Origin of the sequence: Subtercola lobariae, from assembly GCF_014640255.1 — a bacterium.
GTDB lineage: Bacteria > Actinomycetota > Actinomycetes > Actinomycetales > Microbacteriaceae > Subtercola > Subtercola lobariae.
The window spans coordinates 55962-112524 of the sequence record NZ_BMGP01000001.1 but is presented as its reverse complement, the minus strand read 5'-3'; the positions used below and the strand labels follow the sequence as shown (position 1 = coordinate 112524).

56 protein-coding genes (1 of these 56 running past the window's edge) are annotated in these 56563 nt (G+C 65.5%); 32 read left to right on the top strand and 24 right to left on the bottom strand.

Annotation, left to right across the window (positions count from 1 at the left end):
* The first annotated feature begins 54 nt into the window (after nucleotides 1–54).
* On the top strand, nucleotides 55–1383 hold the full coding sequence (gene aspS, locus IEX24_RS00570; RefSeq protein WP_188672082.1) for an aspartate--tRNA(Asn) ligase: 1329 nt from the start codon (nucleotides 55–57) through the stop codon (nucleotides 1381–1383).
* 115 nt (nucleotides 1384–1498) lie between these two features.
* Here aspS and IEX24_RS00565 read toward each other — a convergent pair whose 3' ends face one another.
* The 5 genes from IEX24_RS00565 to IEX24_RS00545 all read right to left on the bottom strand — a co-directional run bounded on the left by IEX24_RS00565 (nucleotide 1499) and on the right by IEX24_RS00545 (nucleotide 4076).
* Nucleotides 1499–2374 carry a UPF0758 domain-containing protein gene (locus IEX24_RS00565; RefSeq protein WP_188672080.1) on the bottom strand — a complete coding sequence of 292 codons (876 nt, stop codon included), beginning with the start codon at nucleotides 2372–2374 and terminating at the stop codon, nucleotides 1499–1501.
* A 97-nt stretch (nucleotides 2375–2471) separates the two neighbouring features.
* Nucleotides 2472–2741, bottom strand: coding sequence for a glutaredoxin family protein (locus IEX24_RS00560; RefSeq protein ID WP_188672076.1), 270 nt, complete (start codon nucleotides 2739–2741; stop codon nucleotides 2472–2474).
* A 224-nt stretch (nucleotides 2742–2965) separates the two neighbouring features.
* Nucleotides 2966–3064 (bottom strand): 30S ribosomal protein bS22, encoded by a 99-nt coding sequence (locus IEX24_RS00555; protein WP_003792170.1) that lies wholly within the window; start codon nucleotides 3062–3064, stop codon nucleotides 2966–2968.
* A gap of 93 nt (nucleotides 3065–3157) precedes the next feature.
* Nucleotides 3158–3388, bottom strand: a complete 231-nt coding sequence (locus IEX24_RS00550) for a helix-turn-helix domain-containing protein (RefSeq protein ID WP_188672073.1) — start codon at nucleotides 3386–3388, stop codon at nucleotides 3158–3160.
* Between the two features lie 79 nt (nucleotides 3389–3467).
* Complete coding sequence (locus IEX24_RS00545; RefSeq protein WP_188672070.1) at nucleotides 3468–4076, bottom strand: ArsR/SmtB family transcription factor; 609 nt, start codon at nucleotides 4074–4076, stop codon at nucleotides 3468–3470.
* A gap of 106 nt (nucleotides 4077–4182) precedes the next feature.
* Between IEX24_RS00545 and IEX24_RS00540 the strand changes: the two genes are divergently transcribed.
* Both IEX24_RS00540 and IEX24_RS00535 read left to right on the top strand, forming a co-directional pair.
* The gene (locus tag IEX24_RS00540; RefSeq protein ID WP_188672067.1) at nucleotides 4183–5637 is read left to right on the top strand and encodes a TrkH family potassium uptake protein; all 1455 of its coding nucleotides are present in this window, start codon (nucleotides 4183–4185) and stop codon (nucleotides 5635–5637) included.
* Complete coding sequence (locus IEX24_RS00535; RefSeq protein WP_188672065.1) at nucleotides 5630–6322, top strand: potassium channel family protein; 693 nt, start codon at nucleotides 5630–5632, stop codon at nucleotides 6320–6322. The genes IEX24_RS00540 and IEX24_RS00535 overlap by 8 nt, the downstream gene beginning before the upstream one ends.
* Nucleotides 6323–6343: 21 nt before the next feature.
* On the opposite strand, the gene proC is transcribed toward IEX24_RS00535, so the two are convergent.
* On the bottom strand, nucleotides 6344–7192 hold the full coding sequence (gene proC, locus IEX24_RS00530) for a pyrroline-5-carboxylate reductase (protein ID WP_188672063.1): 849 nt from the start codon (nucleotides 7190–7192) through the stop codon (nucleotides 6344–6346).
* 54 nt (nucleotides 7193–7246) lie between these two features.
* Between proC and IEX24_RS00525 the strand changes: the two genes are divergently transcribed.
* Nucleotides 7247–8209, top strand: coding sequence for a cation diffusion facilitator family transporter (locus IEX24_RS00525; RefSeq protein WP_188672059.1), 963 nt, complete (start codon nucleotides 7247–7249; stop codon nucleotides 8207–8209).
* On the opposite strand, the gene tadA is transcribed toward IEX24_RS00525, so the two are convergent.
* On the bottom strand, nucleotides 8201–8683 hold the full coding sequence (gene tadA / locus IEX24_RS00520) for a tRNA adenosine(34) deaminase TadA (RefSeq protein ID WP_268236202.1): 483 nt from the start codon (nucleotides 8681–8683) through the stop codon (nucleotides 8201–8203). The genes IEX24_RS00525 and tadA overlap by 9 nt on opposite strands.
* Before the next feature lie 70 nt (nucleotides 8684–8753).
* Here tadA and upp point away from each other — a divergent pair, with 70 nt between their 5' ends.
* The 6 genes from upp to IEX24_RS00490 all read left to right on the top strand — a co-directional run bounded on the left by upp (nucleotide 8754) and on the right by IEX24_RS00490 (nucleotide 14716).
* A complete protein-coding gene (gene upp / locus IEX24_RS00515; RefSeq protein WP_188672056.1) occupies nucleotides 8754–9386 on the top strand; it encodes a uracil phosphoribosyltransferase in 633 nt (210 codons plus the stop codon).
* Nucleotides 9387–9794: 408 nt separating this feature from the next.
* On the top strand, nucleotides 9795–10553 hold the full coding sequence (locus IEX24_RS00510) for a winged helix-turn-helix domain-containing protein (RefSeq protein WP_229715026.1): 759 nt from the start codon (nucleotides 9795–9797) through the stop codon (nucleotides 10551–10553).
* A 778-nt stretch (nucleotides 10554–11331) separates the two neighbouring features.
* Nucleotides 11332–11853: a MarR family winged helix-turn-helix transcriptional regulator gene (locus IEX24_RS00505; protein ID WP_188672053.1), complete on the top strand. Its 522-nt coding sequence runs from the start codon at nucleotides 11332–11334 to the stop codon at nucleotides 11851–11853.
* A gap of 3 nt (nucleotides 11854–11856) precedes the next feature.
* A complete protein-coding gene (locus tag IEX24_RS00500) occupies nucleotides 11857–13281 on the top strand; it encodes a cryptochrome/photolyase family protein (protein ID WP_188672048.1) in 1425 nt (474 codons plus the stop codon).
* A gap of 104 nt (nucleotides 13282–13385) precedes the next feature.
* A complete protein-coding gene (locus IEX24_RS00495) occupies nucleotides 13386–13982 on the top strand; it encodes a molybdopterin-dependent oxidoreductase (protein WP_188672045.1) in 597 nt (198 codons plus the stop codon).
* On the top strand, nucleotides 13982–14716 hold the full coding sequence (locus IEX24_RS00490) for a ferredoxin reductase (RefSeq protein WP_229715025.1): 735 nt from the start codon (nucleotides 13982–13984) through the stop codon (nucleotides 14714–14716). The genes IEX24_RS00495 and IEX24_RS00490 overlap by 1 nt, the downstream gene beginning before the upstream one ends.
* A 127-nt stretch (nucleotides 14717–14843) precedes the next feature.
* Here IEX24_RS00490 and IEX24_RS00485 read toward each other — a convergent pair whose 3' ends face one another.
* Complete coding sequence (locus IEX24_RS00485; RefSeq protein ID WP_188672042.1) at nucleotides 14844–15602, bottom strand: dienelactone hydrolase family protein; 759 nt, start codon at nucleotides 15600–15602, stop codon at nucleotides 14844–14846.
* Nucleotides 15603–15754: 152 nt separating this feature from the next.
* Nucleotides 15755–16897, bottom strand: coding sequence for a TIGR03557 family F420-dependent LLM class oxidoreductase (locus IEX24_RS00480; protein ID WP_188672039.1), 1143 nt, complete (start codon nucleotides 16895–16897; stop codon nucleotides 15755–15757).
* A gap of 567 nt (nucleotides 16898–17464) precedes the next feature.
* On the opposite strand from IEX24_RS00480, the gene IEX24_RS00475 reads away from it, so the two are divergent.
* The gene (locus tag IEX24_RS00475; protein WP_307821406.1) at nucleotides 17465–18193 is read left to right on the top strand and encodes an endonuclease/exonuclease/phosphatase family protein; all 729 of its coding nucleotides are present in this window, start codon (nucleotides 17465–17467) and stop codon (nucleotides 18191–18193) included.
* An 82-nt stretch (nucleotides 18194–18275) separates the two neighbouring features.
* Here IEX24_RS00475 and IEX24_RS00470 read toward each other — a convergent pair whose 3' ends face one another.
* The 3 genes from IEX24_RS00470 to IEX24_RS00460 form a co-directional block, all read right to left on the bottom strand.
* Nucleotides 18276–19949: an FAD-binding oxidoreductase gene (locus IEX24_RS00470; protein WP_188672036.1), complete on the bottom strand. Its 1674-nt coding sequence runs from the start codon at nucleotides 19947–19949 to the stop codon at nucleotides 18276–18278.
* Nucleotides 19946–20719 (bottom strand): lysophospholipid acyltransferase family protein, encoded by a 774-nt coding sequence (locus IEX24_RS00465; protein WP_229715024.1) that lies wholly within the window; start codon nucleotides 20717–20719, stop codon nucleotides 19946–19948. Before IEX24_RS00465 ends, IEX24_RS00470 begins: the two co-directional genes overlap by 4 nt.
* A gap of 80 nt (nucleotides 20720–20799) precedes the next feature.
* Complete coding sequence (locus IEX24_RS00460; RefSeq protein WP_188672032.1) at nucleotides 20800–21570, bottom strand: SDR family NAD(P)-dependent oxidoreductase; 771 nt, start codon at nucleotides 21568–21570, stop codon at nucleotides 20800–20802.
* 102 nt (nucleotides 21571–21672) lie between these two features.
* Between IEX24_RS00460 and IEX24_RS00455 the strand changes: the two genes are divergently transcribed.
* From IEX24_RS00455 to IEX24_RS00430, 6 genes are all read left to right on the top strand, one after another.
* Nucleotides 21673–22575: a ferritin-like domain-containing protein gene (locus IEX24_RS00455; RefSeq protein ID WP_188672021.1), complete on the top strand. Its 903-nt coding sequence runs from the start codon at nucleotides 21673–21675 to the stop codon at nucleotides 22573–22575.
* Nucleotides 22572–24923, top strand: a complete 2352-nt coding sequence (locus tag IEX24_RS00450) for an HAD-IB family phosphatase (RefSeq protein ID WP_307821407.1) — start codon at nucleotides 22572–22574, stop codon at nucleotides 24921–24923. The genes IEX24_RS00455 and IEX24_RS00450 overlap by 4 nt, the downstream gene beginning before the upstream one ends.
* A complete protein-coding gene (locus IEX24_RS00445; RefSeq protein ID WP_188672018.1) occupies nucleotides 24916–26451 on the top strand; it encodes a lactate racemase domain-containing protein in 1536 nt (511 codons plus the stop codon). Before IEX24_RS00450 ends, IEX24_RS00445 begins: the two co-directional genes overlap by 8 nt.
* Nucleotides 26451–27179: a lysophospholipid acyltransferase family protein gene (locus IEX24_RS00440; protein WP_188672015.1), complete on the top strand. Its 729-nt coding sequence runs from the start codon at nucleotides 26451–26453 to the stop codon at nucleotides 27177–27179. The genes IEX24_RS00445 and IEX24_RS00440 overlap by 1 nt, the downstream gene beginning before the upstream one ends.
* A 141-nt stretch (nucleotides 27180–27320) precedes the next feature.
* Nucleotides 27321–28115, top strand: coding sequence for a ferritin family protein (locus IEX24_RS00435; protein ID WP_188672012.1), 795 nt, complete (start codon nucleotides 27321–27323; stop codon nucleotides 28113–28115).
* 57 nt (nucleotides 28116–28172) lie between these two features.
* Complete coding sequence (locus IEX24_RS00430; RefSeq protein ID WP_188672009.1) at nucleotides 28173–29261, top strand: diacylglycerol/lipid kinase family protein; 1089 nt, start codon at nucleotides 28173–28175, stop codon at nucleotides 29259–29261.
* A 255-nt stretch (nucleotides 29262–29516) separates the two neighbouring features.
* Here IEX24_RS00430 and IEX24_RS00425 read toward each other — a convergent pair whose 3' ends face one another.
* Nucleotides 29517–30038 (bottom strand): hypothetical protein, encoded by a 522-nt coding sequence (locus IEX24_RS00425; RefSeq protein ID WP_188672007.1) that lies wholly within the window; start codon nucleotides 30036–30038, stop codon nucleotides 29517–29519.
* A 99-nt stretch (nucleotides 30039–30137) separates the two neighbouring features.
* On the opposite strand from IEX24_RS00425, the gene IEX24_RS00420 reads away from it, so the two are divergent.
* Together IEX24_RS00420 and IEX24_RS00415 are read left to right on the top strand one after the other, a co-directional pair.
* Nucleotides 30138–31925 carry a RecQ family ATP-dependent DNA helicase gene (locus tag IEX24_RS00420; protein ID WP_229715023.1) on the top strand — a complete coding sequence of 596 codons (1788 nt, stop codon included), beginning with the start codon at nucleotides 30138–30140 and terminating at the stop codon, nucleotides 31923–31925.
* 10 nt (nucleotides 31926–31935) lie between these two features.
* A complete protein-coding gene (locus IEX24_RS00415) occupies nucleotides 31936–32604 on the top strand; it encodes a histidine phosphatase family protein (RefSeq protein WP_188672003.1) in 669 nt (222 codons plus the stop codon).
* 196 nt (nucleotides 32605–32800) lie between these two features.
* On the opposite strand, the gene IEX24_RS00410 is transcribed toward IEX24_RS00415, so the two are convergent.
* From IEX24_RS00410 to mobA, 3 genes are all read right to left on the bottom strand, one after another.
* Entirely contained in the window at nucleotides 32801–34381 is a 1581-nt protein-coding gene (locus IEX24_RS00410) for a molybdopterin-binding protein (RefSeq protein WP_188672000.1), read from the bottom strand.
* A 122-nt stretch (nucleotides 34382–34503) separates the two neighbouring features.
* Nucleotides 34504–34908: a DUF6457 domain-containing protein gene (locus tag IEX24_RS00405; protein ID WP_229715022.1), complete on the bottom strand. Its 405-nt coding sequence runs from the start codon at nucleotides 34906–34908 to the stop codon at nucleotides 34504–34506.
* Nucleotides 34905–35705: a molybdenum cofactor guanylyltransferase gene (gene mobA / locus IEX24_RS00400; RefSeq protein WP_188671996.1), complete on the bottom strand. Its 801-nt coding sequence runs from the start codon at nucleotides 35703–35705 to the stop codon at nucleotides 34905–34907. The genes IEX24_RS00405 and mobA overlap by 4 nt, the downstream gene beginning before the upstream one ends.
* Before the next feature lie 65 nt (nucleotides 35706–35770).
* Between mobA and fdhD the strand changes: the two genes are divergently transcribed.
* The gene (fdhD, locus tag IEX24_RS00395) at nucleotides 35771–36727 is read left to right on the top strand and encodes a formate dehydrogenase accessory sulfurtransferase FdhD (RefSeq protein WP_188671993.1); all 957 of its coding nucleotides are present in this window, start codon (nucleotides 35771–35773) and stop codon (nucleotides 36725–36727) included.
* Entirely contained in the window at nucleotides 36724–39027 is a 2304-nt protein-coding gene (locus IEX24_RS00390) for an FdhF/YdeP family oxidoreductase (protein WP_229715021.1), read from the top strand. Before fdhD ends, IEX24_RS00390 begins: the two co-directional genes overlap by 4 nt.
* A gap of 129 nt (nucleotides 39028–39156) precedes the next feature.
* Here the strand turns inward: IEX24_RS00390 and IEX24_RS00385 are convergent, their stop codons facing one another.
* Entirely contained in the window at nucleotides 39157–39858 is a 702-nt protein-coding gene (locus IEX24_RS00385; RefSeq protein ID WP_188671989.1) for a TetR family transcriptional regulator, read from the bottom strand.
* A gap of 330 nt (nucleotides 39859–40188) precedes the next feature.
* Here IEX24_RS00385 and IEX24_RS00380 point away from each other — a divergent pair, with 330 nt between their 5' ends.
* The 4 genes from IEX24_RS00380 to IEX24_RS00365 all read left to right on the top strand — a co-directional run bounded on the left by IEX24_RS00380 (nucleotide 40189) and on the right by IEX24_RS00365 (nucleotide 42402).
* A complete protein-coding gene (locus tag IEX24_RS00380; RefSeq protein ID WP_229715073.1) occupies nucleotides 40189–40695 on the top strand; it encodes a biotin transporter BioY in 507 nt (168 codons plus the stop codon).
* 43 nt (nucleotides 40696–40738) lie between these two features.
* A complete protein-coding gene (locus IEX24_RS00375) occupies nucleotides 40739–41428 on the top strand; it encodes an energy-coupling factor ABC transporter ATP-binding protein (protein WP_188671983.1) in 690 nt (229 codons plus the stop codon).
* Nucleotides 41429–41489: 61 nt separating this feature from the next.
* Nucleotides 41490–42086, top strand: coding sequence for an energy-coupling factor transporter transmembrane component T family protein (locus IEX24_RS00370; protein WP_188671980.1), 597 nt, complete (start codon nucleotides 41490–41492; stop codon nucleotides 42084–42086).
* A gap of 1 nt (nucleotide 42087) precedes the next feature.
* Nucleotides 42088–42402, top strand: coding sequence for a CHY zinc finger protein (locus tag IEX24_RS00365; RefSeq protein ID WP_188671977.1), 315 nt, complete (start codon nucleotides 42088–42090; stop codon nucleotides 42400–42402).
* A 114-nt stretch (nucleotides 42403–42516) separates the two neighbouring features.
* Here IEX24_RS00365 and IEX24_RS00360 read toward each other — a convergent pair whose 3' ends face one another.
* Complete coding sequence (locus IEX24_RS00360) at nucleotides 42517–42669, bottom strand: hypothetical protein (protein ID WP_188671974.1); 153 nt, start codon at nucleotides 42667–42669, stop codon at nucleotides 42517–42519.
* 87 nt (nucleotides 42670–42756) lie between these two features.
* Here IEX24_RS00360 and IEX24_RS00355 point away from each other — a divergent pair, with 87 nt between their 5' ends.
* The 3 genes from IEX24_RS00355 (at nucleotide 42757) to IEX24_RS00345 (ending at nucleotide 48203) form a co-directional block, all read left to right on the top strand.
* Nucleotides 42757–44019, top strand: a complete 1263-nt coding sequence (locus tag IEX24_RS00355) for a Fic family protein (protein WP_188671971.1) — start codon at nucleotides 42757–42759, stop codon at nucleotides 44017–44019.
* Between the two features lie 94 nt (nucleotides 44020–44113).
* On the top strand, nucleotides 44114–46720 hold the full coding sequence (cofG, locus tag IEX24_RS00350; protein WP_188671968.1) for a 7,8-didemethyl-8-hydroxy-5-deazariboflavin synthase CofG: 2607 nt from the start codon (nucleotides 44114–44116) through the stop codon (nucleotides 46718–46720).
* Entirely contained in the window at nucleotides 46713–48203 is a 1491-nt protein-coding gene (locus tag IEX24_RS00345) for a flavin-containing monooxygenase (protein ID WP_229715020.1), read from the top strand. Before cofG ends, IEX24_RS00345 begins: the two co-directional genes overlap by 8 nt.
* Here the strand turns inward: IEX24_RS00345 and IEX24_RS00340 are convergent.
* Both IEX24_RS00340 and fgd read right to left on the bottom strand, forming a co-directional pair.
* Complete coding sequence (locus IEX24_RS00340; protein WP_188671963.1) at nucleotides 48193–49638, bottom strand: LLM class flavin-dependent oxidoreductase; 1446 nt, start codon at nucleotides 49636–49638, stop codon at nucleotides 48193–48195. The two genes, IEX24_RS00345 and IEX24_RS00340, sit on opposite strands and share 11 nt — an antisense overlap.
* Before the next feature lie 7 nt (nucleotides 49639–49645).
* Entirely contained in the window at nucleotides 49646–50662 is a 1017-nt protein-coding gene (fgd, locus tag IEX24_RS00335) for a glucose-6-phosphate dehydrogenase (coenzyme-F420) (protein WP_188671960.1), read from the bottom strand.
* Nucleotides 50663–50840: 178 nt separating this feature from the next.
* On the opposite strand from fgd, the gene IEX24_RS00330 reads away from it, so the two are divergent.
* Both IEX24_RS00330 and IEX24_RS00325 read left to right on the top strand, forming a co-directional pair.
* Nucleotides 50841–51680: an SGNH/GDSL hydrolase family protein gene (locus IEX24_RS00330; protein WP_188671957.1), complete on the top strand. Its 840-nt coding sequence runs from the start codon at nucleotides 50841–50843 to the stop codon at nucleotides 51678–51680.
* A gap of 5 nt (nucleotides 51681–51685) precedes the next feature.
* On the top strand, nucleotides 51686–52846 hold the full coding sequence (locus IEX24_RS00325) for an epoxide hydrolase family protein (RefSeq protein WP_188671954.1): 1161 nt from the start codon (nucleotides 51686–51688) through the stop codon (nucleotides 52844–52846).
* 8 nt (nucleotides 52847–52854) lie between these two features.
* Here the strand turns inward: IEX24_RS00325 and IEX24_RS00320 are convergent, their stop codons facing one another.
* Nucleotides 52855–53493 carry a winged helix-turn-helix transcriptional regulator gene (locus tag IEX24_RS00320; protein ID WP_229715019.1) on the bottom strand — a complete coding sequence of 213 codons (639 nt, stop codon included), beginning with the start codon at nucleotides 53491–53493 and terminating at the stop codon, nucleotides 52855–52857.
* Between the two features lie 72 nt (nucleotides 53494–53565).
* Between IEX24_RS00320 and IEX24_RS00315 the strand changes: the two genes are divergently transcribed.
* Both IEX24_RS00315 and IEX24_RS00310 read left to right on the top strand, forming a co-directional pair.
* A complete protein-coding gene (locus IEX24_RS00315) occupies nucleotides 53566–53952 on the top strand; it encodes a hypothetical protein (RefSeq protein WP_188671948.1) in 387 nt (128 codons plus the stop codon).
* 88 nt (nucleotides 53953–54040) lie between these two features.
* Complete coding sequence (locus IEX24_RS00310) at nucleotides 54041–54772, top strand: SDR family NAD(P)-dependent oxidoreductase (RefSeq protein WP_188671945.1); 732 nt, start codon at nucleotides 54041–54043, stop codon at nucleotides 54770–54772.
* 145 nt (nucleotides 54773–54917) lie between these two features.
* Here the strand turns inward: IEX24_RS00310 and IEX24_RS00305 are convergent, their stop codons facing one another.
* The 3 genes from IEX24_RS00305 to IEX24_RS00295 all read right to left on the bottom strand — a co-directional run.
* Entirely contained in the window at nucleotides 54918–55472 is a 555-nt protein-coding gene (locus tag IEX24_RS00305; RefSeq protein WP_188671942.1) for a dihydrofolate reductase family protein, read from the bottom strand.
* A 92-nt stretch (nucleotides 55473–55564) separates the two neighbouring features.
* Nucleotides 55565–56503: an RNA polymerase subunit sigma-70 gene (locus tag IEX24_RS00300; protein WP_188671939.1), complete on the bottom strand. Its 939-nt coding sequence runs from the start codon at nucleotides 56501–56503 to the stop codon at nucleotides 55565–55567.
* A gap of 35 nt (nucleotides 56504–56538) precedes the next feature.
* Nucleotides 56539–56563, bottom strand: partial view of an ATP-binding protein gene (locus tag IEX24_RS00295; protein ID WP_203585965.1) — the end only. 1130 nt of this gene lie beyond the right edge of the window; 25 of the gene's 1155 nt are visible here — the last part of the coding sequence; its start codon lies off the right edge, out of view; it ends in the stop codon at nucleotides 56539–56541.

The following is a 56563-nucleotide window of genomic DNA, read 5'->3' as shown; positions in this document are numbered from 1 at the left end:
GCTGCTCAGCACCTGAACGCCCCCCAAGACAACGCCGCAGTAAGCTGTATTCCCGTGACTGAACGCACCCTCATCAAAGACCTTTCTGCTCTGCCCGACGGCCCCGTGACTGTTTCGGGGTGGGTCGAGACGGTGCGAGATCAGAAGAAGGTGCAATTCGTCGTGCTGCGCGACGAGAGTGGTGCACTGCAACTGGTGAACCCCCGCTCGGTCGACGACCAGGGTGTTGTTTTGGCCGACGAGCCCGCAACCACCATCTCTGCCCTCACGCAGGGCTCTTTCGTCACGGCCACGGGTGAGCTCAAACACGACGAGCGCGTGAAACTGGGCGGCATCGAAGTGAAGCTCGACTCTCTCACCGTCGCCACGCTGGCGAACCCCGAAACACCGATCGCCGCCGACAGCGGCATCGATAAGCGCATGGACTGGCGCTTTCTCGACCTTCGCGTACCGCGCAACGCACTGATTTTTCGCATTCAGACGACTCTCGAGCACGCTTTTCGCACGTACTGGATCGAACGCGACTATGTAGAGATTCACACCCCGAAGCTCATGGCGAGCCCCTCGGAGTCGAACGCCGAGCTGTTCAAGCTCGACTACTTCGACACCACTGCGTACCTCGCGCAGAGCCCGCAGTTCTTCAAGCAGATGGCGCAGTCTGCCGGGTTCGGCAAGATCTTCGACATCGGGCCGGTGTTTCGCGCAGACCCGTCGTTCACGTCGCGGCACGCCACTGAGTACACGGGTGTCGACGCCGAGATCAGCTGGATCGACAGCCACGAAGACGTCATGCGCATGCAAGAAGAATTGATTGTGGCCGGGTTCTCTGCGGTCGCGGCGAAGCACGGTGCTGAGATCAGAGAGCTGTTCGACGTCGAGATCGTTGTGCCGAGCATCCCGTTTCCCCGAATTCCGCTGCTCGAAGCGAAAGACATCGTGGCGGCCAGAGGGCATGTGGTCGACCGCAATGACGACGACCTCGACCCCGAGGGTGAGCGTCAGATCGCCGCCTACGTTGCCGAGACATTCGGGCACGAGTTCGTGTTTCTCACCGACTACCCCGCGAGCATTCGGCCGTTCTACCACATGCGAAACGACGAAGACACGTCGCTCACCAAGAGCTACGACCTGGTCTACCGGGGCACCGAGATCACCACGGGCGCTCAGCGCGAGCACCGAGTCGACATTCTCGAGGCTCAGGCCGTTGAAAAGGGGCTCGACCCGCACGAGCTCGACTACTACCTCGACTTCTTTCGCTTCGGAGTGCCGCCGCACGGCGGATTCGGCATGGGCCTCGCCCGCGTGCTGATGCTGATGCTGCACCAGGGCAACCTGCGCGAGGTGACGTACCTCTTTCGCGGCCCGACCCGCCTGCAGCCGTAACTCTCGTCGTAGCCGCACGGGCCGGCGCCGATGCGGATGCACGGGTCGGCGCCCCCGCCGCCACGGTTCACACCCCGCCAGGCACTGGGTGCGCGGCCGACTCCTCAATCGCCGGCTAGTCAAGAGCTGACCACGAAGTGGGCGACACGATGACCGTTGACAAGTAGCGCAAACCCACGGTCGCAGCGGCGAGTTTGAGCACGTCGCGGGTGGCTCCGAGGTCGTGATCGTCTGCTCGAGCGAGGGTTTCGGCCACGCAGATGGCGAGCGCGAATGCGCCGCCGCCTCGATAGAGCACTTCGTGCAGCACCCGTGGCACCAGCGACGGGATGCCCTCACCTTCGCCCCTGGCCAACGGCACCACCACGAGCACGCGCATCTCCTCGTCTGCAACCACCACGCAGATGCCTTCAGGCGGAGGCACCTCGAGCGAAGCGGCGGGTACGCCCGGAACGACGGGTTCGCCCGGAACGGCGGGTTCGCCCGAAACGGCGGGTTCGCCCGAAACGGCGGGTTCGCCCGAAACGCACATCGTTGCGGCCTCCCTCTGCTCGCGAGACTGACCCGGCTCGCTGCGCGCGTCAGAACCGTCTGCCAGCGAGCGCGGCCCGCGCGGGGCTGAGCGCGTCGCCACGAAGGCGCGCACGATGGCAACCACGTCGGCGGGGCCCTCGATTACAACACCCGGCAACGGGTTGTGTGCTCTGCGCCATAGTTCGGCGACCGCAACCACTCGCCCGGCCGTTGCCACCCCCACGCCCATCAGCGACATCAGTTCACGCACGGTCATCACCATGAGTTCTTGCACGCCCCCGGCCTGCTCGAGCAGTGATGCGGCATTGTCGAGCACATTCACACCGGGTAGGCCAGAGCCGAGTACCAGCGCGACCAATTCGGAGTCGGTCAGACCGCCAGGCCCCAGCCGCGCCAGCTTTTCGCGGGGCCGGTCACTCGGGGCGACCGCCCACAACGATTCGCGAGTCGATTTCATGACCAAACGCTAGTAGGCGCCTGGGGAGGCGAACCGGCCCATCACCATATCTGTGGATAACTCGGCCGCGCACTGCCTGTGGAATCGCCCCGCAGCGCTAGCGAACGGCAAGCACCGCAGTGCGCAGACGATCAGGGTCGACCCGCCAGAACGTGTGCACCTTGCCGTTGATGAGAATCACCGGAATGTCTTCGACGTGCTCGTCGTAGAGCGTCTGATCGTCGAAGATCGACAGCTCGCCAACCACGATCTCTGGGGCCCCTTCGGTGTGCCCGAGATCGGAGACGACTTTCGTCACCACCTGACGGGCGTCGTCGCAGAGATGACAACCGGGCTTGCCGATGAGAGTGATTTCTGCGCGGGCCATGTCACTAGCCTACGTGCGCTGCATTCCGGTTTCGATACGCGGCTTTATCGCTACCCAAGCAGCGGCGAAGCCGCGGGCGCCGCGACTTTCGCGGGGAGTTCTGCCGGGCATCCACGCCCCGCGCGAGCACGAAGCTCTGGGCAAGCAAAAAGCGCCAGGCCGAAAGCCTGACGCCCGAGCAACCATCAGCCGAACACCACGCGGTGTCGGCAGAGAGCGCTTGCCTACTTCTTGTTGCGACGCTGGTGACGAGTCTTACGAAGCAGCTTGCGGTGCTTCTTCTTCGCCATACGCTTACGACGCTTCTTAATTACGGAACCCACTGATACCTCACAAGATTTGGGTTGACCAGCGCAGTGCGCGCGGCCGAGAAGGAAAAATTGCCTCGAAGCAGTCTAGCGCACCAGGGCGTGTCTTCACGCGCCGGGGGCCGCCGAACGACTATGCGGCTCCACGTGCGACTGGCTCGCGGGCGTCTCGATGGCCGCCTGCACGGCTGTCTCGGGCACGCGAAACGAACGGCCGAAGCGGATGGCCGGCAGATCTCCGGAGTGCACCATGCGGTACACCGTCATTTTCGACACGCGCATCATGTCGGCGACTTCGGCGACGGTGAGAAAGCGCACGTCTGACAGCTCGTTGGCCACGCGCACCCTTTCTCGTCGTGCTTGGTGTTACCTGTGTGGTAACTGGTAACTCTAGGGGCTGGTGATAGCCGCTGTAAAGTCAGTCGCTGCTGCGCGAGATGGTCGGAAACCGACGCGACGCTTCGCCAAAGAGCGAACGGGCGCGCTCGGCAGCAGTGGCCACCGTCTGGCCAACACGCTCGCCGGCCAGAGCGGCCTGCGACTTGACCTTCGAAGCCGCCTCGGTTACATCAGACGAGATCGAATCGGCCGACGCCGCAGCTGACGACACCGCCGAGCCGGCAGCCGCCGCCACCTCGTCGAGCTCGGCCTCGAAATCGATTCCGTCTTCTTCTGCCGCCTCGTCGAAGTCGGCGCTCAGAAACGGAATGAGCCAGTCTTCGACCTCTTCGAGGGGAGCGGATTCGAGGGTGTAGTAGCGGTGCTGGCCCACCTCGCGAACACTCACGAGCCCGGCATCCCGAAGCACTTTGAGATGCTTCGACACGGTCGGCTGACTCAGTTCGAGCAACTCGACGATTTCAGACACGCTGACCTCGCCCATCGGTGTGTTAGCGGGCGCGTCAGCCGCATCGCCGGCAGCCTTACCGCTGTCGTCGTCGGAATCAGACCCGACGTAACGCTCGAGCAACAGCGAGAGCACGTGGCGCCGCGTGGGGTCAGCTATCACAGAGAAAATGTCGGCCATGGCTACAGGGTAGTTGGTTGGCGTGTGTTGTGGCAGTCATGCGGCTGGTGCCATGCTGAGACGGCGTTCGCGTCGAGGTTCGACGGCAACGGCAACAGGGGTGCGAATGGCTGGTGGTCAGACGCGGGGCACTCGGGCCATCAGGGCACCGCGTTACGGTTCGCGCTCGCTCCCCGTGCGCATCCGTGATGCCGTCGACGACTTCTCCGGGCGTTCGCCCGCGCGCTTCGCAATACTCATTTTCTTGGTGCTGATCGGCATTTTCACCTTCTTGTTCACGTTGCCGGTGGCGAGCGCCACAGACCAGCCGACAAGCTTCGCCGACGCACTGTTCACCGCCGTTTCGGTGATCTGTGTGACCGGGCTCTCGACCGTCGACATGGCCACGCACTGGTCGGTTTTCGGTGAGGCGCTCATCTATATCGGAGTTCAGATCGGCGCGCTGGGGGTACTGACCGTCGCGTCTCTTCTCGGCTTGGTCATCTCGCGGCGGCTCGGCTTGCGCTCGCGCTTGCTCGCGGCGGGCGAGGCCGACCCCTCACGAAACGTTCGGGGGAGCAGCTCGGCACTGCGGCTCGGCGATGTCGGCGGCCTGCTCGCCACCGTCGCCGTGAGCGCCTTAGTCATCGAAGTGGTTCTCGCTGCGCTCATTTTTCCCCGGATGCTCATCGAAGGCGTGCAGCCGGCGCAGGCTGCACTGCAGAGCTTCTACTACTCGGCGATGGCGTTCACCAACACGGGGTTCAGCCCTAACGCTGCCGGCCTCGCGCCGTTCGCGTCGGACTACTACTTTCTGAGCATCCTGATGATCGGGGTGTTTCTCGGCAGCATCGGGTTTCCCGTGATCTATGCGTGGTCGCGGGCGATTCGCATCCGCGGGCGGCAGCGCTGGTCGCTGCACGTCAAGCTCACCGTGGTGACGTCGGTCATCTTGCTCGCCGGCGGAACCGTGGCGTACTTCAGCCTCGAATTCTCGAACCCTGCCACGTTCGGCAGCATGGGCTTCGGCGACAAGCTTTTTCAGTCGTTGTTCTTGTCGACGATGACCCGCTCAGGCGGGTTCGCGACCATCAACGTCGACCAGCTGAACGGCTCGAGCATGCTCATCACCGACATGCTCATGTTCATCGGCGGCGGTTCGGCCTCGACGGCCGGCGGTATCAAGGTCACAACCATCGCCGTACTCTTTCTCGCAGCGTTCGCGGAGGCGCGAGGCAACGACCCCATCGAAGCGTTTCGGCGGCGCATTCCCGTCGACATTCTGCGACTCGCGGTGAGCATCGTGCTCTGGGGGGCGACGACGGTCGCGGTCGCAACCATCGTCATTCTGCAGCTCACCCGCGCCTCGCTCGACGACGTGCTCTTCGACGTCATTTCTGCCTTCGGCACGTCAGGCCTGTCGACCGGGCTCACCGCGAGCCTGCCCGACCCCGGAATCTACGTCATGGCGGGCGTCATGTTCATGGGCCGCATTGGTACAGTGACGTTCGCGGCCGCGCTGGCCTCACGGCAGCGCCGCCAGCTCTACCTGAACCCTGAAGAGAGGCCGATCGTTGGCTAGGCAGGCAACACCGCACCCGCGCAAAGTTTCGGCCGACGCACCGGTTCTGGTCATCGGCCTGGGGCGCTTCGGCGCGGCCGCGGCGGCGAAACTCGAACAACTCGGGCGCGAAGTGCTCGTCATCGACTCCGACCCGGTGCTGGTGCAGAAATGGTCTGACAAGGTGACGCACGCTGTGCAAGCGGATGCCCGAGACCTCGACGCACTCAAGCAGGTGGGGGGCTCTAACTTCTCGGTGGCCATCGTCGCCGTGGGGGCGTCGCTCGAGGGCAGCGTGGTGATCACGGCGAACCTCGTCGACCTGGGAATACCGCAGATCTGGGCGAAGGCCATGTCGCCCTCGCACGGCACCATTCTCGAGCGCATCGGCGCCAACCACGTGATCTACGCCGAGGCGGAGGCCGGCGACAGGCTAGCGCACCTCGTGTCAGGGCAGGTGCTCGACTTCATCGAGTTCGACGACGAGCTCTCGGTGGCGAAGTTGCGGCCGCCGCATGTGGCGCAGGGGGCCGCGATCTCTGAGCTCGGGCTGCGCCGCAAATACGGCATCACGATTGTGGGTGTTCGGGCGCCCGATCAGGTGTTCGTCTACGCGAGCTCAGACACGGTGGTGGGGCCAGACGACTTCATCGTGGTCGCGGGAACGGCGTCAGACATCGACGCGTTCGCCCGCTTGCAGCGTTGATTGTGCGCCGCGGAGGTGGCGTCAGCCGGCCGCGAGTTCGCGGGCTCGGGCTAAGGCCGCGTCAGTGGCCGCAGTGAAGAGGGTGTCGAGCCGGGCATCCTGCAGCACGGCGATGGCGCGCTCGGTGGTTCCCTTGGGGCTGGTGACTTGGATGCGCAGTTCTTCTGGCGTTTTGCCTGATTGGCGCAGCAACTCGGTCGCGCCGATGAACGTGCCGTTCACGAGCAGGGCTGCTTCGTCGGCGCTGAACCCCTTCTCCACAGCCGCAGTGGTCAGTGCTTCTATCAACAGATAGACGTAAGCGGGGCCTGAGCCAGAGATCGTGCTGAGAGCATCGAGCTGTGACTCAGAAACCTCCAGAACTTCACCGACCGTCTCGAACAGGCGCCGCACCGTCTCGAGCTGCTCGGGCGTCGAACGGGTGCCCGCACTCACTCCGGTTACGGCGCGGCCCACCGTAGCCGGGGTGTTCGGCATCGAACGGATGACCGACACCCCCTCTGGCAGATGCTTCTCGAACGTGGCGATGCTCACGCCTGCCGCGACGCTCACCACGACGGTGCCCGGCGCAAGAGCATCGGCGATCTCGTCGAGCAGATCGGGCACCATGGCCGGCTTCACGGCGACGAGCACGATCGCTGCGCCCTTGACGGCTGCACTGTTCGCGTTCTCGTCAGACTCGGTCAGGAGCGAGACGAGACGATCGTCGTCGGGAAGCTTCGCCGCGCTCGCGGCCGATCGGTTCGTGACGCGAATCGGGCCGTCGACCTCGACCCCCGGGGCCAGCAGCCCGCTCAGAATGGCTCGACCCATCGAGCCCACGCCGAGAATCGAAATGGCGGGCAGTGAAACGGGCGAATGCTCAGTCATTCGTCCATCCTAGGATTGACGACAACCACGAAACGAAAGAACGAGGCCTCACCCGTGAGCACTTCAGGCGGCAGCAGAGCGATTCTGGCGGCACTGGGGGCGAACGTGGGAATCGCCATCATCAAGTTCATCGCCTTCATCATTTCGGGCTCGTCGTCGATGCTCGCCGAGAGTGTGCACTCGCTCGCCGACTCGGGCAACCAGGTGCTTCTGCTGCTCGGCGGGCGAAAGTCACGCAAACAGGCTGACGTCGAGCATCCGTTCGGGTACGGGCGCGAGCGGTATGTGTACGCCTTCGTGGTGTCGATCATCCTGTTCTCGGTGGGTGGTGTGTTCTCGCTCTACGAGGGAGTCGAGAAGATCAGCCACCCGCACCCCATCGACTCGCCATGGGTGCCCATCGTGGTGCTGCTGGCCGCGATGGTGCTCGAGGGTTTCTCGCTTCGAACGGCGATGAAAGAGAGCAATCACACCCGGGGCAAGCTGAGCTGGGTGCAGTTCGTGCGGCGCGCGAAGGCGCCCGAGCTGCCCGTGGTGCTGCTCGAAGACGTTGCCGCGCTGACCGGGCTCACGTTCGCGTTCGTGGGCATCGTCATCGCAGTCGCGACGGGCAATGGGGTGTGGGATGGCATCGGAACGATCGCCATCGGTACCCTTCTCGTGGCCGTCGCTGTGGTACTCGGCATCGAGACGAAGAGCTTGCTCGTGGGCGAGGGCGCGTCGGCGGTCGACGTGACCGCCATTCAGGATGCCATCGATGCTGGGCACGATGTCGAGCGGGTCATTCACATGAAGACGCTCTACCTCGGGCCAGACGAGCTGATGGTGGCGGCGAAGATCGCGCTGCCTGCATCGGCGCGGCTCGATGACGTGGCGAACACCATCAACGCCGTCGAGGCTCGTATTCGCGCGGCCGTTCCGATTGCGCGAGTGATCTACATCGAGCCCGATGTCTATGTGGCAGAGGCGAGCCCGGCCACCCCCACCGAAGCGATCGTGATTAAGGCCTCAGACTGAGGGCCGGGCGCGAAAGAAGTCGGTCAGCAGGGCCGCGCACTCCGCGGCTCTGACCCCCGCGAACACCTCGACGCGGTGGTTCAGGCGGCGGTCGCGCAGCACGTCGTAGACCGAACCGGCGGCGCCGGCTTTATCGTCCCATGCGCCAAAGACCACGCACTCGACTCGAGCTGCGAGAATCGCGCCGGCACACATTACGCACGGCTCGAGCGTGACCACAAGCGTGGTTCCCGGCAGCTGCCAGTCGCCTCGATGGCGCGCGGCCGCGCGAAGCGCCACGATCTCCGCGTGAGCGGTGGGGTCGTTGTGCAGCTCGCGCTCGTTATGGCCGAGAGCGAGAAGCTCACCCGAATTCGAGATGAGCACTGCTCCGACCGGCACATCACCCGAGGTGAGGGCGCCGCGCGCCTCGGTGAGGGCGGCGAGCATCCATTGGTCGTGTTGTTCTGATGCGGGGAACACGGTTTCTGTCACCGTCACAACCCCTCTCGTCGCCTGCCGCAGATGCTGGGTCGAAAGACCACCCTGACGGTAGGTTTACTTTATGCGAGTACACGTTGCCGACCACCCGCTCATCACCCACAAATTGACCGTGCTGCGTGATAAGACGACTTCGTCGGCGACCTTTCGGGCGCTCACCGAAGAACTCGTGACGCTGCTCGCCTATGAGGCGACGCGCGGGGTTCGGGTCAACGAAGTCACCATCACGACGCCCGTCGCCGAAACCACCGGGGTTGCGCTCAGCGAACCGCGGCCACTCGTCGTGCCGATTCTTCGTGCTGGGCTCGGGATGCTCGAGGGAATGGTGAAACTCGTTCCGACGGCCGAGGTGGGCTTTCTCGGCATGGTTCGCAACGAAGAGACCCTCGAACCGTCGACGTATGCCGAACGGCTGCCCGACGACCTTTCAGATCGGCAGTGTTTCGTGCTCGATCCGATGCTCGCGACGGGCGGATCGCTCGGCGCCGCCATCGAGTTCTTGTTCAATCGAGGTGCGATCGACGTCACGGCCATCTGCTTGCTGGCGGCACCTGAGGGAGTTGCTGCTCTCGAGGCCCGCACGGCCGGCCGTGACGTGACGCTCGTTCTCGGCGCGCTGGATGAACGGCTGAACGATCAGGGCTACATCGTGCCGGGCCTGGGTGATGCCGGCGACCGCCTTTATGGGCTCGCCTAACCCTCTCTTCGCAGCCAATCGCCGATGGATCGCGGTCAATCGCGCAAAAGAATTGACTTTGACGCCGATTCTTTGCTTTACTTCTAGACATGTATGACAACACGCCTTCCACTGCTGCCGCTTCGGCCTTTGGGAACGCCGGCATGATGATGCCCGGCGCCGTTGCCATGCCCTGTCGAATGTGTCGCTGACGAGAGCGTCTTCACCCAAAGACACCCCTCGCCGAGTCTCTGGCCGTAGAGCCGCGCCGTTCGACTGCGCGCTGGTCTGAGCTCCCGAAAGACCCGCACCCCGGTCTCTCGCACACGGCCTCAGCTTTTTGCAGCTGACCGGCCCTCGACAAACCTGCACAGACATCTCGCCCTTTCGTCGGCGGCTGTGCGCATCATCACCCAAAGGACTCCTCCCGTGTCAATCGCTCACCTTTCAACGCCGCTCGCCACCTCGTACAACGCACCGAGCATCTCGGCTGCACCCGGCGCATCCACCGGCTCGGCCGGCACAGCTGCTACCGCCACTGCGACCGCCGGTTCGGCCGCACCGCACATTCGCGCGGTGCCCGCCGGCACCGAGGCTCGCGGCTTCGTTCTCTACGTAGGCATCGACGAGGAGAAGGCCGAACAAGACGGCACCGAGCTCGGCTCGATCGTGTCGCAGATCAAGGCGCTGGTCGCTCAGCTCGCCCCGAGCTCAGAAACGTATGCGGCAGTAGCGCTCGCGCCCCGCGGCTCCGGTGGCCGCGACGTCGACGTTGTTCGGCTCGCGTTGCAAGACCCCGCCGCGCTCGCGAAGCACCGCCAGAGCACCGAGCCCGACCCGGCCGACCGCGCACACGCGGGCGTCGTCATCGACCTTTCGCGCAAGCGCCTCCTGCTCGACAACGAGTCGGCCAACCTGACCTACAAAGAATTCGAGCTGCTGCAGTACCTGGTGCTGCGCGAAGGCCGCACCATCGAGCGCGCCGAATTGATCTCGGCCCTCTGGAGCTCAGGCGACGACGACATTCCCAACGAGCGCACCATCGACGTGCACGTGCGTCGCCTGCGCTCGAAGCTCGGCAGCTACGAAGACATCGTGCGCACCGTGCGCGGCGTCGGCTACCGCTTCGATCGCCACGCTGATGTCTCAGTGCGCCAGACCAGCACCCCTTCGCCCGACCTGTTCTGAGTTGTTTTGTGCGCCGCCGCCTCTGCGGCGCACAACTTGCGTCGGGAATCGCAGGTCGCGAGGAGCGAGATCCTCGCGATACACCGAATTCACTCGCTGCGTCGCGCGTCTCCAGGTACGAGCTGAATTGCCGCATCAGCGGTCGCACAAATCAGAGACGGCCGCCGCTTCCACGCGCAATCGATGAAGCCAGAGCGGATGCCTGACCTCTGTCATGTGCCGCACCGGGTTCATCTCGGGGATCGAGCCGTCGCGCAAAGTCACGCGAGCGACGTTGGCGAAGGGTCAGCACCAACGTAAGCCCGGCCACTATGACCACCAAGCCCACAATTGCGTAAATGATGAACATCCGCATCCTTTGCTCGAGAATTACTCAGAGTCTAGGATCTTTGCTCAGATTCCGCATGCAGGCTCTCGAACCTGCCTCATTTGCAAAGCCTCTACTCGGGTGCCGGAGCGCCATTCGAGCGGGAGGTTTTGACGCCAACGCGAACTCTGGGCAAACGCTTAGGAAAATAACGTTTTGATAACTTGATTACCGTTACATAAACGTTATATGGTTCTAGAGCGTTAGTTGTTTGCTGTGGCAGCGAAGCGCGGAATGTGATTGCAGGACACTCTTGGTGCAAGGGAAAGAGCCGGTCGTTAGCCTCTACGACCGGCTCTTGTCTGTTTAACCGCCGCCGCACAGTCTGGCTCAGGCCCTTCCGGTCAAGCCCACGGTGAAACTCCCCTGCGGAGAGCGCGGCAGCCTAATCTGTAGGTGAGAGGTGCAGTGATGGTTGAAAAAGAGTTGTCTGCCGAGACGAGCGAGCACGGTGCGACCGCCGAGCGGGTCAGCCCGGTCGGCGCCTGGGAGGCGCTGTTCCGCGCCCAGGTCACTGTCATGCGTAAGCTCGCCGAAGACTTTCCCTCGCACGTGATCTCGCTGACTGAGTATGACGTGCTCTACACCCTCTCGATTCAACCGCACCGCCGCATGCGCATCCGTGACCTCAACAGGCGAACCCTACTCACCCAGCCGAGCGTTTCGCGACTGGTCGACCGACTTTCGGCGAAAGGCATTCTCTCCAAGGCCGTCGACCCCTCTGACGGTCGCGGCACGATTGTGAGCCTCACCGACCAGGGCTTTGCCATCTACCGCGATGCCGCACGCGTGCACGGTCGGTCTATCACGGGCCAAATGACCAAGGCACTCGATGCTGACGAACTGGCGCAATTACTCGCCCTCTGCGACAAGTTGCGCATCGGCGTCAGCGGGGGCTCGGATGACTGCGTCGTCGACCCCGAGGCCGAGTAACCGGTGGCATCGCCCACGCTGGTCTGGTTTCGTGACGATCTGAGGGTTGCCGATCATCCGGCCCTCCACAACGCGGTCGAGCGCGGCGAACCCATCGTCTGCGTCTATGTTTTCGACGAGGTCAGTGACGGCATTCGCCCGCTCGGCGGGGCGACAAGGTGGTGGCTGCATCACTCGCTCGAGGCGCTGGCGGGCGAGTTGGATGCCCGTGGCCTCACCCTCACCCTGCGATCGGGCCGCGCGGCCGACGTCATCGCAGAACTCCAGGCTGAGACAAGTGCTGGTGCCGTGTACTGGAACCGCCGCTACGGTCTGGCTGAGCGTGAGATCGACACGGGCATCAAAGCCGAACTGGCCGCGCAGGGTGTCGAGGCGCGCAGTTTTCACGCGAACGTGCTCTTCGAGCCCTGGACTCTGCAGACCGGCCAGGGCCAGCCGTACCGCGTGTTCACGCCGTTCTGGCGCGCCTGCCTCTCTGCGCCCGCGCCCCGGAAGCCGCTGCCCGCGCCGAGCCGCGAGACGGTGCAGCGGCTCGGCAGCGCCGGCGCAGGTGGCGACGGCGCCCTCACGAACGGGAGCGACACCCAGCCCACTCGCGCCCGGGCCCCGCACCCCACAACCGAGAACCTCGACGACTGGCACCTGCTCCCTACCCACCCCGACTGGGCCGGCGGCTTGCGCGAGGCCTGGGTTCCCGGCGAAAAGGCAGCGCACGCCCAACTGCAGCGTTTCGTGAAGAACGACCTCACCGACTACCTCGACGATCGCGACCTGCCGGCGAGAGACGCCACCTCGCGCATGTCACCGCGGCTGCGCTTCGGTGAGATCAGCCCCTTTCAGCTCTGGCACGCGACCGAACATAGTGCGCCAGGGGCAGCGGGCTTTCTGCGTGAAGTGGGGTGGCGCGAGTTCGCGTACCACTTGCTGTACCACTTTCCGTCGATCACGACCGAGAACATGCGGCCCGCCTTCAACGCCTTTCCGTGGGCGAAACCCACCGACGAGGTGCTGCAGAGGTGGCAGCGGGGGCACACGGGCATCCCCCTCGTCGACGCGGGTATGCGCGAACTGTGGCAGACCGGCGTGATGCACAATCGCATCCGCATGGTCGCGGCCTCGTTTCTGGTGAAGAACCTGCTGCTCGACTGGCGCATCGGCGAGGCCTGGTTCTGGGACACGCTGGTCGACGCCGACCCTGCCAGTAACAGCATGAACTGGCAGTGGGTCGCCGGTTCGGGGGTGGATGCCGCACCCTACTTTCGCGTCTTCAACCCCGCACTGCAGGCGAAGAAATTCGACCCCGAGGGTGAGTACATCAACGCCTACGTGCCCGAGGCCGGCACCCCCGAGTACCCCGAGCCGATGGTCGACCTCGGCGAATCGCGCAAGCGCGCCCTCGAGGCCTACGACGTCGTTCGCGGTACCTGACCACGGGGTGGGTGGCCCCACGAGGGCTACTGCCGAGCATCCGCGATTCTGGCGCGCCAGCCCCCGCGGCCACTAGATTGAAGTGACAACGGAAAGGGCAACTCATGGGCATCTTTTCACCCGGCTTCGTCGGCCGCCGGCGCGACGCCAACCCGCTGCTGCCGCCAGGGCAGTACGAGGTCTCGAACTTTCCGGTGCTCTCGGCCGGCCCCACCCCGAAGATCAAGCTCGACGACTGGGCGTTCTCGCTGCGGGCGGGCAACGGCGACCTGAAGGCGTGGAGCTGGGAGACCCTGATGGGCCAGCCCATCGAAGAGATCACCGTCGACCTGCACTGCGTCACGCGCTGGTCGCAGTTCGGCATGGGCTGGCGCGGCGTTTCGCTCGATGTGCTGCTCGACGGCGTCGACACGTCGACCACGCCGTACGCGATGGCGGGCTGCTACGGCGGCTACACCACGAACGTGCGCACCTCAGACCTGCTGGGCGGCAAAGCCTGGATCGCCTTCGAGTTCGACGGCAAGCCCCTCGCGCCCGAGCACGGCGGGCCTGCGCGCCTGCTGATTCCGCACCTGTACCTCTGGAAGAGCGCGAAGTGGCTCAATAGCCTCACCATGATGGATCATCACGAACTCGGCTTCTGGGAGATGTACGGCTACAACGACATCGGTGATCCCTGGAAAGAAGAGCGTTACAGCTAGTGGTCGATTGGCACATGGCGACGGTCGCCGAGATTCACGACGAAACCGACACCGCTCGTTCGCTGCGCCTCAAGATAGCCGACTGGCCGGGGCAACTGTCGGGGCAGCACCTCGACATTCGGGTGACGGCGCCCGACGGGTACCAGGCGTCGCGCGAGTACTCCATTGCCTCTGGTGCGTCGACAGATAAGGATGCCCTGGTCGAGGTTTCGATCGAAGAACTCGCCGATGGCGAGCTTTCACCGTACCTGGTGCGCGGTGTCGAGGTGGGTGACCAGCTCGAAGTGCGCGGCCCGGTAGGGGGATACTTCGTGTGGCGCCCCGAACAGACTGAGCCCGTGCAGTTGATTGCGGGCGGGTCGGGGGTTGTTCCGCTGATGTCGATGTTGCGCACGCATGCTGCTGCCGGGCATCCGACGCCCATGCGGTTGCTGTACTCGGTGCGGGCGCCGCAGTTCGTGTTCTACATGGACGAGTTGATGAAACTCGCCGAAGACTCGAACGACACGGTAATGCTCGATTACGCGTACACCCGTGAGGCGCCGAACGGCTGGGCCCGTTCGGTTGGGCGACTGACTCGTGACGAAATTGTGGAGCTGTCGCTGCCGCCCTCGGCGAATCCCATGACCTACATCTGCGGGCCGAACAGTTTCGTCGAGAGCATCGCGATGTGGCTCGTAGAGCTCGGCCACCCCGCCGACCGCGTGCGCACGGAGCGCTTCGGCGGCGCGTAGCCCCCGGTCACCACCCACCCCGGCTCGGCGCGGCGGTGCGCTGCCGATTGGTGTCGCTAACTCGGGCCACAGACGATTTCTTCGCCCCTACACGCGCGGGGATGCGCATGGCCTCTGTAGCGCCAGGTCAGGCCAAGTGCTCAGTGAAGAAGGCATCGATGCGGGCCCACGCGTCGGCGGCCGCCTCGGGGTTCGGGCCGGCACCCAAGATGAGCGCCGTCAGCGGGCGCAATGCCCGCGGACCCGTGGGGGCATCGTTCAAGAACGAGTGGCCCGCTGTGGGGTATTCCTTCACATCGTGGGGCACACCACGGGCCGCGAGTTCGAGCTCGAGCTTGGCCGCCGCGCCGCGCTGAGTGAGGTCACGAGCACCATAGCTCGCCACGATGGGGCACGGGTCGGTGAGCGCCTTCGCGAGATCGCGCGGCGGCGGCCCGTAGTTCACACTTGCCGCGTCGAACCCTCGGCCCGACGCAGCGACCAGGGCGAACCCGCCGCCCATGCAGAAACCCAGGATTCCGACTTTGCCGTTGCAGTCGTCTCGCGCCACGAGATAGGCGCGCGCCGCCTCCACGTCGACCCAGGCACGGCCCTCGCCGCTCGTGATGGCCGCGAACGTCGACCGCACGCACTTTCGAACTCCGCCGTCGACGAAGATGTCGGGCATCAGCACGAGATACCCCATCGCCGCCATTCGGTCGACCTGCCTGCGCATCACGTCGGTCATGCCGAACGCCTCGAACACCATAACCGCCGCCGGCCACGGACCCTCGCCGGCCGGCACCGCCAGCACACCGTACAGCCCCGGGCTCATGCCGGGCAGATCGGCACCGGCCAGGTCGACATCGCTCACGGTTGGGCCAGTGGATGCTGCGGCGGCGCTCATTCGGGCTCCTTCAGGTCACTCGGGGTTGCTCTGAATCCTAGGCCCGCCATCGAGAGAAGGTCATGCAGACGAGAGAAGGTGGCGCGACGGCTTCTCTCGTCTGAAGCGGGTTCTCTCGAGGGCGGACGAGGTGGGGTGGGCAGGCAGGCGAGTTACAGCGCGCGCAGCTTCTCGAGCAGCGGCTCGGCCACGGTGTCGAGAAACTCCTGCTGGCGGGCATCCCCCACCTGAACGAGCGCGATGTCGGTGAAGCCCGCGTCGAGAAACGGCCGCACGCTCTCGGCGAGCTCGTCGAGGTCGGGGCCGCAGGCGATGGAGTCGGCCACGTCTTCGGGGCGCACGAACTGGCTTGCGCCGGCGAACCCGGCCGGGGTCGGCAGGTCGGCGTTGACGGCCCAGCCGCCGCCGAACCAGCGGAATTGGTCGTGGGCGAGCGCAATGGCCTCGTCTTTGTCGGGCCCCCAGCACACCGGAATCTGCCCGATGGAACGCGTCTGATTGGCCGGCGGCCGAACCGTCGCGGTGTCTCCCCCGGCGACGCCCGGATTCGCGGACGCCGAGGCAGCGGCCCGAGCGGCAGCCGACTCCGAGGCAGCAGACGCCGACGCATTACCCGCCGAACGCGACTCCGACTCCGACCCCGATTGCTCTGCGGCACGCACGTCGGCCAGCGCCGCCGACCGAGCCTCGCCCCAGCCCGACACGAGGTCGCCGTCGGGCTCGGTAGCAATGAGGTGGTCACCGAGCGGCGCGAACCGCGCAATCGACTTGTCGCCCGAAACGGCGAGGGCGAGGGGCACGCCGCCTTCGGGAAGATCCCAGACGCGGGCAGAGTCGACCCGAAAATACTCACCCTGCCACGTTACGAGTTCGCCGGTGTGTAACGCGCGGATGATCTGCACCGCCTCTTCGAACATGTCTTGCCGGGCATCCACCATGGGCCAGCCCTCGCCCACGATGTGCTCATTGAGGTTCTCGCCAGCGCCGAGCCCCAGAATGAAACGGCCATCGGCGAGTAGCTGCAACGTGGCGGCCTTCTGGGCGACCACCGCTGGGTGGTACCGGATGCTCGGGCACGTCACATAGGTCGCAATCTCTACTCGGCTGGTGGCCTGCGCTACCGCGCCGAGCACCGCCCACGCGTACGGAGCGTGCCCCTGGCTCGTGAGCCACGGCGAGTAGTGATCACTTGAGACTTCGAAGTCGAATCCCACGTTCTCGGCGGCGACGGCATAGTTCACGAGGTCTTTCGGCCCGCTCTGCTCGGTCATGAGGGTGTAGCCAAAACGTGTCATGGGGTGCCTCCGGTGCGTAGTCGTGCGGGTACCCTCTCTACGATTTGCCTGCGCCGGGCATCCGTCAACCCGGCGGCACACCCGTTGCGCGGAGCCTCGCGCTCGGCTACGCGCGCCCGCGCGCACGACGGGCCGGGCGGTGACGGGCGGCCCCGCATCGCAGTCGAACCCTGCCTGCCTCTGCGATTACGGGGGCCGCCCTTTTACTCGCCGAACGGTACCTGCCTCGCGCCCGAACGCACGGCAGCTCAACGTCTCGACGAATTCTCTGCGGGTTACCTCCCCGCGACTACCTTCTCCTTCTGCGCCGCACGAAAACGACGACCCCGAACACCACTGCACCGAGCGCTACCGCGCTCGCCCCGCCCACCATGAATCCGGGGCCGGCCAGCGCGATGTGCACTTCATGAGCTTAGCTCATCTTGTGAAGGCGAGCAAACCGAAAGAGCGTGAACTCCGAATGAATCTCATGTGGCCTCTTGAGGCACGCATAACGACCCCAGTGAAGCTCGGTAGAATGAGCAGAGTTATTGGGGCACGACCGTTGGGCGGTTTGAACTGAAGATCATGAGCTACAACCTGCGCAGGCACGCAGCAACCGCTGAACTGCTTGAGCTGATTGAGCGTTACCCCGTTGACGCGCTGACCCTGCAAGAGGGCGACGGCGTGAGAATGCCCACCGAGATCGGTGATCTGCGTCTGGCGAGCGCCACCTATAAGAGCGAACTCGGCCTGGCCATCTACTACCGGCCGAGCCGCTTCACGGCGCTCGATTCGCACGCCTTCGCGCTGCGCCGAGCCATGCACGACCGCATGCTGCTGCCGGGCATCGAGCGACTGCTCACTACACACCTGGTCGACACCGAAACCGGGCAAGACGTTCAGCTCGCGTCGTTTCACGCCTCTCCGCTTTCGGCGACGAACCTGCTGCGGCGCCGTCAGATCAGGTCTGCCCTCACCCACCTCAGCGACCTGAGCCACGGCGCTGCGACGCTCATGGCGGGCGACTTCAACTACCCCATCTTGCGCAACAAGCTCATCAAGCAGGTCGAGTCGGCCGGCTACTCGCTGTCGCTGAGCGACGGCCCCACCTACTTCTACACGAAGTCGATCGCGTACCACTTCGACTTTCTCACCTCGAAGGGCCTCGACATCCAACTCGTCGAAACCCTCCCGCAGGGCCTCAGCGACCACCGCCCCATCATGGTGACCGCAGAGCTGTTGCAGCGCGCCAAGCTGCAGTCTCCGGCCGAGCCCGCCACGCACACGGGCCCCATCTTCGACGAGGTCGAGTAACCTGTCCCCTCCCCGAGATCACAAAAAGTGCCTCAAAACATCGTTTTTGGGGCACTTTTTGTGATCTCGGGGCCGTGAGCGGCTACCGCGGGAGGATTTTGCCGGGGTTGAGGTTGTTGCCGGGGTCTACCGCGGTGAACATGCCCTGCACGAGGTCGGCGCCCGCGGGCGAGATGTCTTGCTCTGTCCACTGCGAGTGCTCTACGCCCACGCTGTGGTGGTGCGAGAGCGTTGCCCCCGAGTCGATGAAGGCTTGCTGGATGGCCGACTTCACCACATCGTACTGAGCGAGTGGGTCGACCCCATCGTGCGTGAACGCGAACGTGAAGTACAGGCACGCGCCGGAATGCATCGAGTGCGACAGGTGGCACATGATCCAGCCGTCGCCTTCGAGACCGATCTCGGCGTAGGCCTTGTTCGCGGCAGCGAACACGTTGTCGTAGAGCGGCTTGAGTTTCGACCACGGCGCAGAGGTCTCTGACACGTCGGCGGCAGCACCGCGGTCGAGCAGGAAGTCGCGCAGGTACGGGGTGTCGAACTTCTTCTGGTCGTACAGTGCACCGGGGCCCTTGCCGAGCGTGATGGCGCCGTGCTTTTTCAGAATGTCGCCGACGACCGACTTCTGGTGCGAAACGTTCGCCGCTGAACCTTCGTAGCCGATGAATGAGAGGCACACCTCGTCGAGGTTCCAGCCGCGACGCTGCAAAAACGCGAAGAGGGCCTTCTGCACCTGACCGCTGATGCCGTGCGATGCCTTCGAGGTCGAGAACGAGAAGGCCGTCTCACGGGCATCCGAAACCCGGGTGATGGAGGGCGCGGCGTCGCTCTTGTTTATGTCGTGCATGGCGGCGAGGCCCGAATCCCAGTCGCGAAAGAGGTAGCCGATGACTTCGCGCTTGGCGGGCAGCTTGTGCACCTGAACGGTCGCTTCGGTGATGACGCCGAGGCGACCCTCGCTGCCGAGAATGGCCTCACGAACGCTCGGCCCGGTGGCCGACGACGGAATCGGCCGCACGACGAGCAGTTTGCCCGGCTGAACAACGCGCAGACCCTTGGTGATCTCGGCGATGTCGCCGTACTTGTCGCTCTGCATGCCCGACGAGCGTGTGGCGATCCAGCCACCGAGCGTCGAGTAGGTGAAGCTATCGGGCTGGTGACCCATGGTCCAGCCGCGGGCGTTCAGCTGCTCTTCCATGTCGGGCCCAAGCACGCCGGCCTGAATCACGGCCAGCCCCGAGTACTCGTCGATGTCGAGTACACGTGACATGCGGCCCATGTCGAGCGAGATGACGGGGCGCGTCTCGGTGGGTATCGGCTCGAGCGAACCCACGATGTTGCTGCCACCGCCGAACGGAATGATCACGGCATCTGACGCCACAGCGAGGTCGACGATGCGCTGCACTGCGCTCTCGTCGGCCGGGTAGACGACCACATCGGGAATGCGGGGCAGAACGCTGGCGCGCAACCGAATCAGGTCTCGGATGCTCTTGCCATACGTGTGCACCACACGCTCTTCATCGTCTTTCGTCGCGAACTCGGGGCCGACGATGGTCGTCAGAGCATCGAACAGCTCGTCGGGCGTCTGGCTCACCGGAACGTCGAGCTCGTCGAACGAGATCGGCGGAACCGGCTCCTTCCACACATCGATACCGACGGCATTCACAACGAATGGCGCAAACCCCGGCTTGTCTTCGTGGTGAAAACCCACACCTTCGACGCCCCAGCCCCACCATTTCATGTGCTTGACGTCGGTCATGCGGCTCCTCTTGTTGAATCGTTGTCGTCTGCCTGGCCCTCGGGTGCGCCGGCATCTGCTTCGAGCTGTGGGTAGTCATGCACGTTCGTGCCGGCAGCGGCGGCCTGCAACGCCTTCTGAGCCACATGCATCTCGCGAACGGTCTTCTCGATGCGCTGGTTGAAGTCGTCGACACTCTCGCCCTCGCCCGCCACCAGCGGGTCACCGAAGGCGACGTAGACGGGCGGGCGACCCGGAACCGGCCAGTTGCGGCCACGCGGCATTGCCTCGGTGGCACCGACCAGGGCCATCGGGATGCACGGAATGCCGGCCTTGATGCAGAGCGCGGCCGCACCACCCTTGAACGGCGCAATGGTGCCGTCTTTCGAGCGCGTGCCTTCGGGAAAGATCAGCAGCGGTACGCCGCGCTTGAGCAGCTTGGTTGTGAAGCCGTTCGACTTGGCGTTCGCACTGCGATCGACCGGAAAAGCGTTGAAGAAAAGGGCAGTGAGGCCTTTGCGCCACCACACGTCGAAGAAGTAGTCAGCCGCAGCCGCAGCCGCGAGATACCTCGAGAGCCTGCTGGGCATCGACCCCAGAATCAAGGGCGCATCGAGGTGGCTGGAGTGGTTCGCCACCACGATGTAGCCGCCCTTCACCTCGCGAACCTTCTCACGACCAGTGATGTTCACCTGCACCAGCGACCAGATGACGGGTTTCAGCAGCATTCGCTGCGCGACGAAGCGGGCACCGGCCTGCGCCTTTGACGTGTAACGATTGCCGAACTCCACCTGCCCAGCGTACTCAATAGCTCAGCGGAACCGAAACGGCACCAAAAACCTGGCAAAGTGCCTGGAGGATACTATTTAGGTCAGTGCGATCTGCTCGACGAGATGCGACCCGAAATGGCACGGATGGTGCTGCGCGGCAGATGCCGAGTGAAGAACGTCAAGAATTTGAATCGGCCGGAGGGGATGGAGATGACCTTGCCTTTTGCCACGTCTGCCAGGCAGTCGGCAACCAGCTCGTCGACGTCGATCCACAAGAAGTTGGGTATCGACGATTCTCGTATGCCTGCACGTTCATGGAATTCGGTGTGCACCCAACCCGGGCAGAGCGCCGTGACCTGCACGCCGCTGCCCTTCAATTCAACGGCCAGGCCTTCGGTGTACGACGTCACCCACGCCTTGATCGCCGAGTAGCTGCCCATGGTGATGTACCCGGCGACACTCGAGATGTTGATGATGGTTCCCGTGCCGCGCGTTCGCATTCCGCGCCCTGCGGCTGCACCCAGCATCAGCACGGCGCGGCCCATCACGTCGAGCGCTCGCTCGTGCGGAGCGGTGTCTTCGGCCAGCAACGGAGTGTGTATGCCGAATCCGGCATTGTTCACCAGCACGCCGATGGGGTTCGTCTCTCGCGAGAGAACCTCGGCGACACGCACCACATCGGCACGATCAGAGAGATCGGCCGACACCGTCTCGACCTCGACGCCATATGCCTGGCGCAGCGATTCGGCCGTCTCATCGAGGCGCGTCTGGTCACGCGCCACCAGCACGAGGTTCTCACCCCGCTCTGCGAATGCGCGCGCGAACGCCGCACCGATGCCCGACGTGCCGCCTGTAACCAAAGCCGTAACCATGGCAACCAAGATACGTCACCGCAGCGAACGACTACTGTGCATACAGAGAAATCTGGGTGTTCGACACGCTCGCACCGCTCCCACCGGCCTTGGAGGCCCCCGATGACTGACCTGCCCACCACCCCCGAAAACACGTTCGACGACGCCGCTGCGACCGACGATGCGGCTGAGTGGATGCCCGTGCCAGAAGATTCGGGCGACTTCGACATTCGTGCCTATACCCGCACTGCTGCCGGCAGTCATGCAGATTCATTGCCGCTCGAAGCCTTCGCCGAGCATCCACTCGCCGGCAAGACCTTGCGTGCCATAGCGTACCTGCGCGACCTCGAGCGTTTCACCATGCACCACATGCGTGACGTGTTGGTGACTCCCTCGCATAAAGACGCGCGCCTCACCGCGTTTCTGGCTACCTGGGCGTTCGAGAAGTACTGGATCGCCGACGCCTTCGACCGCATTCTCGCGGCGCACAGTTCGTTCGTGCCCGCCAAGAACCGGGCGCGGCTGAGGGTCGTGCGCTTCGGCCGCGAGTTCGCCGACCGCGTCTCGCCCATCTTCACCGCCGTACGGGCCAACCTGATCGGCGAAGACTTCATTGCGATTCACGTCACGCGCGGCTTCATTGATGAACTGGTCAGCCGGGCCACGTACAGTCAGATTCTGAAAAAAGATGACAACGAGGCGCTGACCGAGGTTCTCGAGGGCTTTCAGGTACTGCGCAACCGCCATTTGCAGTTTTTTGAAGGCGAAACCCTTCGGCGGCTGGAAGAATCGAATTCGGCTCGCAAACTCACCCGCTCTTCTTTGAAGCGTGCGTGGGCGCCCACCGGCACCGCCGAACAACCAACCCAGGAGACCCGATTCATGATGACCTACCTGTTCAGTGATGCCTCAGGGCGCGCTGACATCGCGGCCGTAGATCGGGTCGTCGACTCCCTGCCCGGCCAGCGCGGCCTGAAAGTGATGAGCAAAGCCGCTCGTCGCTTCGGCGTGAAGGTGACCGCGTGAGCCCGCGCACCGCTGAGTTCGCGCCCCTCGAGGGCCAGCACATCATGCTCACCGGAGCTACCGGCTTCGTGGGCCAGGCCATTCTCGAGAAACTGCTCGCCGACTACCCGACCACCCGCGTCACCCTGCTGATTCGCCCGAAGGGTTCGCTGACCGGCCAGGCGCGACTCACGAGCCTCTTACGCAAACCGGTTTTCGCCACGTGGCGCGAGCGGGTCGGCAAAGAAGAGGTCGAGCGTGCCGCTGCCGAGCGCATCACGGTGGTCGAGTCGACCATGGGAGACGTGGCCAGCCTGCCGTCAGACCTCGACGTGCTGATTCACAGCGCCTCGACCGTGTCGTTCGACCCGCCCATCGACGAGGCCTTCAAGACCAACGTCGGCGGGGCCGTCGGCCTCTACGAAGCACTGCTGCGCACCGGCTCAGACCCGCACGTCGTGCACGTGTCGACCGCGTATGTGGGCGGCATTCGCAAGGGCACGACCGTCGAGGCGTCGCTCAAGCACAGCGTGAACTGGCGGGTCGAGATGGATGCCGCGATCGCCGCCCGGGCGCAGGTCGAGGCCTCGTCGCGGCGCCCCGAAATCCTCCGCAAAGTCATCGCCGAAGCCCGTACCGTGTCGGGCAAGGTCGGCCCGCAGGCCGTGGCCGCTGCCGCCGAAGAAGGCCGCAACGCCTGGGTCACCGCACGCCTGGTCGACTACGGTCGGGTGCGCGCGCAGAGCCTCGGCTGGGCCGACGTGTACGCCCTCACCAAGTCGATGAGCGAGCGTGTCGCCGAAGAACTCTGGGCCGGCAACGGGCACCGCCTCTCGGTGGTGCGGCCGGCGATCATCGAAAGCGCCCTGCGACACCCCTACCCCGGCTGGATCGACGGCTTCAAGGTCGCCGACCCGCTGATCATCGCCTACGGTCGCGGCCTGCTGCCCGAGTTTCCGGGCCTGCCTGACAGCATTCTCGACATCATTCCGGTCGACATCGTGGTGAACGCCACCCTCGCCGTTGCCGCCAACCCGGCGCCGCGCGACGAGCCGAAGTACTTTCACCTCAGTTCGGGCGGGCGCAACCCGCTGACGTTTCGCGACATCTACGAGAACGTGCTCACCTACTTTCGGGCGAATCCGATTCCGGATGATCAGCGAGGGCACATTCGCGCACCGCTCTGGGCCTTTCCGGGCGCCCGCGCCATCGCCCGTTCGCTGAAGTTCGGCGAGCGCTCGAACAAGTACGCTCAGCGAGCCCTGCTGCGACTGCCCTCTGGCAAGACCACCCGCAACTGGCAGCGCCAGGTCTCTGCTCGGCAGACGGACCTCGAACTGCTTCGCGCCTACTCCGACCTGTACCAGAACTACACGCAGGCCGAGATCATCTACGACGACAGCAAGACCGCAGCGCTGAACGAGACCCTGCCGAAGTCGCAACTGGAGAAGTTCGGTTTCGACGCGACCGACATCGACTGGGATCACTACCTGCAGCAGGTGCACTTTCCGGCCATCACGACGCTCATGCGCACCTTCAGCTCGCGCCCCCGGGCCAAGGAGCAGAAAGAGAAGCCGCTGCCGCAGGTGCCGAACGTGGTCGCCGTGTTCGACCTCGAGGGCACGGTGCTGGCCACGAACATCATCGAGCAGTACCTCTGGGTGCGGCTCGCGAGTGTCGACAAATCGAAGTGGCCGGCCGAGCTGGCCAATCTGTTCGGCTCGCTGCCGCGCTACATTGCTACCGATCGACGCGATCGCGGCGAGTTTCTCCGTACATTCCTCAGGCGGTATGAAGGCGTCGACGAGGCGGCGCTGCGTTCGCTGATTCACGACTCCATCGGCGATGTGCTGCTGCAGCGCATCCGCCCCGAGGCTGTTCGGCAGATTCGCAAGCACCGCGAGGCCGGGCACCGCACCGTGCTCGTCACCGGTGCGATCAATGTGTTCACCGAGCCGTTCACCTCGCTCTTCGACGAGGTGGTCGCCAGCACCATGCACTCGAAAGACGGCGTGTGGACGGGTTACCTTTCGAAGCCGCCGCTCGTCGATGAGGCTCGGGCCGCCTGGCTCAGACTCTACGCCGAGCGTGAAGGCCTCGACCTCTCGAAGTCGTACGCCTACGGCGACTCTCACGCCGACCGCGCCTGGCTCGAGCTGGTGGGCAACCCGCAGGCCGTGAACCCCGACGCCGCGCTCTTTCAGCACGCCACCACCAAGCACTGGCGCATTCACCAGTGGAACGATCAGGCCCGTTCGCGCCTGAACACCATCAACGAACTCGTGCGCGGCGACATGGCGAGCACCACCCACGCGCCGGCGCACACTCCACTCACCCTCGAAAGCCCGAAAGAGACAACTCATGAGTAGACCAGGCTTCGTTCTGAGCGTCGACGCCCAGACCCCGCCGCTCGTCGTATTTCAGGGCGAGAAGGTGCTGCTCGAGCGGCTGCCGAGCGGCGCGAGCGTGCTCTACCCGCCCGATGCGCTGCCGGGCATCCATCAACTCGACGCCGAAGTCGCGCACGCACTCGCCAACCCGGTCGACAGCGAACCACTCGCCGCCCTTTTGCAGCGCGGCTCTCGCGTCACCGTGGTTTTCGACGACCTCTCGCAGCCCATCACGTCTCGCACGGCTCCAGATGTTCGGCAGCGCGTCATCGAGCATGTGCTCGAACTGGCGGCAGCCGCGGGCGTCGACGACGTCGAGTTGATCGCTGCAACCGGTCTGCGCCGAAGGCTCACCCCGTACGACCTGCAGCGCGTGCTCGGCGAGCGTGTGTTCGCCTCGTTCTTTCCCGACCAGTTGCACAGCCACGACGCCGAAGACGGCAACCTCGTGGAGGTCGGCAAGGCTGCCGACGGCACGCCCATCGAGATCAATGCGCGGGTGGTGTCGAGCGATCTGGTGATCTCGGTTCGGCTCGCGACAGCGGTCGGAAACGAGGGTGCGCCTGCCGTCGCCACAAAGCTGGCAAGCGCTCGAACGGCTCGTGCTCTGACCTCGCCGTTGGCGGCTGCCGCTGGTGCTTCGGCGTTCGAATCGCTCGTCGACACCATCGGCGACAAGGCCACGGTCTTCACCATCGATGTGACGCTGACGCCCGAACCGACGGGGCCCGCGACGGCGTTTCTGAGCAAGCGCGAGCGCGAGTGGAGCATCACCGACCGGGTGCTGTCGGCCGGCATTCAGGCCGCGACCAAGGTGCTGCCGTCACGGGCGCGGCTCGGGTTGTCTCAGGTATCGGGCGTGGGTTTCGGGGTGACGTCGGTTCTTGCGGGCAAGCCGAGTTCCGTGCATCCACTCACCGAAGCGTTCTTGGCCCAGCAGCAGGTGGGCGTGGTCGATTCGCCCGCAGATGTTGCGTTGTTCGGCATTCCGAACCCGAATGGGGTGGGCACCGCGCTGAATCCGGTGACTGCTGCGAGCCTGGGGCTCGGCCAGATCTTCAACGGTCAGGCCGCGAAACCCGTGGTCAGGGCCGGCGGCACGGCCATTTTCTATCACCCGCTGACACCATGGTTTCACCCGCTCTACCACCCGGCATACGTCGACTTCTTCGCCGAAGCGCTGAGTGCCACCACCGACCCGGCCGTGCTCGCCGCCGACTTCGAGGGCCGGTTCGCCGCTGACTCGTGGTACCGCCACCTCTACCAGACGAGCTACGCGCACCACGCGCTGCACCCGTTTCACGCCTGGTACTCGGCAGCACCGGCCATCGAGCACCTCGGCGAGATCATCTTCGTGGGCGGCAACCTCGAGTCGACCAGGCGCATGGGCTTCAAGGCCGCGACCACGCTGAACGATGCTCTCGAAATGGCGTCAGACTCTGTGGGCCTCAGCCCCTCGATCACGTACGTGCACGGTGCGCCAGTGAGCATCTCTGAGGTGAGCTGATGGCTGCACCCTCGCGCCAGGCGGTGCGGCTGCTGGTGAACCCGGTGGTACGCGGCCGCGAATATCTGACCGAGCTGCCGGGGCCGTTCATCTTCGTGGCGAACCATCCGAGCGAGTTGGATGCTCCGCTCGTGTCGCAGGTGCTGCAGGGCGTTGTGCGGCGAGTGGTCAGCGTGAGTGCTGCGCCCGAGACGGGGCTGCGTGCCGCGGCGGTCAAATCGCTCGGGCTGCGCACGACGCGAACACTCACCTCCATGCTCGCGCACGGGGGGAGCCTGCTGCTCTTCGCCGAGAACTACCGCGCAGACGACGGCACGCTGACCGAGTTCAATCTGGGGGCTGCTCGGCTGGGCATCCAGACCGGCGTGCAGATCGTGCCGGTGACACTCGTTGGCACGTACCGGGCGCTGCCGCCATGGCGACGGTTGCCCGAAACCTCGCGGCCGAAAGTGAGCGTTATTTTCGGGCGACCAATCCAGGCGGCGCCGGGCTCCGAACCCTCTGCGGTGAATGACCAGATCGTGAAGGCTATTACGCTCGGGCTCGCTGAGGCCGAGGCAGGGTGGTACGGAGCGCTTCGGGCTGAAGCAGAAGGCACGTTTGCTGCGGTTGCGGGCTCGAGTGCTGGTTCGAGCACTGGCGACGTCGGCGATTCGGCTCGCTGGCAGCGCATCTGGAAGGCAACCGCACCCGATAAGTCGACCAGGCGAACCGTCTGGGTGAAGTAGAACTTTTCACACCACGCAAATTTTCAGCAAAGCACAGCAGAATAGAAGCACGGCAGAATAGTCAGTAGACCTGGCGAACGGAATACGACAGAACGGGAGGGATGAGACCGAAGCGCCTCGCGCGGTTCGTCTCAAGCACTCATGGCCTTCGACATCGACAACTACACCAAGACCAGCAAGAATGTGGCGTGGGAAGACCTCGACTTCGAAGACTTCCGCACCAACCCGCTGCCCCCCGACACTCTGCGTGTCGTTCGCTACATGGCTGACGTCGAGTACCACACCGTCTGCTACATGCGCGACATGCTCGTCACCCCTTCGCACCGCGACTCTGACGTGACCGGCTTCATGACCATGTGGAACCGCGAGGAGTTCTGGCACGGCGAAGCACTCGCCGACGTGCTGCGGATGCACGACATCACCCTCGAGTTCGACGAACTCAAGTCGAAGCGCTTGAAGCTCGGCTGGAAAGACCGCATCGACCCGGTGAAGCAGTCTGTGCTGTCGAACCTGGTGGGCAAAGACTTCATCGCCGTGCACATGATCTGGGGTGCGGCCAACGAATGGTCGGCCGTGGCCGCCTACAAGCGCCTCGCCGAGATCGAAGGCAACCCGGTGCTCGCCGAGCTGCTGAAGCGCATCGCCATGCAAGAGGCACGGCACGTTGCCTTCTACGCGACTCAGGCCCGCGAACGTCTCGCGAAGAGTGTCGTAGCGCAGAAGTTCGCGCGGTTCGCTCTGGGCAAGTTCTGGGGGCCCGTGGGTTCGACCATCATGGACAAGGCCGAGGTCAAACACGTGATGGGCCACATCTTCGGTGGCCCCGACGGGCGCAAAGCCATCAACGCTATCGACGCCCACATCGCGAAGATGCCGGGGCTCGGCGGGTTGACGATTGTGTCTGACTCGCTCGACGCGAACGGCATCGCGGCTTAGCGCCGTCTGCGAGACGGCCGGCCTCCTGCTGATGACGGGCTGCTGATCGTGTCGAATGTGCCGAGACCGCGCGCCGCAATCGTCTACAACCCCACAAAGGTCGATGCGGGCCGGCTGCGGGCCCAGGTCGAGCGAATCGAGGCCGAAAAGTCGTGGGGGCCGAGCCTATGGGCTGCGACAACTCTCGACGACGCCGGAGAGGGCGCCACGCTGAGGTTGCTCGAGCAGCAACCCGATGTGGTAATTGCGGCGGGCGGCGACGGAACAGTGAGCGCGGTGGCGCAGGCGCTTCGGCACCAGGGGGTGCCGCTGGGCATCCTGCCGACCGGAACGACGAACCTCTTCGCACGGGCACTCGGCCTGCCGCTCGGCAGTCGTAAGGCAGCTCTACGGGCGGCGTTCGGCGACACCGTGCGCTCAGTCGACGCCGGGCGAGTGGATGCGACGCTCGAGTCGGGCGAAACCGTGCAGCGGGCGTTCCTGGTGATGGCGGGCATGGGTGTCGACGCGCAAATGGTGGTGAACACGTCAGACCGGGGCAAGAGCACGCTCGGCTGGACGGGCTACATCGCCGCCATTGTGGGATCGTTTCGCAACAACGAGCGGTTCGAGCTGACCTATTCGCTCGACGAGGTGGCAGAGCGGCCCGAACCGGCGCACACGATCGTGATCGGTAATGCGGGGGTGCTGCCGGCGGGCATCCGCATGATTCCGGGCGCACGCATCGACGACGGGTTGCTCGACGTGGTGGTTCTGCGCCCGCTCGGCGCGCTCGAATGGGCCCGCGCAGTGGGCTGGTTCGTGCGCACCAATACGCCGTATCTGCCGAGGCGAGCGGATGCCCGTGCCGCCGCCACGGGCACGGCCCCCGTTTCGACCACCTCGGTAGTTCACGGGCGCGCTCGGGCCGTGACGCTCGCGGCGGGCGAGGCGCAAGACTTCGAGATCGACGGCGAGTACCTCGGTCGCGTCACTGCGGCCTCTGCGTGGATCGAGCCTGCGGCGCTGCGCGTGCGCGGGAGCGTCGGGCCCGACGCGGTCGCGGTGGGTGCGGTCGCGGCGCGAGCGGTCGCCGCGGGAGCGCCGCGTGCGGTGCGTACTGCGGCGGTGAATGAGCCTCAGGTGAGTGAGTTACACCCCAACTGAGGTCGGCGTAGGTGTCTCACGCGGCGCACAGGCGCCCCACTGCCACCCAAAGTGGCGGCTGGGGAACTCGAGTACGCGGTGAGTCACACGCTAGACGTTCGGCTTCGCAAACCGCTCGACGGAGTTGCGATCGATCATCGTCTGACGTATGCTCATTAGTGCGGTCGGCATTAGCTGGCTGAAGTGAACTCGGTAGCCTTCCGGACGGTCGGTGAGCCGAGTTTTGCGTTTTAACACTGCCGGGCGAACTGCCGCTCACACACCGATGACGCTCTCGACGAGGGGATCGACCCGGCGCTTCCAGTGACCGCCTCGCGCAACACACCACGCGATTGCGTCGGGAACCCAAAGTAACGGTTCGCTCGCCGCCCGTTCGTGAACGTACGTCATCGCGTTCGTCTCTCCAAGTCGAGAGAGCTCTTCATACATAACGTGACGATCAAACTTCTCAATCGACAGATCACTCTCCAATGTGATTCGAGTGACGCTTTGTCTTGCCGAATCGCGCACAACGGCGGCTAGACAGAGACGGCGCGACTGAAGATCATCGAACCCGCCAGCTCGATAGACACTGACCTTCAGGTTCAGAGACGCAAGGGTCGAAAGAATGTGTCTACGCCGTGAATCACTTTCTTTCACAAAGTGCACGCGTCTCTGCCCCGATTTTCGCAAGCCCGAGACAGCCTTGCGCAGGCGGTTCGCATTGGCGGGCTCGACACACAGGGTGACGATGTAGTAGTCAGAGCTCTTGCTCTCGTCGAGAAAGAGCAGAGTCACTCGAGGCCTTTCGTCTTTAGTTCAAGAAGGGACGACATCATCATACGTGGGGATTTGTCACTTGCCATTTGCCACCACGGTGGCGGGTAGCCTCGAATCGTGAACGAAGCGGGCAACACAGCGAGCCGGGATGAGGGGCGAGACGAGGTGGCGCGCGTCGCGCGGGAGGTGTTCGGGTGGGCGACCTTCAGGCCCGGGCTCGACGACGCTATGCGCACCCTTGTGGCGGGGCGCGACGTGCTCGCGATCATGCCCACGGGGTACGGAAAGTCGTCGATCTACGAAGTCACGGGTACAGTGCTCGGCGGCGTCACGATCGTCATCTCGCCGCTCATTGCGCTGCAAGAAGATCAGGTGCGGGTTCTGGGCGAGGTTACGGATGCCCCGGCGGCGGTAGCCCTCAACTCGAGCCATGGGCAGTCCGCCGCGCGCGCCGCGTGGCGGCTCATCGAGCAGGCGCGGGCCGGGTTCGTGTTTCTCGCGCCAGAGCAGCTCGCCAACCCTGACGTGCGCGAGCGGCTTGCAGCGCTGCCGATTTCGTTGTTCGTCGTCGACGAGGCGCACTGCGTCTCATCGTGGGGGCACGATTTCAGGCCCGACTACCTGACTCTGGGCGAGTCGATCGAGGCGCTCGGTCGTCCGCCCGTGCTGGCCATGACGGCAACGGGGCCGGCGCCGGTGCGCGATGAGATCGTCGCGCGGCTCGGCATGCGTGATCCGCAGCTCGTGGCGCGCGGGTTCGATCGACCGAATCTGCATTTCAGCGTGGTGCGGCACGAATCCGACGCCGAGAAACGGCGGGCCGTGGTGACCCAGGTCGAGGCACTCGAGCGGCCCGGGCTCGTTTACGTTGCGACGCGTGCCGACACCGAGCGGTATGCGGGCGAGGTGGTGGGGGCGGGCATCCACGCGGCCGGGTACAACGGCGCAATGCCGGCGGCCGAACGCGACGACGTGTACGAGAAGTTCATCGGTGACGACCTCGAGGTGGTGGTGGCGACCAGCGCATTCGGCATGGGAATCAACAAACCGAACGTGCGTTTCGTTGTGCATGCGGCGGTCACCGACTCACTTGACAGCTATTACCAAGAGGTGGGGCGCGCGGGGCGCGACGGGTTGCCTGCCGCAGTGACCCTGCATTACCGCCCGGAAGACTTCGCGGTGACCCGGTTCTTCGAGGGCGGTAGACCCGACGAGGCCGAAGTGAAACGCATCTTCAGCGCCATCAAGAATGCACCGGGCGTTTCGCGGGTCGAGCTGGCCATCGCCCTCGATACGCATGAGCGCGCGATCGGCCGGATGCTCGGGCTGCTCGACGAGGCGGGAGTGATCAGTATCGACGACGGCGCTCTCACCGCAGCTCACGTCGGCGCTGCAACCGCCGCCAAACGGGCGACGGAGCAGGCCGCAACCCGGCAGCGCATCGAGCACTCGCGCGCCGCGATCATGCAGGAGTTCGCCGAGACGCGCGCCTGCCGACGACAGGTTCTGCTGGGGTATTTCGGCGAGAACCTGCCCGAGCCGTGCGGCAATTGCGACACCTGCGACTCGGGGAGTGCGTACGAGGTCGCGGCGCACGGCTCGGCGTCGAGCAGTACGGGTGCGGGTGCGGGTGCGGGTGCGGGTGCGGCCAGCGTGGCCCGCGCGGCCGGCCAACCAGAGGGGGCGGGCGCGGCAGGCGGCGCGGGCGGGGCGGTCGGCGCAGGCAGCACTGTCGCGACTTCGGCGTTCGCGGTCGACGCCCACGTGAAGCACAAGGCGTGGGGGGCGGGCGTGGTGATGCGTGTCGAGCCCGACCGCATCACCGTGTTCTTCGAGCACGAGGGCTACCGGGTTCTCTCGCTCGACGATGTCGAGCGATATCACCTGCTCACGCTCACGGCGTAGGCTGAAAGCGATGCGTCTTCTACTAATTCGACACGGCCAAACCATCGACAACGTCAACGGGGCCATCGGTACCACCGTTCCAGGGCCCGCACTCACCGAACTCGGGGCCGCCCAGGCCGCCGCAATTCCTGCGGCACTAGACGGCGAACGTATCGACGCGATCTACGTGTCGGCCATGCAGCGCACCCGCCTCACGGCCGAACCGCTGGCCGCCGCCCGCGGCATCGAGCCTCAGGTCGTCGAGGGCCTGCATGAGATCAGTGCGGGAGAGCTCGAGCAGCGCACCGACACAGAGTCGATCAAGGTCTACATCGGCACGATCTTCGCCTGGTGGAACGACTTCTCGGCACGCATTCCGGGCGGCGAGAACGGCGCTGAGTTCTACGCCCGTTACGACGGAGCCATCGAGTGGATTGCGGCGCAGCACGCGGCAGACCCTGAGAGCACCGTGGCGATCGTCAGCCACGGAGCCGCGATCAGGGCGTGGGCGTCGTTCACCTCGCAGAATCTCGATGCGCAATTCAGCCGCGATCATCCGCTCGACAACACTGCGGTCGTCGTGCTCGAGGGTTCGCCCGAGGCGGGCTGGGTCACCACCGCGTGGGCGGGCGAGCCGCTCGGTGGGCCGGCCCTCGAAGACGCCACCGCGGTCGATCCGACCGGTGAGGCCACGCCGTAGCGTTCGCGCGACCAGCGCCTGCGCCTGCAGCTGCCAGCGCGTGCCGCAGGCTGCACTCGCGCCAGCGCCTGCGCCTGCCGGCGCGTGCTGCAGGCGAGCCCGTGACGAGTTCTGCGACAGTCCGACCGATAGGCTACGCGGCGGCAGCGTTCGCCCAGCGACCGCCTGCCCGCACCGCGTTTGTTGCAGGCGCAGATCAGTCGACGGCCACCATCACGTCAGACGCCTTCACGACGGCGTAGGCGTCGGCCCCCACCACGAGCCCGAGTTCGTCGACCGCCTCGTTCGTGATCGAAGCAGTGACGATCGACCCGCCGATGTCGATGCGAACGTGCGAGGTCGTTGCGCCCTTCGTCACCTCGACGATGGTTCCTTTGAGCTGATTACGTGCGCTGATTTTCATAATGTCCCTCTCGTAGTGATTTGAGACTAGCGCCCCCACAGTTTGCGACTGGAGCGCGGGTTCCCGCCACGGAAGCCCGATGACGATCGCCCGTTGCCCCGCCCGAAGACCGCCGGTCGGCACCTCGAGCAGCCCGTCGGCGTCGGCCAGCCCGCGCATCATCGCCGAGCCACGCCACGCACTCGGGTACGCCAGGGCGTCGGCAAGACTGTAGGGCACGAGCAGCGCAGACGGGCCCGAGCCTGCGATGTCTGCCCCGACGGTGACTTCTGCGAGGTCACCGGATGCCCGGCCGCCGAGCCCGCGAACAAGCGGCACCACGGTTATGACCAACCCGACCATCGCGGCCAGCGGGTTGCCCGGCAGACAGGCGACGACGCATCCATTCGCCGCTCGAGCGAGCAGAGTCGGCCCGCCCGGCCGAACAGCGATGCCGTCGAACAGAACTGTCGCATCGAGCTCGTTCAGAGCATCGCGAAGGTGATCGGCCGACGAACGGCCGGTGCCACCCGTCGTGATGACGAGCTGGGCGTCTCGGATGCTCGCGGCGAGAGTCTCGACCGTGCCCGAGAGAGTGTCGCCCACTCTGCGCTGGCCGAGAACCCGTGCCCCGAGCATTTCGAGCAGGGCCGGCAGTTGCGGGCCGAAGGTGTCTCGCACCCGCCCGGATTGTGGAACGCCTACGGAATCAACCTCGTCGCCGCTGAAGACGAAGCGCACGCGAGGCTTCGCTCTGACAGAGAGTTCGTCGCGCCCGGCCAAAGCGGCCAAAGCGATGTGGGCGGGGTTCAGCAGCGTTCCGCTGGCGATCACGGTTTCGTCTGCCGCCGCTTCTTCGCCCGCCCGGCGAATGTGCTGACCGGTGAAGGGTTCGCCGGGTTTGGCCGCATCGCTCACAGCAAGGTGGCCGCGAGCGGTGGCCGGCTCACACGATTCGTCGGGGGTCGCCGAAGCGCCGGGCGTGGCTGCGCAGGGCGTGACCGGCCGAAGCGGTTCAGTCGGCGCGGCGAGTGAACCCGGGTCGACGCTTACGCTGCCGAGGGCCGGGGACGCGGAGGTGATCACGGCGTGTTCGCTGCGCAGCACGGCCGTGGTGCCGGGCGGAATGACGGCGCCAGTGACGATGGGTGTGGCGTGCCCGGGGCGAAGGCCTCGGGCACCCGTCGACGGCGCGGCGACGTCGATGACAACCCACGGCCCAGAACCTGCCACGGCCCAGCCATCCATGGCCGACGACGCGAAGTGGGGCACGTCTTGCGCCGCCTGCACAGCGGCAGCGGTGACGCGGCCGAGCGCCTCCGCGATCGGAACGGACTCAGCTTCGACCGGCGCGCCCGATTCTGCCCGGATGGCTGCGTCGGCGGAGATCGCCATGGCCGCACGCCACCCGACAGCTCGGTGCGAACCGGCCGGCACCGCCGACGTTGAGCCGGGCTGCCGAAGAGACGCGGCGGTGGCCTCCGGCGGAGAGCCGGGCTGCCGAAGCGACGAATCCGTCACGGGGTCGGGAGTTCGTCGGAACCGTCGGCTTGCCAGCCGTCGGCGAAGGCGTTTGCGGCAGCAATGGGCTGGGCGAATGTGCTCGGCGCGCTGACATCCGACGTGCCCGCGACCGTCGACGAGGCGGCAGCTTCAGCCTGGTCAGGCTTCGACGCGTCGCGAGCGGCCAAACCTGCTGCGTAGCCCACAACGAAAGTCGTCAGGGGGGCCGCCGGGCGAATGACGGATCGGGCGGCGGTGCCCGCGAGCGCCAAGATCGAGTCGATCTGAGAAACGAGTTCGGCGCGAGTCTCAGCGGATGCGCGACTACCGAGAAGTTCGTCGGCAAGCGCAGCGACCCACCGCTCGAGCACCTCGCTCTGGTCGACGTCAGACATGGGTTTCGGGGTGGAATCGCTCATGACGCCAACTCTTTTCTCGAAATACCGAAGGTCAGGGCGTCATGCCAGGTGTCGACATCGTGCGTCAGCGCGTTCTGCACCGGCGATTCGATGAGGTCGAGATGGCCCAGCAGCGCTCGCACCGAGAGATCGACGATCGGGCCCGCCGCTTGTGCCCGTTCGACTGCCCCCATGAGGGCCTGACGACGATAGAGGCCGGCGAGCAGCTGTCTGCGGCCATCGTCGTCGACAGCGACAATTCCATCTCGAACTGCTGAGAAGTTCGATTCCGCGGGGCCCGGATCGGGTTCAACCCCGCTGTCGGCCGTAGCCCCATCGACAGCCGCGACCACGGCTCCAACCACGGCCGATCGCAGCAGTTCGACGACCGCACCCACCTCGGGCATGTCGCACGCGAGAACGAACACCCAATCGACACCCGGCCCCTCGAGAGCTCCGGCGCGGGCGGCTCCGGCACCGAAAACACCGGCATCAAGCACTTCAGCGCCGCGTTCACCGGCACCGCGCTTGTCGAACGCGTCGAGGCCGGCAAGTGCGTCGAGGCCCGCGGCGACAGCCGCAGCTGGCCCTGCGAACGGCGGATCTTCACGCACGAAGGTGATGCTGCGCGCAGGTGCCGCGTTGCCGAGCTGAGCGCGCAGAGCGGTGTCGCCGACGACGATGGTGCGCCGGGCATCCGGTACCGCATCGAGTGTGCGCTGCAACAGCGTTCGGCCCTCGAAGACCAGGCCCGCTTTGGCCACGCCACCGAGTCGTGAGGAGCGGCCGCCCGCGAGCACAATGGCGTCGACATTCATGAGAGCAACTTTCGAGTGTGTACCGATTCATTGTGTCACCTCTGCAGGCCTGATATGTATTAACAATGGGCAGGATCACGGCACGAAGACGAGTCACTCGAATCACCGTCGGGTCGCCCGGCGTGCGCCGCGAAGACGTGCTCGCCGTCGAAGAGCCGCTCGAGATTCGGGTGGGCGGAACAGCCCTCGTGATCACGATGCGCACCCCGGGGCATGACTTCGATCTGGCCGCCGGCTTCTTGGTCTCTGAGGGCGTCATCTCGCACAACGACCACTTCGGCGCTGCCCGATACTGCGCCGGCGCGACGGCAGAGGGCGAGAACACCTACAACGTGCTCGATGTGACGCTCGGATTCGGCGTGCCGGCTCCAGACCCGAGCCTCGAGCGCAACTTCTACACCACGAGCTCATGTGGCATCTGCGGCAAGGCCAGCATCGACGCGGTTCGCACGCTCTCGAGCTACCCGGTCGCCGACGACGAAACGCGCATCAGCGCCGGGCTGTTAGCTTCTTTTCCCGACCTGCTGCGCAAAGGGCAAGACGTGTTCGAGAAGACCGGCGGCCTGCACGCTGCGGCGCTCTTCGATGCGGTAACCGGCGAACTGCTGGTGCTGCGCGAAGACGTCGGCCGGCACAATGCGGTCGACAAGGTGGTCGGTTGGGCGGTGACGAACGCGCTGCTCCCCCTGCGTGCGACGGTGTTGATGGTGTCAGGGCGGGCGAGTTTTGAGTTGGTACAGAAGGCATCGATGGCGGGCATCCCGATTCTGGCGGCCGTTTCGGCGCCCTCATCGCTTGCGGTCGAGCTCGCCAGCGAGGTCGGGATGACCGTGGTCGGCTTTCTGCGCGGCCCCTCGATGGTCGTCTACAGCGCCGACGAGCGCATCGTGTCGGAGGCGGCCGACGAGCGCATCGTTTCAGAGTCTACCGACGGGCGCGACGCCAGCACCCGCGAGGCCAGCACCCGGCACGCCGACGAGCACAACGCCAGTACCACCGAACAAGAGAAGGTCACCTCGTGAGCAAGAAGCCGCTGAACGACGGATCGAGCTACCCCGATCTGAAGGTGGGGCACAACAAGCACGAAGCAGTCGGGCTGCCGGGCATCTTTCACTCCATGGAGCCGGCGCTCACCAAGCTCGGGCCCGCCCGCACCGCGAAGTTGCTCACGTCGATCAACCAGAAAGACGGCTTCGACTGCATGAGTTGCGCGTGGCCAGACCCCGACCACCGCAAGGCGCTCGAGTTCTGCGAGAACGGCGCAAAGGCGGTGACCTGGGAGGCGACTCCCGTCACGGTTCCGACGAGTTTCTGGGCCGAGAACTCGCTCACCTCGCTGCTCGACAAGTCAGAGTACTGGCTCGGAATGCAGGGGCGACTGACGCAGCCCGTGTACAAGCCGGCGGGCTCGGACTTCTACGAACCAGTGAGCTGGGAGCGAGCATTCGAGCTCATCGCCGAAGAGCTGAACGGGCTCGATTCGCCCGACCGGGCATCCTTCTACACCAGCGGCCGCACGGCGAACGAGACTGCGTTCAGCTACCAGTTGTTCGTGCGAGCGTTCGGCACGAACAACCTGCCCGACTGCTCGAACATGTGCCACGAATCGACCGGTACCGCGCTGGGTGAGACCATTGGCATCGGCAAGTCGACCATCGCCTACGACGATTTCGAGCACACCGATCTGATCATCATCATGGGGCAGAACCCGGGCACGAATCATCCACGGATGCTCACTGCGCTCGAAGACGCGAAGAAGTCGGGCGCCACCATCGTGGCGGTGAATCCGCTGCCTGAGGCAGGGCTGTTCCGGTATAAGAACCCGCAGACCGTGCGAGGGCTCATCGGGCATGGCACTGCGCTGGCCGACCAGTTTCTGCAGATTCGCTCGGGCGGCGACATGGCGCTGCTGCAGGCGCTCGCGAAACGGGTGCTCGACGCCGAAACGGCAGCGCCCGGAACGGTGCTCGACCACGCCTTTCTCGCCGACTACACTCTCGGACTCGAAGAGCTGAAGGCGCACCTGGCGAGCCTCGACGAAGCCGATGTTCTGACGGCCACCGGGCTGTCGTCAGACGAGATCGACGAGTTGGCGGCGCGCTACATCGCCGCCGACCGGACCATCATCACCTGGGCGATGGGGCTCACGCAGCAGAAGAAGGCCGTCGAGACGCTGCGCGACCTGATCAACCTCTTGCTGCTGCGCGGCAACATCGGCAGACCGGGGGCGGGGGCATCGCCCATCCGGGGCCACAGTAACGTTCAGGGCGACCGCACCATGGGCGTGTGGGAGCAGATGAGCGACACGTTTCTCGACGCGCTCGGCCGCGAGTTCGATTTCGAGCCGCCGCGCAAACACGGTACGGATGCCCTGCAGACCATCGAGGCGATGCAGCGCGGTGACATTTCAGTCTTCTTCGCCATGGGTGGCAACTTCGTGGGCGCGATCTCTGATACCGCTGCGGCAGAGGCCGCGATGCGTGGAACCTCCCTCAGCGTGCAGGTCTCGACCAAACTCAATCGTTCGCATGTGGTCACGGGTGCCGCAGCCCTGATTCTGCCGACGCTCGGGCGCACCGAGATCGACATTCAAGAGTCGGGAGCGCAATTCGTTTCGGTCGAAGACAGCGTGTGCGCTGTGCACGGGTCACACGGGCGCATCCCTCCCGTTGCGCCGGGCATTTTGTCAGAGATCGCGATCGTGTCTCGGCTCGCCCGGGCCACCCTCGGTGAGGGCTCGGGCATCGACTGGGCGGGGTTCGAAGCCGATTACGACGTGATTCGCGACCACATTTCGCGCGTCGTTCCCGGCTTCGAGAGCTTCAACGCCGATGTACGGCGCAAGGGCGGGTTCATTCTGCCGAACGGCCCGCGCGACTCACGCACCTTCAACACGGCCACCGGCAAGGCGATGATCACGGTCAATCATCTCGAGCCGATCGTTCGCCCGCCGGGCCGGCTCATTCTGCAGACCCTTCGTTCGCACGACCAGTTCAACACGACCATCTACAGCCTCAACGACCGGTATCGCGGCATCAAGAACGGCCGTGATGTCATTTTCGTGAACCCCGACGACATCACCGAGCTCGGGCTAACCGACGGCCAGCGGGTCGACATCTACAGCGAGTGGCCGGGCGAGCCCGACCGCGTACTGCCGAACTATCGTGTGGTGTCGTACCCGACGGCGAAGGGATGCGCGGCGGCGTACTATCCCGAAGCGAACGTGCTCATTCCGCTGGCCAGTGCGGCCGACCGCAGTAACACGCCCGTGTCGAAGGCGATTCTGGTGCGGCTGGAGCCGGTGGGTGCGCTCGTGCGCTGAGCGCGGCCAGGCCCGGGTGTGAGGCGATGATCACGCAATCGTCGGCCCTGCGCTCATCCGAGCGAAATAGCGGCCCGGTTGGAACGAGGGCCGCCCATTGGGTTTTCGCCGCGGGAGTCAGGGGAACGTTTACCGAAGCATCGAGGGTTCGTGCTCGAGAGCGTCGAGGCCGGCGATGAAGAGGCGCACCCCGAATTCGAACTCAGCGGCGCCATCGGCAATAAGACCAGCGGGAGCGTCCATACCCGCCACACCCGCCGCGTCGTCTGCGCCGCCCCGGGCCGCCACGCCGATGCTGTCGTACTGCATGCGCTGCTGCTCGTGCGAAACGTGCCCGAGAATGAAGTGCAGTAGGGCAGTGGATGCCCGCCGGCACATCTCGTCATCGAACCCGCTCAGGCGCACAGCCCGCGTGAGTCGAACCAGCGGAACGGATTCGCCGAGGCCCAGCGCGAGCGTGCTCGACACGACCTCTGCGCCATCGCGATAGGCCAGCAACGCGTCACGGAGGCTCGACGCCTCGGCGGCGGTGACGAGCATCCAGTCGGCGGATGCCTCAGATACGGCGGATGCCTCAGATGCCTCGGATCCAGACGACTGCGGCCCGGCGCTGCCCCGCGCCGAGATGCGGTCGGCGAGCTCGGCGAGCAGGGTCTGCTTGTTCGGAAAGTGCCAGTACAAGGCGCTCGGTTGCACGTCGAGGGCGGCGGCAAGGCGACGCATGGTGAGGTCGGGCAGGCCGTATTCGTCGAGAATGCGCAGGGCGGCGTTGGCGACGTCGTCGCGCGAATGTCTGCCGTTCTTCGCCGATGAGCCGTGCGCTGAGGTCATGTTTCCTACTATAGTGAACAGCGTTCAGGTGAACACCGTTCAGGTTGCGGTTTCACAAGGTTCAGACGACGAAGTTGAGACGCGCAGATGAGCGACCACACCACGACCCCGGCGAAGCAGACGGGCGCCACAAGCGCCTCTGGCGCGGCCGCCACAAGTGCCGGCACGGGCGCCGCCGGCACGGCCGCCGCCGCCGGAAACGCGACCAGCGCTGCGAGCGCAGGGAGCGCCAGCAGCACGACCAGCCCCGCATCCGCACGCCCCACCGGCCAGAGCCGCCTGCGCATCGACGCCACCGACATCGCGCGCATCGCAGTATTCGCCGCGATCATGGCCGTGCTAGGCCTGCCCGCCGGAATCGCCGTCGGCTCGGTGCCCATCACGGCCCAAACGCTCGGCGTCATGCTCGCCGGCGCGATTCTCGGTGCCTGGCGCGGCGCGCTGTCGATGGTCGTGTTTCTGGTTCTCGTGGCGATCGGCCTGCCCCTGCTCGCGGGCGGCCACGGCGGCATCGGGGTGTTCGTCGGCCCGTCGGCCGGGTACCTGTTCGGCTGGATCATCGGCGCCTTCGTGGTGGGCGCCATCGTTCACGCGGCCGGCCGCAAACTCACCTGGCTGCGCACGAGCATCGGCGTGGTGATCGGGGGCATCGTGGTGGTCTATGCCGTGGGAATTCCCGTTCAAGCAGCCGTCACCCGCTTGCCCCTTGGCCAGACCGCCGTGCAGAGCCTGATCTTCATTCCGGGTGACCTCATCAAGGCCGTCATTGCCGTCGCCATCACCATGACTCTGGTTCGCGCATACCCGCGCGCGTTCCGCTCCCGTTCGCGGGCGTGATCGAGCGGGCGACGCATGCGCCGCAGACGGGGTCGGTAGCCGGATGACCGCCCCGATCATCCTGAACAACGTGTCTGTGCGGCTCGGCGAAAGCCTGGCCCTCGACGACGTGTCTCTGCGCCTCGACCAGCAGCGCATCGCCGTCATCGGATCGAACGGATCGGGCAAGTCGACCTTCGCCCGCCTGCTCGGCGGTCTCGTGCCGCCGACGACCGGCTCGCTGTCGGTACATGGCGTCGACCCGGTGACGCAGAGCAAGGAGCTGCGCCGCCTGGTCGGAGTCGTGTTCAGCAACCCCGACGCCCAGATCATCATGCCCACGGTGGCCGAAGACGCCGCCTTCTCACTGCGCGGCGAGAAGCTGCCGAAGGCCGAGAGCGCCGAACGGGTGCGCATCGCCCTCGAAGAGTTCGGCCTAACCGACCTCGCCGATCGCGCGGCCCACGACCTCTCGGGCGGCCAGAAGCAGCTGCTCGCGCTCTGCGGCGCAGTCATCCGTCGCCCTCAGCTCATGATCGCCGACGAGCCGACGGCCTATTTGGATGCCCGCAACAGCCGCCTGATCGCTAACCACCTGCTCGCACCGAACGACCGCCGACTCGTGCTCGTCACCCACGATCTGACCCTCGCCGAGCGGTGCGACGTGGCGGTGCTCTTCGAAAACGGACGACTCACCGGCGTCGGAGACCCGGCCGAGATCGCCGCGCGGTACGAGGCGAGCCTGCAATGCTGACGTCGTTCGTGCGGGGTCGCCTCCCTCGTGGCGGTTCTGCTCGCATCGCGGGGGCGGCATCGTGCTGACGCTCTACCGCCCGGGCACGTCGTGGTTCTACCGCGCACCCGCTGGCCCGAAGGCGTTCGCCCTCTTGCTCGTGGTGCTCGGTGTTTCGCTGCTGCCGTCGACGTATTCGTGTGCCGCCCTCGCGGGCGGCGTGACGGTGTTGGCGTACCTCGTTTCGGGCGTGGGCCTCGTCGAGCTCGGGCGGCAGGTCGTGGGGGTGCGGTGGATCATCGTGATCACGCTCGCGTTTCAAGTGCTCTTCGTGCCGATGGAGCCCGCCATCGCGAACACCGCACGAGTCACTGCGGCGATCGTCATCGCGGCGCTGCTGGTGCTGACCACGCGGGTGGCAGACCTGCTTGACGCGTTAGAGCGGGGGCTGCGGCCGTTCATCCGGTTCGGCCTCGACCCGGCGCGAATCGCTCTCGTGCTCGCGGTCGCCATTACGACGGTGCCCGTGCTCACGCGACTCGCGGTGGGGGTTCGTGAGGCACAGCGCGCGCGGGGCGTTCGGGCAGGGCTCGTTTCATTCGTGATTCCGTTTCTGGTGGTGTCACTGAAGCACGCCGATGAGCTCGGCGATGCGCTGACCGCGCGCGGGGTGAACTGAGGTGCGCATTCACGGAGCCGTAGTCGATGAGCAGACCCGGTGCATCCACTATCACTCGGCGCTCGACGTGATCGCAATCAAATTCGCTTGCTGCGGCGACTATTACCCGTGCCACCTCTGCCACGAAGAAGCGGCGGGTCATCCGGCCCGCACGTGGCCGGTCGCGGCGTTCGACACCCCGGCGGTGCTCTGCGGTGTGTGCGACTCAGAACTGACCATCGCCGAGTACCTCGGCGTTGACGACTGCCCTCGGTGCGGCGCATTCTTCAACCCCGGCTGCCGCCTGCACTCGCACCTCTACTTCGCCCAGGCGTGAGCCGATTTTCAGCGCTTCGGCGACCTGAGGGTCGCGTTTACCGAGGATTCAGGGTTATGTTTACCGAGGCGGCGACGACGCTCGCGCCACTCCGAGAAGCCCATGAAGGCGGCGTTACCCGAAGAGCGCGACCGCTACGTGGGGCACGACGTAAGCCCGCGAGGGGCCGGTGATCCACGTGTTCACATAGCCGATGAGGGGCACGTCGTACCAGAGGGCGCCCTCGGGGCGGCCGGGCATCCACGCTGTCGGAATAGCGATAATCATTATTCCGATTTTGGCCGTAAATCGGAATAGTAAAGGCTGCTATTCCTATTTTGGTGATAAATCGGAATAACGAGATAGGCTATTCCTATGGCAGTGGCACGCAACACAGAAGCGAGAGCGATAAACAGCACAGGCCTACCGCAACCCGACGACACATGGCCGCCGCACGAGCGCGAAGTTCTGACATGGAGTTCGCGTAGCTACCACCAAGGCTCGCCGCCACGCGAAGACCGGGATTTTTCGAGCTACTCTGCTTCGATTCCGCCCCGTATCGCCCGGCTCGAATTTCGGCCCTCGACAGAAACGGCCGCGCTGCTCGAGCGCGCGGCGGCCGATGTCTCCTCGCTCGACGCCGGAGCGGGAACATACCTGAGCGGGCTGGGTGGCTTTCTCATTCGCACAGAGTCGGTGGCGTCATCGAAGATCGAGAGCATCGATGCCGCCCCCGACGAGTTTCTTCGATCAATGGCAGGCTCAGTGGCAAGCCGGTCGGCCGACGAGACCGTAGCAGCCATCACGGCGCTCACTGCCTTCGTAGACGCGGTAGGCGAGGCGGGCAGAATCAACCTCGACGACATGCTCCACGCCCACCGAGCCCTGATGGCCGATGATCTCACCGAATCGTCGTACGCCGGGCGCATCAGAGACGTGCAGAACTGGATCGGCGGCAGCGACTACACCCCTCGCGATGCAATCCACGTTCCGCCAGCCCCTTCACGTCTGCCAGGCCTGATGGATGATCTGCTGGCCTTCTGTGCCCGTGACGACATTTCGGCCATCGCCCAGGCCGCAATTGCCCATGCACAGTTCGAGTCGATCCACCCCTTCACCGACGGCAACGGGCGCATCGGGCGCGCACTCATTTCGGCGGTGCTGCGCCGACGCGGCCTGACCACCACGACGGTGCCACCGATCGCGTCTGCGATGCTGGCCGATACGACGAGGTACTTCTCACTCGTCAACGACTACCGCGAAGGTGCCGCAGACGAATTCGTCGCCTACCTCGCGCGGTCTGCCTCATTGGCATCAACAGAGGCCGTGAAATCGGCCGCCGCTCTCGCCGCGTTGCCCGCTCAGTGGAAGGCACTGGCAGAGCCGCGCTCTGGGTCGGCCGACGAGCACATCATCGAGAGCTTGCTTGCTGTTCCCGTCTTGACGTCGGCGCGGGCATCCACTCTCTCGAGCGCCTCGACGTCGACGACGTTTCTGGCGCTCGACCGCCTCACCAGAAGCTCGGTGCTGCGCGAACTCACGGGTAAGCGTCGCGACCGGGTATGGGTGGCTCAAGAGGTGATGGATGAGCTCGACCGCTTGAACGAGCGCATCGGTCGTCGCGTGCGAGCGAGTTGAACGCGCACCTACGAACACCTTCAGCTGGGTGCAGTTCGCTCGGATAGTCTGAAACGACACCGTGCGTTTGACGATCGATACAGAGTAGGAACACATGCCCGCCGTTCGACTGCCGGCGATCGGTAACTCCCGAACGATCGCCGAACCGGCCGTGAGCCAGGCGTTCACGCCCAGCGACGATGCGATTGCGCGCGCCCTGGTGAGTGCCCGGGCGGAGACTCCCGACGCACACACCGCCGAGACGCTACTGCACGCCAGGGGGCGGCGTCTCGAAGAACTGCTCGACATCGCGAGCGCCCTGCGCGATGAGGGTCTTGCGGCCGCGGGCCGGCCGCGCGTCATTACATACTCGCGCAAGGTGTTCATTCCGCTGACGCACCTCTGCCAAGACCGCTGCCACTACTGCATTTTCGTGTCGACGCCCGGCAAGCTGGCCAAAGAGGGCAAGGCGCCGTTTTTGCCTATCGATGAGGTGATCGAGGTCGCCCGGCAGGGGGCGGCGATGGGTTGCAAAGAGGCGCTGTTCACGCTCGGCGACCGTCCCGAGAACCGCTGGCCGGCGGCACGCGAGTGGCTGGATGCGCACGGCTACGATTCCACCCTCGACTACGTGCGCGACGCGGCCGAGCAGGTGCTCGCCCAGACAGGGCTGCTACCGCATCTCAACCCCGGGGTGATGACGTGGGCCGAAATGCAGCGCCTCAAACCGGTCGGGCCGTCGATGGGCATGATGCTCGAGACCACCGCAACGCGGCTCTGGTCGGAGAAGAGCGGCGCGCACTACGGCTCGCCCGACAAAGACCCAGCCGTCAGGCTGCGGGTGCTCGACGATGCGGGGCGCTCGAAGATTCCGTTCACCACCGGGGTGCTGTTCGGCATCGGTGAGAACTACGCCGAACGGGTTGATTCGATGCTGGCTATACGGGCATCCGCTCGCCTGCACGGGCACATTCAAGAGACCATTGTGCAGAACTTTCGGGCCAAAGACGCTACGGCGATGATGCACGAGATCGACCTCGAGACTGAGGAGTACATCGCGGCGGTAGCGGTGACGCGGCTCGTGATGGGAGCGAATGCGCGCATTCAGGCTCCGCCGAACCTCACCGACGCGGCCGAATTGGCGCTGCTGATTCGGGCCGGAATCGACGATTGGGGCGGGGTCAGCCCGCTGACGCCCGATCACGTGAACCCCGAGCGGCCGTGGCCGCAGATCGACGAGCTGGCGCGGCTGACTTCGTCGAGCGGGTTCGAGTTGCGCGAACGACTGACGGCGCACCCACATTTCGTGCGCGAACCCGAAGAGTGGATCGATGAGGGCGTGCTGCCGGCCGTGCTTGCCCTGGCCGACGCGTCGGGGCTGGCGCGAGCGGATGCTCGGCCGCAGCCGGTCGGTCAAGCTGAACTGGCGCCCCGTCATTCCTCTGTCGCCCGCGATTCCGGGTTTGCCGCTGTGCTCGCGGCTGCCGAGCGCACGCCCGCGGAACTTGATGATGCCGACTACGTGCTTCTGCTGTCTGCGACGGAGGCCGAACTCGACGCGCTGACAGATCTCGCTGACTCGGTTCGCGAGACGCGACTCGGGTCGACCCTCACCTACGCGGTGAATCGCAACCTCGATGCGACGCTCGTTCGCGCTCGGCGGGGCGATGCGACTGGGGTGGCACATACTCTTGCGGGGCGCACCCTGGCATCTCCGGCTCTTGCGACTGTGGCCAGCCCGGCGCCGACCGCGCCGCGTCTCGACATCGCGGCGACGCTGACCCTCGACGACGTGTCGGCGCTGACGGCCGAGGCGTGGATGCTCGGGGCGACCGAAATCTGCATGCAGGGCCTGGCGCACCGTGACCTCGGGGCGACCGCGTACTTCGACCTGGCGCGTGCCGTGAAGGCCGGGGCACCCGGCATCCACCTGCATGCCTTTCGGCCAGCTGAGTTGGCAGATGGCGCTGCCCGCGCGGGGTTGTCTCTCGACGAGTACCTGGTGGCGTTGCGCGCGGCTGGGGTCGATTCTGTTCCGGGTACGGGCGCCCGAATTCTCGACGACGCCGTTCGGGCCGAGCTGAGTGCAAGCACCGACATGCCGGTTGCCGAATGGATCAGCAACCTCACTGCGGCTCACCGCGCCGGCCTGCGGTCGACCGCGACCATGGTCTACGGCCACGTCGAGAGCCCCGCGCAGCAGGTCGCGCACCTGCGCGCGCTCGCATCGATTCAGGATGCGACGGGTGGCTTCACCGAGTTCATCCCCATGCCGTTCGTTGCTGCTGACGCACAGCCGCTACCGCAGCCGGAGCCATCTGGCGTCGACGCGCGGCGGGGATCCGAGGCCTTCGATGTGTGGCCGACGCCGTCTAGCGCCGACGCGGAGCCGACGCTGTCGGAACTCGCGGCGCGGCGGCGCTCGGGCCCCGACCTTCGGGAGACCCGAGCGGTGCACGCCGTCAGCCGGCTGATGCTCGCGGGGCGCATCGACCACATTCAGGCCGCATGGACGAAGCTGGGCCTCGCCACCACGACCGCGGTGCTGCGAGGCGGCGCCGATGACCTCGGTGGGCTCCTGCTCGACGGAACCCTGAATCCCGCTGCCGGGCCAGAAGACGGCCGAACCCTTACCGTCGCAGACGCTCATGCCATCGCGGCTGCCCTCGGCCGAGAAGCCCGCCAACGCACAACACTGTACGAGACGCCCAACGGTGAGTGACGCGAGCAGCACTCACGCCGACGTCATCATCATCGGCGCCGGGTTCGCCGGGCTTGGCATGGGCGTGCGCCTGCGCCGCCAGGCCGAGCGCACGTTTCTCATTCTCGAGCGCGCCGACGACGTGGGCGGCACCTGGCGCGCAAACACCTACCCGGGCGTCGCTTGCGACATTCCGTCTCAGCTTTACTCGTTTTCGTTTCGCCAGAAGGCCGACTGGTCGCGGGTGTTCGCTTCGGGATCCGAGATACACGGGTATCTGCGCGAGGTCGCCGCAAGCGAGGGTTTGCTGCCGAGCATCCGCTTCGGCACCTCCCTGCAGAATGCGCGGTGGGATGCCCGGCAGAACCTCTGGCACCTGACCACCTCTCGCGGGGCGTTCACCGCGCGGGTGCTGATCAGCGCGGCCGGCCGGCTTTCTGAGCCGCGCATCGCCGCGATCGACGGGCTAGAAACGTTCGAAGGGCCGCAGTTTCACACCGCCGAATGGCGACACGATGTCGATGTCTCCGGAAAACGCGTGGGCGTGGTGGGCACGGGGGCATCAGCGGTTCAGGTGGTTCCGCAGCTGGTTGCGCTAGGCGCCGAAGTAGTGGTGTTTCAGCGCAGTGCGCCGTACGTGATTGCGCGGCTCGATCGCGCTTTCAGTGAGGCCGAGCGGGCCCGATTCGCCGAGCATCCGGAGTCGCTCGACGCTCGGCGCGCCGAATACTTCGCCGAGGCCGAGCAGGGGTTCGCGCAGAAACTGCACGACAGCAATGCCGCGCGAAGCCATCGTGCGCGGGCGCTGGCTCACCTCGAAGCGCAGGTCGACGACCCCGTACTGCGGCGGCAGCTGACGCCCGACTACGAGATCGGCTGCAAGCGAGTGCTGATCTCAAGCGACTACTACCCGGCGATGGCGTCGACACAGGTCACCCTCGAAACCTCGCCGCTCGTGAGTGTCGAGGGGCGCGTCGCCACAGCCGGCTCGGGAGCGTCGTTCGAACTCGACGTACTCGTGCTGGCCACCGGGTTCGAGGCGACCGAGCTGGCGTTCGCGCGGCTCGTTCACGGGCTCGGCGGTCAGACGCTCGCCGAGCATTGGGCCGGCGGCATGACGGCATTCGCGTCGACCGCTGTGCATGGCTTTCCGAACCTGTTCATCATCGACGGCCCGCTCGCCAGCCTCGGCCACAACTCGTCGATCGTGATGATCGAAACCCAGATCGACTACATTCTGGGTGCGCTGGCCGATGCCCGCGAGACGCTCGAGGTGAGCGCCGACGCCGAACAGTCGTACACAGCCGAGCTCGACAGAACGAGCGCCGAAACGGTATGGCTGCGCGGTGGATGCTCGAGCTGGTACCTCGACGCACGAAGTGGCCGGCAGACCCTGCTCTGGCCGGGTACGGCTGCATCTTTTCGCGCCCAGAACGGTCACTTCGACCCGGCGCCGTACCGCACGGTCTCGCGAGCGGAGTTGACGAGCACGCTCAGTGCGTGAAGGGTGGCGGCGGCACGTCGAGGTTCGCGCCGCCGCGATAGCGCGCCGCGAGGTGTCGCCCTGGCAGGCGCGGGCCGGCGCCGAACAGCCGCTCGCGCAGAGTCTCACCCGCGGGGCGCGACGTCGATACGAGCCCCCGTCGCCGCAGCTCGGGCACCACGAGCTCGACGAAATCGCGCAACGTCTCGAAGCTGTGGTACTGCCGCAGGTTGATGCCGTCGATGTTCTCTTCGGCTAACCAGCGCTCGATTTCGTCGACGACTACCTTTGGTGTTCCCGCCACGAAGAAGTGCTTCTGCCAAGCCTGATCGAGGCTCGCCGCAAACTGCCCGACCGCCATGTTCAATGGCAGGCCGCCGGCCTCGATGAGGTCGAAGAGACCCTCACGCTCGAGCGCTTCACGAACCGTGATGTCGGCCGGGTGCAGCAGCGGATCGAACGGGATGCTCTGCTGAACGAACGTGCCCTGCACGCTGGTGAATCGGCGGTACCGCTCGAGTTTTTCGGCGACCTCCGCATCTGTTCGGCCCACGATCACGGCCGCCTGCACGACGAACTTGGTGTCGGTAGCGAGCCTGCCGTTTCGTTCGTTCGCAGCGCGTATGGCGGCCACGTTTCGTGCCGCGTCGCCCGGCGCGCGGCCGCCCGTGAAGATGACTTCGGCGTGCCGGCCGGCCAACTCGATGCCTACCTTCGAGCCTGTCGCCTGAAAGATGACCGGAGTGCGCTGCGGCGATGGTTCAGAAAGATGCGGGCCGGCCACCCTGAAATGCTCGCCGACATGATTGATCGCCCGAACCTTGCTGGGGTCGGTATAGACACCCGTCACCGAATCGCCCACGACCGCATCGTCATCCCACGAACCCTCCCATAGCTTGTAGACCACATCGAGAAACTCGTCAGCAATTTCGTACCGCTCGTCGTGCGGAATCTGGTCGGTCAGCCCGAAGTTGCGCGCAGCGTTGGGCAGATACGAGGTGACGACGTTCCAGCCCACGCGCCCGTTCGTGAGGTGATCGAGCGTCGACATGCGCCTGGCGAAAGCGAACGGAGGCTCGTAGCTCGTCGAGAACGTAACTCCGAACCCGAGGTGCTCGGTGACCGCCGCCATCGCCGGTATCAGCAGCATCGGGTCGTTGTTCGGAATCTGAATGCCCTCACGAAGAGCGACCTCCGCAGACCCTTGGTAAACGTCATACGCCCCGAGCACGTCGGCCAGAAAGATCGTGTCGAATCCGCCCTGCTCTGCCAGCGTCGCAAGCTCGATCCAATACGACAGGTCGGCGTAACGCGACCGATTGTTGCCGGGCTGACGCCAGAGACCATGGGTGATGTGCCCCACGGTGTTCATTTCGAAGAGATTCAGCACGAGCCGCGTGGGCTCCGATGACGCGGTACCGCGGGGCGGCGCAGGGTTGAGGGGCGCTTCGGTCATCAACGAGTCAGTCGAGCTCGAGGGCGCGCAAGCGAGGAATGACCTCTTCGCCGTACAGCTTGATGAACCGCGCCTGGTCGTGGCCGGGGGCATGAAACACGAGGTGCCGAAAGCCGAGGTCGATGTACTGCTGAATGCGTTCGACGTGCTCATCGGCATCCGTCGACACGATCCAGCGCGACGCCACCCGTTCGATGGGCAGCTCGTCGGCCAAGCGCTCCATCTCTGACGGGTCTTCGACGCTGACCTTCTCTTCGGGGCTCAACGCGAGCGCTCCCCAGAACCGCGTGTCTTCGAGGGCACGGTCGCCGTCGTGGTCGAACGAGACCTTCATCTCCATCAGCCGGTCGACGTCTTTCTCGGCACGCCCGCCCTTCTCGATGCCGTCTTCGAGCGCGGGCACGAGCGTGTCGGCGTAGAGACTCGGCGCTTTGCCCGAGGTGGTGATGAACCCGTCGGCAATACGCCCGGCGAGCCTGGTAGCGGCCGGCCCCGACGCCCCGATGTAGATAGGCACAGGCTTCTCGGGCCGGTCGTAAATGGTGACGTTCTCGACGGTGTAATACTCGCCGTGGTGCGTGACGCGCTCGTCGCGCCAGAGCTGCTGAATGAGCTGAACGGCCTCTTTCAGCCTGGCGAAACGCTCTTTGATGTCAGGCCACGGGATGCCCAGGGCAGACTCATTCAGCGATTCACCCGTACCGACCCCGAGTATGACGCGCTCAGGAAACATCGCCCCCAGGGTGCCGAACGCCTGAGCAATCACGGCGGGGTGGTATCGGAAGGTCGGAGTCAGCACCGACGTTCCCATCACGATGCGCTCAGTGCGGGCCCCGAGCGCGCCCATCCATGGAATAGCGGCAGGGGCGTGGCCGCCCGTGTGCCGCCACGGCTGCAGGTGGTCAGAGATGAAGATCGATTCGAAACCGGCCTGTTCGGCAAGCACCCCGAAGTCGAGCAGCTGGCTCGGGGTGAATTGTTCGGCCGAAGCCTTGTAGCCGATGGTCAGGGGTGGTCGGGTCATTCGGGTAGCTCCATCTTCTCCGTGCATCCTGCCGAACATCGTACGCTCGCCCGGTGCCATCACGAACTGCGTCGCGGTCGCATCGCGAACTGCGTCACGGTAGCATCGAGAACCCGGCGACAGGGCTCACCAGCCGCAGAGAGAGTAGCGTGGTAGGTGACGACGGAGGTGAGAATCTGTGAACGCCCGCTCTCGCACCCGCCTGGCCATTCTCGTTCCGGCAACCGTTGCCGCGGTCGCTCTGGTGATGGCTTTCAGCCTCAGCACTTCGCACTCAGCGTTGGCGAGACCCGAGGCCGGGCCCACGAGCACGCCGAGCGCAGCCGTCGCATCGGGCGCACCTGACGCAGCTGGCACATCCGGCACATCCGGCACAGCTGGCGCTTCGCAAACCACCGCACCCTTTTCCACTCCGCTGGTGAGCTCGCCAGCCGCTGACGCAGCGCCCGGCCCCACCGTCGTCGCTATCGGCGATTCGATCATGGACGGCCACGGCGTCGACCCCGCCGAGGCCTGGCCCCTCGTGGCCGCCGAGCAGAACAACTGGCAGCTCACCGACCTCGCCGTCGACGGCACCGGATTTCTGCAGCTCGGCAACGACGACAACACCTTTCAGGCTCAGGTCGATGAGGCCCAAACCCTGAGCCCCTCCGTCGTCATCATCTCGGCCAGCAGCAACGACCTCGGCCAAGACGACTCGGCACTGGCAGCGGCGACCCTCAGCACAATGCAGTCGTTGCGCGCCGCACTGCCGCAGGCCCAGATCATCGCCCTGAGCGCGTTCTGGGGCGACACGACGGCTCCCCCGCAGCTCGACTCCGTCGACTCCGCGCTCGTCATCGCGGCGAATGCTACGGGCGCAACCTACGTCGATATCGGCCAGCCCCTCGCCGGCCGGCCCGACCTCATGCAATCCGACGATGTACACCCCACTGCAGACGGTCTGCGGATGCTCGGCGAAGCCATCTCGTCAGACCTCGCCCTCGAGGCCCCCGTCGCGCAGAACCCGGGCGGTTGACGCGCGTGTCAGCACCGTCGCACGACCCGCAGCCGTTCGTCTCGCACACAGACCCGGCAGCGCTCGACGACTTACGTGCACGGCTACGTGCAACGCAGTTGCCCGATCAGCCCGAAGAGGCGGGGTGGTCGCTCGGCACCGACGTGGGCTACATTCGTGAACTGGTGAGCTACTGGGCTGAGGAGTTCGATTGGCTGGGGGCGGAGAAACGTCTCAACGAGTTGCCGCGGTTTCGTGTCGAGGTGGGGGGCACGGGCATCCACTTCGTACACGCTCGTGCCGCTGGGCGTACTGGTTCGGCGCTGCCCATTGTACTGAGCCACGGCTGGCCCGATTCGTTCTGGCGCTATTCGAAGGTCATCGAGTTACTGATAGACCCCGGTGCGCAGGGCGCCGACCCAGCCGACGCGTTCGACGTCATCGTGCCCGACATGCCGGGCTTCGGCTACTCTGATCGACTCCCGGGGGCGCCCCTCGATTCAATCGCGGTCGCTGGCCTCTGGGCTGAACTCATGACGCGACTCGGCTATGCGCGCTTCGGCGCGGCAGGCGGAGATATCGGCAGCCACGTGAGCCGTTACCTCGCGCTCGATCACCCCGACCGAGTGGTCGCCGTGCACCGAATGGATGCCGGTGTTCCACTCTTCACGGGCGACGTGGCCGAACTCACGCCCGAAGAGCGCGCCTGGATTGCCCGCGGCGCCTCATGGGGGCAAAGCGAGGGCGCTTACGCCGCTCTGCACCGCACCAAACCGCAGACCGCCGCCGTGGGGCTGACCGACTCGCCCGCGGGTTTGGCGGCCTGGATCGTCGAGAAACTGCGCGCGTGGAGCGATAGCGACGGCAGCATCGAGAACAGCTTCACGAAAGACGAGATTCTCACCAATCTCACGATCTACTGGCTGACGCAGACCATCGGTTCGTCGATGCGAATGTACAGCGCAAATGGCGCTATCGCCCCAGCGCAGCTCGCACGTCGGGTAGAAGTACCTTCGGGCTTTGCGCTTTTTCCGGGCGACATTCTGACACCACCCCAAGCGTGGCTCGAGCGCACGGCGAACGTTGTTCGGGTCTCGCGGCCAGCTCGCGGCGGCCACTTCGCGCCGTTCGAAGAGCCGCATCTGTACGCCGAAGAGTTGCGCGCCTTTTTTCGCCCGTACCGATAGCGGGATGCTCAACGCGAGCTGGGCAGAACCCTCGGTAGAGCATCCGGTGCGCCGTCGACTGTGATGCCGTAGGCGGCCGCGCCCGCCAGGGGAATCGCGCCCTGCAGAAGGCCGACGAGAGATAGGCCAGGGCCGGTGACGGTCGCCCCGGGAGTGGCATCGAGGCGGCAGGGTTCGACGGCGGTCGTTCCGTTCGCCACGACGAGGTCGAAACCGTCGCGCGGGTCGCCGAACCGAATGGTGATGGGGGCGTCGTCTGGGCGTGAGTCTTTCAGCAAGAACCGGGCCGGCAGGCTGAGCCAGTGCATCTGAAAGGTGGCGTCGGGTGGGGCATCGACGATGGTCGGCGCGCCCCACTTGACCAGTTCGCGCACCACGCCGTCGAGTTCACGGCCGCGCTCGGTGAGGGCGTAGAGCAGCCCGGTGGCAGGCGCGACTGCGGTGTCGCGCCGCACGACTCCGTTCTCCTCTAGCTCGCGCAGCCGTGAGACGAGGAGATTCGGGGCGATGCCCGGCAGCCCGGCCTGCAGGTCGGTGAATCGAATCTGCCGCCGAATGAGCAGCTCGCGCACGATGAGCAGATTCCACCGATCACCGACGATGTCGAGAGCACGCGCGGCTGAGCACAATTGCCCATACGATTTCATGAACATCCCTACTTGACAAAATCAACTTTGCACTTCATATTTTATAGTAATTCAACGAAGGAAGGAAGCAACATGTCGAAATCCCTTTCAGCCTCAGCGCCCGAGGCGCTGCAGGAGTACTACCGAATTCTCACCGGCGGCCCGGCGGAGTTCGGTACGGGCGACACGCTGCGCCCGATACTCTCGCCGCACCTCGATTTCACCGGATCGCTCGCCGGCCACCGCCCCGACTCCACCGAGGGCTTCTTGCACGGGGTGAGCGGTTTCATCGCCACGGTGCAGAGCATCGACATCGTGCGCGAAGTTCACGATGACACCGCCTCGGCCGTGCTGTATGACTCCACTCTGCCTGGCGGCGAGGTGCGGTTCGCCGAATTCTTCACGTTCGAGGGTGGCGTCATCGCCACTCTCGACCTGCATTACGACGGCCAGCACTACATTGCGAGTGGCGGCCGCTGAGTACGCCGACGACGACCCGCCCACGCAAGGAATGCGCGCCGAACGGCCGACCGGGGCAGACACCGTGGCACGGGTGCAGAATTGAACTATGACCACCACACTTGTCACCGGAGCCACTCGTGGGGTCGGGCGCGAAGTCGCCCGACGTCTCGCGGCAGCCGGCCACACCGTTTACCTCGGCGCCCGCAATCTCGAGAGCGGCACCGAGGTCGCCGCCGAGATCGGCGCCACGCCGATTCAACTCGACGCTACTGACGCCGCCTCCATCGCCGAAGCTGTCGCGCGCATTCGCTCGGAGGCCGGGGCGCTCGATGTGCTTGTGAACAACGCCGGAATCGCGGGAGCCCAGCGGCCGCCGGGCGAGGCGACCATCGACGACCTGCGCCTCGTGTTCGACACGAATGTGTTCGGCGCGGCTGCCGTGCTCGATGCGTTCACTCCGCTGCTCGAGGCGAGCGAGACCCCGGTCGTCGTGAACGTGTCGAGCGCCGTCGGGTCGCTCACACTGAACGCGAGCCCGGATACCCGCTGGAGCATGCTCGCCTACCCCATGTCGAAGGCGGCCCTCAACATGCTGACCATCCAGTACGCCCAGGCGCACCCCCGCTGGCGCGTGAATTCGGCGACGCCCGGTCTCACCGCCACCGAATTCACCGGGCCGCGCCCCGCCGACGCGCCCTCCATCGACGAACTGCGCGCCTCGGGAATGCAAATCAACACCGTCGAGCAGGGCGCCGAGATCATCGTGCAGCTGGCGCAACTCGGCCCCGATGGCCAGACCGGCACCTTCGTCGGTAACGAGGGCCCGCTGCCCTGGTAACCGGGGGCTGAAAGGTTGCCTGGATCGCCCGGCACCCTTTTGTCGACGTGCCTGATCGCCCGGCATCCTTTCGTCGACGTGCCCCGGTTCGCCTCCGGTTACGTCGGTTCCGGTCGGCGGTGGCCCCGGCCGCAGGATGCCCGGCTCACCCCTCGGGCGTGTAAATCGTGAGAACTGTCGGCCCCATGCGCTCGGCGCTGACCAGCTCGAGCCGCTGACCACGCGGGAACAGCCGGCGCCCCGCGCCCGCGGCCGTCGAAAACACGCGCAACCGGTACTCGCCGACAGCCCCGGCCTCCACAAAGAGGTCGACCAGCGAACTGCTGCCGATCACCACCACGTCGCGATGCGCCGCCTCTCGCCGCGCCCACTCGAGCACGTCGCCGTCGACGACGCGGGAATTCTGCCACTGGGCGGCATCCACTTCTGACCGAGTGGCCACCGCCTTGTCGGCCGCGTTGAGCGCCTTCGCGAAGGAATCGTCGCGCCCCGGCCAGAGCGTCGAGAAGTGCTGCCAGGTCGTGCGGCCGAACAGAAAGACGCCGGTCTGCAAGATCGAGCCGTAGCCGAACTTGTCGCCTGCGACCGCTTCGCGGCCGTGCCTGAACGCCCAGCCGCCGAACGGGGTGCCGTCAGACCCGTCGGGGTCTTCGATCACGCCGTCGAGAGTGATGAATTGCGCAACGATGATGCGTGCCATGGTGTGGGCTCCTTGCCTGGGGGCCGGCGAGCGCAGAATCGCTGCCGGCGAATGGATGCTTCACCAAGGTTTACGAGCGACAACACCGAAACTCATCGGTCGACGACGAACTCGTTCTCGAAGAGAGCGAACAGACGAGGGTCTTGGTAGACCAGCACGTGCCCGATTCTCTGGCCGGCGGCATCCGCTTCGAATACTTGAACGGTGTGCGGCTCGAGGCCGGCGGCGGTGACGAGGTAGAGCAGAAAGCCTGGCTGCCCGTTCGCAGAAATCGGCCGGGTTGCCCAGCTCGACCCGCGCCAGACGAACAGCTGGGCCATGAAGGCCGCATAGGTTTCGCGGCCGATCGACCACTGCGGCACGGGTGGCATCTCGAAGAGAACGTCATCGGCGACCAAGCCTGCGAGGGCCGTGACGTCTGCCCGTTCGATGGCGCGTGCGTAGCGCTCGACCGCGTCGCTGCTCAACGGCGCCGGGCGAGCAGTTCGGTCGCCGATCGCCACCCGCGCCCGCTGCAGCGCCGAATTGGCTGCGGCCACACTGATTTCGAGAACGGCCGCCGTCTCGGCTGCCGAATATCCGAACACATCACGAAGAATGAAAACCCCACGTTGCCGCGGCGGCAGGGCCTGAAGCACCGCAGTGACGGCGAGTCGTACGCTGTCTGCCCTGATGACAGCGCGCTCAGGCCCAGATTCGTCGAACCACTTCGTGGGGGCGGGCATCAGCCACGGCACGTCGAACGCCGGCACGAGTGGCGCGCCCACGTCGATGCCGGGCTCGCTCAGGTCACGAGGCAGCGGCCGCCGGGGCGCATCCCGCAACCGGTCGAAGCAGACGTTGCGCGCAATACGAAAGACCCACGTCGTGAGCGCCGCGACGGCCGGATCGAACGACCCACGCGCGCGCCACGCTCGCTCGAGCGTGTCTTGCACGGCGTCTTCGGCATCGAACGGCGAACCGAGCAATTGGTAGCAGAACGCGAGCAGCCCCCCACGCAGTTCGGCGAGCCCCTCAGCGGTCACGGTCACCCTCGGATCATACCCACCGCAGACTCGCAGACGCCTTACTCTTGCCGTTCTCGAACGAAC

What these genes read in the sequence shown, in the direction of transcription:
- IEX24_RS00440 (WP_188672015.1), top strand. Translation starts at nt 26,451, where the DNA reads ATGGCTGCACCCTCGCGCCAGGCGGTGCGGCTGCTGGTGAACCCGGTG.
- IEX24_RS00485 (WP_188672042.1), bottom strand. Translation starts at nt 15,602, where the DNA reads ATGAGCGCCGCCGCAGCATCCACTGGCCCAACCGTGAGCGATGTCGAC.
- IEX24_RS00375 (WP_188671983.1), top strand. Translation starts at nt 40,739, where the DNA reads ATGACCGCCCCGATCATCCTGAACAACGTGTCTGTGCGGCTCGGCGAA.
- IEX24_RS00320 (WP_229715019.1), bottom strand. Translation starts at nt 53,493, where the DNA reads ATGAAATCGTATGGGCAATTGTGCTCAGCCGCGCGTGCTCTCGACATC.
- IEX24_RS00360 (WP_188671974.1), bottom strand. Translation starts at nt 42,669, where the DNA reads ATGATTATCGCTATTCCGACAGCGTGGATGCCCGGCCGCCCCGAGGGC.
- IEX24_RS00435 (WP_188672012.1), top strand. Translation starts at nt 27,321, where the DNA reads ATGGCCTTCGACATCGACAACTACACCAAGACCAGCAAGAATGTGGCG.
- IEX24_RS00355 (WP_188671971.1), top strand. Translation starts at nt 42,757, where the DNA reads ATGGCAGTGGCACGCAACACAGAAGCGAGAGCGATAAACAGCACAGGC.
- IEX24_RS00385 (WP_188671989.1), bottom strand. Translation starts at nt 39,858, where the DNA reads ATGACCTCAGCGCACGGCTCATCGGCGAAGAACGGCAGACATTCGCGC.
- cofG (WP_188671968.1), top strand. Translation starts at nt 44,114, where the DNA reads ATGCCCGCCGTTCGACTGCCGGCGATCGGTAACTCCCGAACGATCGCC.
- upp (WP_188672056.1), top strand. Translation starts at nt 8,754, where the DNA reads ATGCGAGTACACGTTGCCGACCACCCGCTCATCACCCACAAATTGACC.
- IEX24_RS00505 (WP_188672053.1), top strand. Translation starts at nt 11,332, where the DNA reads ATGGTTGAAAAAGAGTTGTCTGCCGAGACGAGCGAGCACGGTGCGACC.
- IEX24_RS00460 (WP_188672032.1), bottom strand. Translation starts at nt 21,570, where the DNA reads ATGGTTACGGCTTTGGTTACAGGCGGCACGTCGGGCATCGGTGCGGCG.
- IEX24_RS00455 (WP_188672021.1), top strand. Translation starts at nt 21,673, where the DNA reads ATGACTGACCTGCCCACCACCCCCGAAAACACGTTCGACGACGCCGCT.
- IEX24_RS00480 (WP_188672039.1), bottom strand. Translation starts at nt 16,897, where the DNA reads ATGACACGTTTTGGCTACACCCTCATGACCGAGCAGAGCGGGCCGAAA.
- IEX24_RS00415 (WP_188672003.1), top strand. Translation starts at nt 31,936, where the DNA reads ATGCGTCTTCTACTAATTCGACACGGCCAAACCATCGACAACGTCAAC.
- IEX24_RS00495 (WP_188672045.1), top strand. Translation starts at nt 13,386, where the DNA reads ATGGGCATCTTTTCACCCGGCTTCGTCGGCCGCCGGCGCGACGCCAAC.
- IEX24_RS00315 (WP_188671948.1), top strand. Translation starts at nt 53,566, where the DNA reads ATGTCGAAATCCCTTTCAGCCTCAGCGCCCGAGGCGCTGCAGGAGTAC.
- IEX24_RS00470 (WP_188672036.1), bottom strand. Translation starts at nt 19,949, where the DNA reads ATGACCGACGTCAAGCACATGAAATGGTGGGGCTGGGGCGTCGAAGGT.
- IEX24_RS00405 (WP_229715022.1), bottom strand. Translation starts at nt 34,908, where the DNA reads ATGAGCGATTCCACCCCGAAACCCATGTCTGACGTCGACCAGAGCGAG.
- proC (WP_188672063.1), bottom strand. Translation starts at nt 7,192, where the DNA reads ATGACTGAGCATTCGCCCGTTTCACTGCCCGCCATTTCGATTCTCGGC.
- IEX24_RS00410 (WP_188672000.1), bottom strand. Translation starts at nt 34,381, where the DNA reads ATGGCGATCTCCGCCGACGCAGCCATCCGGGCAGAATCGGGCGCGCCG.
- IEX24_RS00560 (WP_188672076.1), bottom strand. Translation starts at nt 2,741, where the DNA reads ATGGCCCGCGCAGAAATCACTCTCATCGGCAAGCCCGGTTGTCATCTC.
- IEX24_RS00565 (WP_188672080.1), bottom strand. Translation starts at nt 2,374, where the DNA reads ATGAAATCGACTCGCGAATCGTTGTGGGCGGTCGCCCCGAGTGACCGG.
- IEX24_RS00475 (WP_307821406.1), top strand. Translation starts at nt 17,465, where the DNA reads ATGAGCTACAACCTGCGCAGGCACGCAGCAACCGCTGAACTGCTTGAG.
- fdhD (WP_188671993.1), top strand. Translation starts at nt 35,771, where the DNA reads ATGGGCAGGATCACGGCACGAAGACGAGTCACTCGAATCACCGTCGGG.
- IEX24_RS00310 (WP_188671945.1), top strand. Translation starts at nt 54,041, where the DNA reads ATGACCACCACACTTGTCACCGGAGCCACTCGTGGGGTCGGGCGCGAA.
- IEX24_RS00305 (WP_188671942.1), bottom strand. Translation starts at nt 55,472, where the DNA reads ATGGCACGCATCATCGTTGCGCAATTCATCACTCTCGACGGCGTGATC.
- IEX24_RS00445 (WP_188672018.1), top strand. Translation starts at nt 24,916, where the DNA reads ATGAGTAGACCAGGCTTCGTTCTGAGCGTCGACGCCCAGACCCCGCCG.
- IEX24_RS00540 (WP_188672067.1), top strand. Translation starts at nt 4,183, where the DNA reads ATGGCTGGTGGTCAGACGCGGGGCACTCGGGCCATCAGGGCACCGCGT.
- IEX24_RS00545 (WP_188672070.1), bottom strand. Translation starts at nt 4,076, where the DNA reads ATGGCCGACATTTTCTCTGTGATAGCTGACCCCACGCGGCGCCACGTG.
- fgd (WP_188671960.1), bottom strand. Translation starts at nt 50,662, where the DNA reads ATGACCCGACCACCCCTGACCATCGGCTACAAGGCTTCGGCCGAACAA.
- mobA (WP_188671996.1), bottom strand. Translation starts at nt 35,705, where the DNA reads ATGAATGTCGACGCCATTGTGCTCGCGGGCGGCCGCTCCTCACGACTC.
- IEX24_RS00340 (WP_188671963.1), bottom strand. Translation starts at nt 49,638, where the DNA reads ATGACCGAAGCGCCCCTCAACCCTGCGCCGCCCCGCGGTACCGCGTCA.
- IEX24_RS00380 (WP_229715073.1), top strand. Translation starts at nt 40,189, where the DNA reads ATGGCCGTGCTAGGCCTGCCCGCCGGAATCGCCGTCGGCTCGGTGCCC.